57 protein-coding genes and 2 tRNA genes (2 of these 59 only partly in view) are annotated in these 56355 nt (G+C 64.1%); 24 read left to right on the forward strand and 35 right to left on the reverse strand.

From position 1 onward, the window contains the following. The 4 genes from P9239_RS12485 to tsaB form a co-directional block, all read right to left on the reverse strand. Positions 1-690 carry the 5' portion of a DUF1853 family protein gene (locus P9239_RS12485; RefSeq protein WP_309751203.1) on the reverse strand. Its footprint begins 285 nt before the window's first position, so the window shows 690 of its 975 coding nt (coding positions 1-690); it begins with the start codon at positions 688-690; its stop codon lies off the left edge, out of view. After that, a complete protein-coding gene (locus P9239_RS12490) occupies positions 687-1754 on the reverse strand; it encodes a uracil-DNA glycosylase (RefSeq protein ID WP_404980095.1) in 1068 nt (355 codons plus the stop codon). Before P9239_RS12490 ends, P9239_RS12485 begins: the two co-directional genes overlap by 4 nt. 214 nt (positions 1755-1968) lie before the next feature. After that, complete coding sequence (gene rimI, locus P9239_RS12495; RefSeq protein WP_309751207.1) at positions 1969-2460, reverse strand: ribosomal protein S18-alanine N-acetyltransferase; 492 nt, start codon at positions 2458-2460, stop codon at positions 1969-1971. After that, positions 2457-3272: a tRNA (adenosine(37)-N6)-threonylcarbamoyltransferase complex dimerization subunit type 1 TsaB gene (gene tsaB / locus P9239_RS12500; protein ID WP_309751209.1), complete on the reverse strand. Its 816-nt coding sequence runs from the start codon at positions 3270-3272 to the stop codon at positions 2457-2459. Before tsaB ends, rimI begins: the two co-directional genes overlap by 4 nt. Positions 3273-3463: 191 nt before the next feature. Between tsaB and P9239_RS12505 the strand changes: the two genes are divergently transcribed. The 3 genes from P9239_RS12505 (at position 3464) to aceA (ending at position 7511) form a co-directional block, all read left to right on the forward strand. Continuing rightward, positions 3464-3733: an acyl-CoA-binding protein gene (locus tag P9239_RS12505; protein WP_309751211.1), complete on the forward strand. Its 270-nt coding sequence runs from the start codon at positions 3464-3466 to the stop codon at positions 3731-3733. Positions 3734-4177: 444 nt separating this feature from the next. Further along, entirely contained in the window at positions 4178-5824 is a 1647-nt protein-coding gene (locus tag P9239_RS12510) for a DEAD/DEAH box helicase (RefSeq protein ID WP_309751212.1), read from the forward strand. A 379-nt stretch (positions 5825-6203) separates the two neighbouring features. After that, a complete protein-coding gene (aceA, locus tag P9239_RS12515; protein ID WP_175940102.1) occupies positions 6204-7511 on the forward strand; it encodes an isocitrate lyase in 1308 nt (435 codons plus the stop codon). A 94-nt stretch (positions 7512-7605) separates the two neighbouring features. Here the strand turns inward: aceA and P9239_RS12520 are convergent, their stop codons facing one another. Together P9239_RS12520 and P9239_RS12525 are read right to left on the reverse strand one after the other, a co-directional pair. Beyond that, positions 7606-8040, reverse strand: a complete 435-nt coding sequence (locus tag P9239_RS12520) for a universal stress protein (protein WP_309751216.1) — start codon at positions 8038-8040, stop codon at positions 7606-7608. A 108-nt stretch (positions 8041-8148) separates the two neighbouring features. After that, the gene (locus tag P9239_RS12525) at positions 8149-9063 is read right to left on the reverse strand and encodes a LysR family transcriptional regulator (protein ID WP_309751218.1); all 915 of its coding nucleotides are present in this window, start codon (positions 9061-9063) and stop codon (positions 8149-8151) included. Positions 9064-9202: 139 nt separating this feature from the next. Here P9239_RS12525 and P9239_RS12530 point away from each other — a divergent pair, with 139 nt between their 5' ends. The 3 genes from P9239_RS12530 to P9239_RS12540 all read left to right on the forward strand — a co-directional run bounded on the left by P9239_RS12530 (position 9203) and on the right by P9239_RS12540 (position 12089). After that, entirely contained in the window at positions 9203-10012 is an 810-nt protein-coding gene (locus P9239_RS12530) for a haloacid dehalogenase type II (RefSeq protein WP_309751220.1), read from the forward strand. 42 nt (positions 10013-10054) lie between these two features. Beyond that, complete coding sequence (gene aceB / locus P9239_RS12535) at positions 10055-11665, forward strand: malate synthase A (RefSeq protein WP_309751222.1); 1611 nt, start codon at positions 10055-10057, stop codon at positions 11663-11665. Between the two features lie 163 nt (positions 11666-11828). After that, complete coding sequence (locus P9239_RS12540; protein WP_159835951.1) at positions 11829-12089, forward strand: DNA-binding protein; 261 nt, start codon at positions 11829-11831, stop codon at positions 12087-12089. Between the two features lie 9 nt (positions 12090-12098). Here the strand turns inward: P9239_RS12540 and P9239_RS12545 are convergent, their stop codons facing one another. Continuing rightward, positions 12099-12389, reverse strand: coding sequence for a putative quinol monooxygenase (locus tag P9239_RS12545; protein ID WP_309751225.1), 291 nt, complete (start codon positions 12387-12389; stop codon positions 12099-12101). 479 nt (positions 12390-12868) lie between these two features. Next, positions 12869-14080, reverse strand: coding sequence for an outer membrane protein assembly factor BamC (gene bamC / locus P9239_RS12550; protein WP_309751226.1), 1212 nt, complete (start codon positions 14078-14080; stop codon positions 12869-12871). 408 nt (positions 14081-14488) lie between these two features. On the opposite strand from bamC, the gene P9239_RS12555 reads away from it, so the two are divergent. After that, on the forward strand, positions 14489-14947 hold the full coding sequence (locus tag P9239_RS12555) for a DUF2844 domain-containing protein (RefSeq protein WP_309751228.1): 459 nt from the start codon (positions 14489-14491) through the stop codon (positions 14945-14947). Between the two features lie 18 nt (positions 14948-14965). Beyond that, complete coding sequence (locus tag P9239_RS12560; protein WP_309751229.1) at positions 14966-16282, forward strand: DUF3443 domain-containing protein; 1317 nt, start codon at positions 14966-14968, stop codon at positions 16280-16282. Positions 16283-16318: 36 nt separating this feature from the next. On the opposite strand, the gene pcaC is transcribed toward P9239_RS12560, so the two are convergent. The 6 genes from pcaC to P9239_RS12590 are packed head-to-tail and all read right to left on the reverse strand — an operon-like array spanning position 16319 to position 21479. Further along, positions 16319-16711 (reverse strand): 4-carboxymuconolactone decarboxylase, encoded by a 393-nt coding sequence (gene pcaC / locus P9239_RS12565; protein WP_309751231.1) that lies wholly within the window; start codon positions 16709-16711, stop codon positions 16319-16321. Then, positions 16708-17502, reverse strand: coding sequence for a 3-oxoadipate enol-lactonase (pcaD, locus tag P9239_RS12570; RefSeq protein WP_309751233.1), 795 nt, complete (start codon positions 17500-17502; stop codon positions 16708-16710). Before pcaD ends, pcaC begins: the two co-directional genes overlap by 4 nt. A 4-nt stretch (positions 17503-17506) precedes the next feature. Continuing rightward, positions 17507-18877, reverse strand: a complete 1371-nt coding sequence (locus P9239_RS12575) for a 3-carboxy-cis,cis-muconate cycloisomerase (protein WP_309751235.1) — start codon at positions 18875-18877, stop codon at positions 17507-17509. 4 nt (positions 18878-18881) lie between these two features. Next, positions 18882-20084, reverse strand: coding sequence for a 3-oxoadipyl-CoA thiolase (pcaF, locus tag P9239_RS12580; protein WP_309751237.1), 1203 nt, complete (start codon positions 20082-20084; stop codon positions 18882-18884). 25 nt (positions 20085-20109) lie between these two features. After that, complete coding sequence (locus tag P9239_RS12585) at positions 20110-20766, reverse strand: 3-oxoacid CoA-transferase subunit B (RefSeq protein WP_309751240.1); 657 nt, start codon at positions 20764-20766, stop codon at positions 20110-20112. Positions 20767-20777: 11 nt separating this feature from the next. Continuing rightward, positions 20778-21479, reverse strand: coding sequence for a 3-oxoacid CoA-transferase subunit A (locus P9239_RS12590; RefSeq protein ID WP_309751242.1), 702 nt, complete (start codon positions 21477-21479; stop codon positions 20778-20780). Between the two features lie 219 nt (positions 21480-21698). Between P9239_RS12590 and P9239_RS12595 the strand changes: the two genes are divergently transcribed. The 6 genes from P9239_RS12595 to P9239_RS12620 all read left to right on the forward strand — a co-directional run bounded on the left by P9239_RS12595 (position 21699) and on the right by P9239_RS12620 (position 25565). Beyond that, positions 21699-22517 carry an IclR family transcriptional regulator gene (locus tag P9239_RS12595; protein ID WP_309751245.1) on the forward strand — a complete coding sequence of 273 codons (819 nt, stop codon included), beginning with the start codon at positions 21699-21701 and terminating at the stop codon, positions 22515-22517. A 22-nt stretch (positions 22518-22539) separates the two neighbouring features. After that, positions 22540-23463, forward strand: coding sequence for a LysR family transcriptional regulator (locus tag P9239_RS12600; RefSeq protein ID WP_309751248.1), 924 nt, complete (start codon positions 22540-22542; stop codon positions 23461-23463). A gap of 43 nt (positions 23464-23506) precedes the next feature. After that, entirely contained in the window at positions 23507-24397 is an 891-nt protein-coding gene (locus tag P9239_RS12605) for a LysR family transcriptional regulator (protein ID WP_309751250.1), read from the forward strand. A 103-nt stretch (positions 24398-24500) separates the two neighbouring features. Further along, positions 24501-24881 carry a hypothetical protein gene (locus P9239_RS12610; RefSeq protein ID WP_309751252.1) on the forward strand — a complete coding sequence of 127 codons (381 nt, stop codon included), beginning with the start codon at positions 24501-24503 and terminating at the stop codon, positions 24879-24881. Between the two features lie 94 nt (positions 24882-24975). Beyond that, positions 24976-25052 (forward strand) — tRNA-Pro (locus tag P9239_RS12615). A gap of 303 nt (positions 25053-25355) precedes the next feature. Beyond that, positions 25356-25565 carry a hypothetical protein gene (locus P9239_RS12620; RefSeq protein ID WP_309751255.1) on the forward strand — a complete coding sequence of 70 codons (210 nt, stop codon included), beginning with the start codon at positions 25356-25358 and terminating at the stop codon, positions 25563-25565. A gap of 6 nt (positions 25566-25571) precedes the next feature. Here the strand turns inward: P9239_RS12620 and P9239_RS12625 are convergent, their stop codons facing one another. The 15 genes from P9239_RS12625 to P9239_RS12695 all read right to left on the reverse strand — a co-directional run bounded on the left by P9239_RS12625 (position 25572) and on the right by P9239_RS12695 (position 39809). Further along, positions 25572-26171, reverse strand: a complete 600-nt coding sequence (locus P9239_RS12625; protein WP_309751257.1) for a short chain dehydrogenase — start codon at positions 26169-26171, stop codon at positions 25572-25574. Between the two features lie 124 nt (positions 26172-26295). After that, on the reverse strand, positions 26296-26679 hold the full coding sequence (locus P9239_RS12630; RefSeq protein WP_309751258.1) for a MerR family transcriptional regulator: 384 nt from the start codon (positions 26677-26679) through the stop codon (positions 26296-26298). A gap of 83 nt (positions 26680-26762) precedes the next feature. Continuing rightward, positions 26763-27170 carry an integration host factor subunit alpha gene (locus tag P9239_RS12635; protein WP_159835930.1) on the reverse strand — a complete coding sequence of 136 codons (408 nt, stop codon included), beginning with the start codon at positions 27168-27170 and terminating at the stop codon, positions 26763-26765. Positions 27171-27217: 47 nt separating this feature from the next. Next, positions 27218-29650 carry a phenylalanine--tRNA ligase subunit beta gene (pheT, locus tag P9239_RS12640; RefSeq protein ID WP_309751261.1) on the reverse strand — a complete coding sequence of 811 codons (2433 nt, stop codon included), beginning with the start codon at positions 29648-29650 and terminating at the stop codon, positions 27218-27220. A 76-nt stretch (positions 29651-29726) separates the two neighbouring features. Next, the gene (gene pheS / locus P9239_RS12645; protein ID WP_309751263.1) at positions 29727-30740 is read right to left on the reverse strand and encodes a phenylalanine--tRNA ligase subunit alpha; all 1014 of its coding nucleotides are present in this window, start codon (positions 30738-30740) and stop codon (positions 29727-29729) included. A gap of 193 nt (positions 30741-30933) precedes the next feature. Continuing rightward, a complete protein-coding gene (gene rplT, locus P9239_RS12650) occupies positions 30934-31293 on the reverse strand; it encodes a 50S ribosomal protein L20 (protein ID WP_008350196.1) in 360 nt (119 codons plus the stop codon). Positions 31294-31318: 25 nt separating this feature from the next. Continuing rightward, on the reverse strand, positions 31319-31516 hold the full coding sequence (rpmI, locus tag P9239_RS12655) for a 50S ribosomal protein L35 (protein ID WP_004191477.1): 198 nt from the start codon (positions 31514-31516) through the stop codon (positions 31319-31321). Between the two features lie 240 nt (positions 31517-31756). Next, positions 31757-32284: a translation initiation factor IF-3 gene (gene infC / locus P9239_RS12660; RefSeq protein ID WP_175940639.1), complete on the reverse strand. Its 528-nt coding sequence runs from the start codon at positions 32282-32284 to the stop codon at positions 31757-31759. Positions 32285-32331: 47 nt separating this feature from the next. Further along, on the reverse strand, positions 32332-34239 hold the full coding sequence (thrS, locus tag P9239_RS12665) for a threonine--tRNA ligase (RefSeq protein WP_309751275.1): 1908 nt from the start codon (positions 34237-34239) through the stop codon (positions 32332-32334). 302 nt (positions 34240-34541) lie between these two features. After that, positions 34542-34618: transfer RNA gene (locus P9239_RS12670), tRNA-Val, on the reverse strand. Positions 34619-34712: 94 nt separating this feature from the next. Further along, on the reverse strand, positions 34713-36935 hold the full coding sequence (locus P9239_RS12675) for a bifunctional (p)ppGpp synthetase/guanosine-3',5'-bis(diphosphate) 3'-pyrophosphohydrolase (protein WP_309751277.1): 2223 nt from the start codon (positions 36933-36935) through the stop codon (positions 34713-34715). Between the two features lie 33 nt (positions 36936-36968). Beyond that, the gene (locus tag P9239_RS12680) at positions 36969-37322 is read right to left on the reverse strand and encodes a RidA family protein (RefSeq protein ID WP_250499297.1); all 354 of its coding nucleotides are present in this window, start codon (positions 37320-37322) and stop codon (positions 36969-36971) included. 63 nt (positions 37323-37385) lie between these two features. After that, a complete protein-coding gene (locus tag P9239_RS12685; protein WP_309751280.1) occupies positions 37386-38306 on the reverse strand; it encodes an alpha/beta hydrolase in 921 nt (306 codons plus the stop codon). 154 nt (positions 38307-38460) lie between these two features. Further along, on the reverse strand, positions 38461-39102 hold the full coding sequence (locus tag P9239_RS12690) for a CoA transferase subunit B (RefSeq protein WP_309751283.1): 642 nt from the start codon (positions 39100-39102) through the stop codon (positions 38461-38463). Between the two features lie 2 nt (positions 39103-39104). Next, positions 39105-39809, reverse strand: coding sequence for a CoA transferase subunit A (locus P9239_RS12695; protein ID WP_206467987.1), 705 nt, complete (start codon positions 39807-39809; stop codon positions 39105-39107). Between the two features lie 188 nt (positions 39810-39997). Between P9239_RS12695 and P9239_RS12700 the strand changes: the two genes are divergently transcribed. Next, the gene (locus P9239_RS12700; protein WP_309751285.1) at positions 39998-40543 is read left to right on the forward strand and encodes a LuxR C-terminal-related transcriptional regulator; all 546 of its coding nucleotides are present in this window, start codon (positions 39998-40000) and stop codon (positions 40541-40543) included. A 9-nt stretch (positions 40544-40552) separates the two neighbouring features. On the opposite strand, the gene P9239_RS12705 is transcribed toward P9239_RS12700, so the two are convergent. Both P9239_RS12705 and P9239_RS12710 read right to left on the reverse strand, forming a co-directional pair. After that, positions 40553-41011, reverse strand: a complete 459-nt coding sequence (locus tag P9239_RS12705) for an acyl-CoA thioesterase (RefSeq protein ID WP_309751286.1) — start codon at positions 41009-41011, stop codon at positions 40553-40555. A 61-nt stretch (positions 41012-41072) separates the two neighbouring features. Further along, positions 41073-41846, reverse strand: a complete 774-nt coding sequence (locus tag P9239_RS12710; protein ID WP_175940069.1) for an SDR family oxidoreductase — start codon at positions 41844-41846, stop codon at positions 41073-41075. Positions 41847-42059: 213 nt separating this feature from the next. Here P9239_RS12710 and P9239_RS12715 point away from each other — a divergent pair, with 213 nt between their 5' ends. Then, entirely contained in the window at positions 42060-43733 is a 1674-nt protein-coding gene (locus tag P9239_RS12715; protein ID WP_309751288.1) for an electron transfer flavoprotein-ubiquinone oxidoreductase, read from the forward strand. 45 nt (positions 43734-43778) lie between these two features. Here P9239_RS12715 and aroC read toward each other — a convergent pair whose 3' ends face one another. The 3 genes from aroC to P9239_RS12730 all read right to left on the reverse strand — a co-directional run bounded on the left by aroC (position 43779) and on the right by P9239_RS12730 (position 47542). Beyond that, complete coding sequence (gene aroC, locus P9239_RS12720) at positions 43779-44885, reverse strand: chorismate synthase (RefSeq protein WP_309751290.1); 1107 nt, start codon at positions 44883-44885, stop codon at positions 43779-43781. A 66-nt stretch (positions 44886-44951) separates the two neighbouring features. Then, entirely contained in the window at positions 44952-46904 is a 1953-nt protein-coding gene (locus tag P9239_RS12725) for an MFS transporter (RefSeq protein ID WP_309751292.1), read from the reverse strand. A 170-nt stretch (positions 46905-47074) separates the two neighbouring features. Further along, a complete protein-coding gene (locus P9239_RS12730) occupies positions 47075-47542 on the reverse strand; it encodes a CBS domain-containing protein (RefSeq protein ID WP_309751294.1) in 468 nt (155 codons plus the stop codon). A gap of 230 nt (positions 47543-47772) precedes the next feature. Between P9239_RS12730 and P9239_RS12735 the strand changes: the two genes are divergently transcribed. From P9239_RS12735 to P9239_RS12745, 3 genes are all read left to right on the forward strand, one after another. Next, the gene (locus P9239_RS12735; RefSeq protein ID WP_309751296.1) at positions 47773-49107 is read left to right on the forward strand and encodes an O-acetylhomoserine aminocarboxypropyltransferase; all 1335 of its coding nucleotides are present in this window, start codon (positions 47773-47775) and stop codon (positions 49105-49107) included. Continuing rightward, entirely contained in the window at positions 49104-49934 is an 831-nt protein-coding gene (locus P9239_RS12740) for an alpha/beta fold hydrolase (protein ID WP_309751298.1), read from the forward strand. The genes P9239_RS12735 and P9239_RS12740 overlap by 4 nt, the downstream gene beginning before the upstream one ends. Positions 49935-50038: 104 nt before the next feature. Continuing rightward, a complete protein-coding gene (locus P9239_RS12745) occupies positions 50039-50359 on the forward strand; it encodes an Mpo1-like protein (protein ID WP_309751300.1) in 321 nt (106 codons plus the stop codon). Between the two features lie 7 nt (positions 50360-50366). Here P9239_RS12745 and P9239_RS12750 read toward each other — a convergent pair whose 3' ends face one another. Then, positions 50367-51674 carry a YihY family inner membrane protein gene (locus tag P9239_RS12750; protein ID WP_309751302.1) on the reverse strand — a complete coding sequence of 436 codons (1308 nt, stop codon included), beginning with the start codon at positions 51672-51674 and terminating at the stop codon, positions 50367-50369. Positions 51675-52407: 733 nt separating this feature from the next. Between P9239_RS12750 and wrbA the strand changes: the two genes are divergently transcribed. The 5 genes from wrbA to P9239_RS12775 form a co-directional block, all read left to right on the forward strand. Next, the gene (gene wrbA / locus P9239_RS12755) at positions 52408-53025 is read left to right on the forward strand and encodes an NAD(P)H:quinone oxidoreductase (protein ID WP_309751304.1); all 618 of its coding nucleotides are present in this window, start codon (positions 52408-52410) and stop codon (positions 53023-53025) included. Positions 53026-53032: 7 nt separating this feature from the next. Continuing rightward, on the forward strand, positions 53033-53431 hold the full coding sequence (locus tag P9239_RS12760) for a DUF2069 domain-containing protein (RefSeq protein ID WP_309751306.1): 399 nt from the start codon (positions 53033-53035) through the stop codon (positions 53429-53431). A gap of 166 nt (positions 53432-53597) precedes the next feature. Continuing rightward, positions 53598-55031 carry an FAD-binding oxidoreductase gene (locus P9239_RS12765; protein ID WP_309751307.1) on the forward strand — a complete coding sequence of 478 codons (1434 nt, stop codon included), beginning with the start codon at positions 53598-53600 and terminating at the stop codon, positions 55029-55031. Positions 55032-55051: 20 nt separating this feature from the next. After that, positions 55052-55855: a metallophosphoesterase gene (locus tag P9239_RS12770; RefSeq protein ID WP_309751309.1), complete on the forward strand. Its 804-nt coding sequence runs from the start codon at positions 55052-55054 to the stop codon at positions 55853-55855. A gap of 20 nt (positions 55856-55875) precedes the next feature. Beyond that, positions 55876-56355 carry the 5' portion of an SOS response-associated peptidase gene (locus P9239_RS12775; RefSeq protein WP_309751311.1) on the forward strand. Its footprint extends 228 nt past the window's final position, so the window shows 480 of its 708 coding nt (coding positions 1-480); the start codon lies at positions 55876-55878; the stop codon falls past the right edge of the window.

Raw genomic sequence — 56355 nt, forward strand, 5'->3', positions numbered from 1 at the left:
TCGATGGCGCCACTCCGTCGCCGTCAGCCACCAGCCGCGCACATGCGCTTCGCCCACTTCCGGCGCGGGCGCGATGCCTTCGTCGTGATAGAACAGCCGGCCCTTGATGAACATTTCTGGCCGCCACTGCCCGGCCAGCCCGAGCGCGGCGAACTCCGCACGCGACGTCAAGCCGAGCTGATGCGTCAAGAGCCGCGCGTGCTTAAGATCGAAGCGATCCTGCAGATTCGGCCCGACATAGTCCGACAGACGCGCCGCCCGCGCCCCGCCGTCGCCGATATGCAAATAGAACTTCACCGCCAGTTCCCAATGCAGCCGCGCGCCGGTCGCGCTCTCCAGCAGAAAATCGCACTCTCCGATGGTCCGGCGCTGACGCCGCAGCGGCACGTTCGCCGCGATGAGCCGCGCGGCGGGCCCGTGCGCGAGAAAAAATTCGAGCAGGCTTTCGGCGTAGATGCCGAGGCGCGTCGATTTGGGATTACGTGAGCGCACGTGCAGTGCGTCTGGCGCGGCATCGAGCGCGGCGAGCCAGGCAAGCGTGGCGTCGCGCGTTCCGGCCGATTCGAACGGCTCCGCGAGCGGCGCGCCCGCCGCGCTCTCGCGCAGAAGGTCAGGCGAGAAAAGCAGCCACGCCAGATCGCGCACCGTCGCGTCCTCGAAACGATCGACGAGGCGCGACAGGCCGGTCATCCGCGTGCGCCCTTCCCGCTTGCGGCTCCGGGTTGCACGCCGAGCGCGGCGAGCGCGTCGGCGTGTGTCTTGCGGGCAAGGCACAAGTCAGCCCAGGCTTTCGCCTTGTCCGGCAAGCTGCGCAACAGATACGCCGGGTGATACGTGACGACGACGGGCACGCCGCGATACTCGTGCACGCGCCCGCGCAACGACGCGATGCTCGCTTCGCTCTTCAAGAGACTCTGCGCGGCGAAGCGCCCGAGCGCGACGATGATCTTCGGCTTCACGAGTTCGACCTGACGCTGCAAATACGGCTCGCAACGCGCGACTTCGTCGAGTTCCGGATTGCGGTTGCCGGGCGGCCGGCACTTGATGACGTTCGCGATATAGACGTTCGATTCACGCGAGAGGCCGAGCGCGTGCAGCATGTTGTCGAGCAGCTTGCCCGCCTGCCCGACGAACGGCTCGCCCTCTTTGTCCTCGTTCTCGCCGGGCGCTTCGCCAATCAGCATCCAGTCGGCTTCGCGATCGCCGACGCCGAATACCGCGTTCGTTCGGCGCTCGCACAGCCGGCACAGCTCGCAGCCCGCGACGCGATCGGCAAGCGTCGTCCAGTCGAGCGTGCGGACGTCGTCGGGAACGGCTGGCGCCGTGGGCGGTGCCGGCGATGGCGCCTCGTCGGTCCACGGGAGATCGTCGTAGGCGTCGAACGGCGGGGTGTCGAAGCGCTGCGGGTCGGGGTCTGCTCGGTCCGAACGGGCTGCCACGGGCGAGGGAACACGAACGTCGACCGGCGGCGTCGATGTCCGCGGCCGGCTCGCAGAGAATGCCGGATCGGCGTTGGGCGCCGCCGCGTGAGAGGCGTCGAGGGGCGTCGGAGAATGTGGGCGCCTTGCGGCGTAGGCCGGGGCTGCGTCCGGTGCCGTATGCGTGGCATCCGGTGCCGCTGTGCGAGAAGCGTCAAAGGGCGGCATCGGTGCGTGGATGCTGCTCGCGCCGGCTGCCGGCTCCGCGTGTGGTGCGGCAGCTGCCGCATTCGCGGCATCAGGCGCCGCTGTGCGAGAGGCGTCGAACGGCGGCATCGGTCTTTGCCAGTTCCTCGCGCCGGCTGCCGGTTGCGCCTGTTGTGCCGCATTCGCTGCATCCGGCGCCCCCACGCGCGACGCGCTGAGCGGTGGAGCCGCTGCCGACGGAGTGCTTGCGGCAAGTGCCGTCGCCTCCACCGCATCCGGCTCCGGCGCGCCCGCCTTTCTCCTCACCCACAGGAGCCCAAGCCCCAGTTCCTCGATCAGCGATTCATCGAGCGCCATGCGCACTCTCCTTGAACGACAGACGCATGACGATTGCGTCCTCGCGCGACCGATGCCGCGCGGGGTAATAGTTCTTGCGACGCCCGATGGCCGTGAACCCGAACCGCTCGTAAAGCTGGATGGCGCGCGGATTGGACGGCCGCACTTCGAGCAGCATGCCTTCGAGCTTTTCCGCACGCGCCACGCGCACCGCTTCGCGCAGCAGCGTCAGCCCCGCGCCCGCGCGCTGGGCTGACGGCGCGACGCACAGATTCAGCAGATGCATCTCATCGACGACCGGCATCAGCACGCAGTAGCCGATCAGCGTGCCCGTCACGTGACGCAGGCACACGCCGTAATAACCGTTGCGCAGCGAATCCTGGAAATTGCCGCGGCTCCACGGAAACTCGTAGGCGAGCTTCTCGACGGCGGCGACTTCGTCGAGGTCGGCTTCGGTCATCGGCGTCAGATACCGATCCGCGAGCAATACGCCGCTCACCGAAGCGCCTCCGCGCTAGCCGAGTCTGCGCCGGACCTGGCCGCCGCTGCGCGTGCTTCGGTGCGCTCGGCCGTGGTCTGCGCGACCTTGTTGCGCACGTAATCCGGCGCGGCGAGTTCCGGCGCGAGCGCGCGCCCCGCCCGCAGCGCGCGCAAGCCGAGCAGCGCGACGGGCAACGCATGCGGCAGCGCGTCCCGGTCGACGCGCGTAGCAGCCGCAAGCGCAGGCAGGCGGTCGCCGAATGCCGCTGCCGCGTTGCCCGCGAGCGCGAACGGCGCCGACGGAAGCGGCAGCGCGGCGGGGGCATCGAGCGATGCGGCGTGCAGTTCCCGCCAGTCGCCGCCGAGCGCCGGGTCGTGTTCGTACTCCGCCCAGTAGACTTCGTCCATGCGCGCATCGAGCGCGACGAGCACGCGGGCCGGCAGCGACGCATCATTGAGCCGCGCCGCTTCCGCGCACGCGAGCAGCGTGCTCACCGGCACCACCGGCACGTTCAGGCCGAACGCGAGTCCTTGCGCGACGCCCGTTGCCGTGCGCAAACCGGTGAAGGAGCCCGGCCCCGCGCCGAACGCGATGGCGTTGCAGTCCGCGAGTGCGAGCCCGGCTTCGCCGAGCAGTTCGCGCACCGCCGGCAAAAGACGTGTGCTCGACACCGCGCCCGTCGCTTCGTGACGGAACCAGACGGACGTGTCGCCGCTCGCGTAAGCAGGCGCGGCAGCGGAGGACGGCCTTGGCGCGGAATCGTCGAGCAGAAGCGCGACGGAGCAGAATTCCGTCGAGGTGTCGAGAGCGAGCAGTACGGTGCGTGTCATAGCCGGTATTGTAATGCGGGACGGCACAGGCTTTCGCGGCTGGCGTGACATCGGGCGTTCGCTGACGGACTTTCCTGCGCGCACGAAGCGCCAGTCTGCGAGGCAGTCCAATTGGAAGAATGCCTCCACCGGCGGCCTCCGTGCGCTTGCTAAGATCGTCCGCATCTCATGATTCCAAAAGGACGCCCCGCATGACCGACCTCGACCAGCAATTCGCCCGCGCTCAAAGCGACGTTACGCAACTGCCCGAGCGCCCCGGCAATCTCACGCTCTTGCGGCTTTACGCGCTTTACAAGCAGGCAAGCGTCGGCGACGTGCAAGGCGACGCGCCCGGGTTCACGGATATCGCCGGCAAATACAAGCACGAAGCGTGGGCCGCGCTGAAAGGCACGCCGGCCGATACGGCCAAGGAGCGTTACGTCGAACTCGTCGAGTCGCTCAAGCGCGGCGAAGCGGGCTAACCGATTCGGGCTCCCCATACGGCTGCCCCGCGCCGTCGATGCCCTCCGATGGCGCGTCAATGCGTCAAACTGTGGCGCGGTGCAGCAAATTCCGATATAATGCACAGCATGCTTGATCGCGAGATGCACGCCGCAAGGCCGCGCGTCTAGTGTCAAAGCGCTTCGTAGCGTTTCGCTCCAATCCAGTTTAGAAACTGTCCCTTCCCTGCCAGGCCGTAGCGCATCGTTTGTGCGCTGTTCATTTCGCGGCCCGTCATGCACCAGGCTGACGTTAGTGCTCAAAGCGCTGACGTATCCGATACAGCTTCTAACAACGATGCTCGCCGTCTGTTGCGCGAGTTGCCCCCGTTTTTCGATTTGCTCGCTGTTTCTTCGCTCGCTGAATCCAACGACTTGGGTATGCCGATTGGCGCCGACGCCTTATTTCCCGTTTCAAGGATCGACATGACTTCGAGCTTCACCCCCAGCCCGTTGGACAACATCGCAACACAAACGCTTGGCATTTCCCCGGCCGCCGACACGGCCGCTGCCGCTGCCTCGGCCGCTGCCTCAGTGGAAACGGCTCCCGCAGCGCCCGCCGGCCCTACTTTCGAATCGCTCGGCCTTTCCGCCGATATCGTCTCCGCATTGACCGACGCCGGCTACCAGTCGCCGACGCCCGTGCAGCAGCGCGCCATTCCCGCTGCGCTCGCCGGCCGCGATCTGCTCGTTTCGAGCCCGACCGGCTCCGGCAAGACGGCGGCGTTCATGCTGCCGGCCATCGAAAAATTCGCGCAACTCGAAAAGTTGCAAGCGCAGCAGCCGCGCCAGCCGCGTGACCCGAACGCACGTCCCGGCCGCCGCCCGCAACCGATCGCGCGCCCGCAGTTGCTCGTGCTCACGCCGACGCGCGAACTCGCGATGCAAGTGTCCGCTGCCGCGACCACGTACGGTCGCCATTTGCGCCGCCTGCGCACGGTCAGCATTCTCGGTGGCGTGGCGTATGGCCAGCAATTGATGCTGCTCGCGAAGAACCCCGAAATCCTCGTCGCGACGCCGGGCCGCCTGATCGACCATCTGGAACGCGGCCGCATCGACCTGTCGAACCTCAACATGCTCGTGCTCGACGAAGCCGACCGCATGCTCGACATGGGCTTCATCGAAGATATCGAGACGATCGTCGCGGCGACGCCGGCCACGCGTCAGACGCTGCTCTTCTCGGCCACCATCGACGGCAAGATCGCGTCGCTGACCGGCCGCCTGCTGAAGGACCCGGAGCGCATCGAGATCGTGCAGAAGCTGGAAGCGCGCAGCAACATCGCGCAGACGGTGCATTACGTCGATGACCGCGATCACAAGGATCGCCTGCTCGATCACCTGCTGCGCGATACCGACCTGGATCAGGCCATCGTGTTCACGGCGACGAAGAGCGACGCCGATCTGATCGCGAATCGTCTGGCGGATGCGGGCTTCGAATCCGCGGCGCTGCATGGCGACCTGCCGCAAGGCGCACGCAACCGTACGATCCGCGCGCTGCGCGAGCGCCGTGTGCGCGTGCTGGTGGCCACGGATGTCGCGGCGCGCGGTATCGATATTCCGGGTATCACGCACGTGTTCAACTACGATCTGCCGAAGTTCGCCGAAGACTACGTGCACCGCATCGGCCGCACGGGCCGCGCGGGACGCAGCGGCACGGCGGTGAGCCTCGTGCATCACGCCGAAATGGGCGCGCTCAAGCGCATCGAGCGTTTCGTGCACGCGCCGCTGCCGGTGAATGTCGTCGCGGGCTTCGAGCCGCGCAAGGCGCCGCCCAAGGGCGGCTTCGGTGGCCGCGGCCGTCCGGGCGGCGGTAATGGCGGCCGGCGCTTCGGCAGCGGCAATGGCGGCGGACGCGGCTACGGCGCGGCCAACGCCAGCGGCTACGGCAACAAGTCGAACGCCGGTTCGCGCGAAGGCGGCTATCGCGAAGGCGGTTATCGCGGCGGCAACGCCGGTAGCGGCGATCGTGAAGGCGGTTATCGCGGCGGCAACCGCGACGGCGGTTTCGGCCAGCGCGACGGATACAGCGCACGCCGCAACGACGGCCCGCGCGCACCGCGCCGCGGCAATTGATGTAAGCGAGTGACGGCGCAATAGCGCCGCCGTCCGCCAGCAGGAAAAAAACCGATGCCTCGCGCATCGGTTTTTTTTCGCCGCTCGCGTCATTTCATAATGCGCAACGATTTTTTGCGTCGCAAAAGCGTTGCTGCGCGGCACAACGAACGCGATTGCGGCATGGGAAAGAACATTTCACCATATGAAACGCCGAACATAAGCTATTGATAACTCGGTATATTTTCATCGCCTAAAACTCCTTGCAGCGGCTTTTACTCGCCAACTGACGCGCCTACACTCTTATATAAGAGTTGGAGCAAACAAAGCAGCACTGCTCAGAAAGCGATCAAGCATCGACCACGGTTCGTCTTACAGCCCAATCTCAAGGAGAAACGCCATGACGTCACGTCAACAACAAGCCCAGCAACTCCATCAGCAATGGGAAACCGATCCGCGCTGGAAAGGCATCAAGCGCGGCTACTCGGCGGAGGACGTCGTGCGCCTGCGCGGCTCGGTGCCGGTCGAGCACACGCTCGCGCGACGCGGCGCGGAGAAATTGTGGTCGCTGATCCAGGAAGAGCCGTTCGTCAACGCGCTCGGCGCGCTGACCGGCAATCAGGCGATGCAGCAGGTCAAGGCGGGCCTCAAGGCCATTTACCTGTCCGGCTGGCAAGTGGCCGGCGACGCCAATATCGCAGGCGAAATGTATCCGGACCAGTCGCTGTACCCGGCGAACTCGGTGCCGCTCGTCGTCAAGCGCATCAACAACACGTTCACGCGCGCCGATCAAATCCAGTGGTCCGAAGGCAAGAATCCGGGCGATGAAGGCTATATCGACTACTTCGCGCCGATCGTCGCGGACGCGGAAGCCGGATTCGGCGGCGTGCTCAATGCATTCGAACTGATGAAGGCGATGATCGAAGCCGGCGCGGCGGGCGTTCACTTCGAAGACCAGCTGGCCTCCGTGAAGAAGTGCGGTCACATGGGCGGCAAGGTCCTGGTGCCGACGCGCGAGAACGTCGCGAAACTGGTCGCCGCGCGCCTCGCCGCCGACGTCTGCGGCACGCCGACGCTGCTCGTCGCACGCACCGACGCCGAAGCCGCCGATCTCGTGACCTCCGACATCGACGAAAACGACAAGCCGTTCTTGACCGGCGAGCGCACCGTCGAGGGCTTCTATCGCACGCGGCCAGGTCTGGAACAGGCCGTGTCGCGCGGTCTCGCCTATGCGCCCTACGCCGATCTCGTCTGGTGCGAAACGGGCAAGCCGGATCTCGAATACGCGAAGAAATTCGCCGAGGCCATTCACAAGCAGTTCCCCGGCAAGCTGCTGTCGTACAACTGCTCGCCGTCGTTCAACTGGAAGAAGAATCTCGACGACGCGACCATCGCCAAATTCCAGCGCGAATTGGGCGCGATGGGCTACAAGTTCCAGTTCATCACGCTCGCGGGCTTCCACGCGCTCAACTACTCGATGTTCAACCTCGCGCACGGCTATGCGCGCACGCAGATGAGCGCGTTCGTCGAGTTGCAGCAGGCCGAGTTCGCCGCCGCCGACAAGGGCTTCACGGCGGTCAAGCATCAGCGCGAAGTGGGCACCGGCTATTTCGATGCCGTCACGCAGACGGTCGAGCGCGAAGCATCGACGACCGCGCTGCACGGATCGACCGAAGACGAGCAGTTCTTCGACAAGAAAGTCGCGTAAAGAAATGCCCGATGGCAGGCTGAATCAGGGAGAGCGCTGAAAAGAGCGCGGCGGCCGTGGCGTGCATTGAAAGCGCGTCGCGGTCGCCGCGATCTCAGCGATAAACGATGACCGGAATACGCGTGTGCGTCAGCACGCGCTGCGTTTCGCTGCCGATAAGCAGGCTTCCGAGCCCGCGACGGCCGTGCGACGCCATCAGAATGACGTCGCATCCGTTCTGCTCCGCCGCGTCGATGATGCCGATATACGGCGCCGCTTCGATGCTCGTCACGCTGTCGCACGGTACGCCGGCCGCTTCGGCGGCGCGTTGCACGGCCCGCAGATGGTCGCGCGCCTCGCGCTCGGCGCGGGCGTGGAAGTCATCGGGTGGCTCGACGGCGACATCCGCGAACGGCGAGTACGGATACTGCGGCAGACACGCATACGCGGTGATCCGCGCGCCGACGGACTGCGCAAGGTCGATGGCGCCGTCTATGGCTTTCTGCGACAGCTCGGAGCCGTCGGTGGGTACCAGAATGTGCTTGAACATGGCGTCCTCCTTCGAACGGCGGGCACGCCTTCATTGTAGTCAGTGCGCGGGCGGCGAACCGGGCAATCCGCTTTCGAGCCGATCAGTAGGATTCCATATCGAGTGTCGTCAACGAACGAGAGCCTCCCAGTATCCCGGAGCGGTATAGGTATGCTTGAGCAGATCGAGAAACAGCCGCACGCGCAACGGCAAGTGACGGCGCTGCGGGAACACCGCGTGAATGCCGATGGGCGGCGCCGCGTAGTCGTCGAGCACACTCACGAGCCGTCCGGCGCCGATATCCGCGCCCACTTCCCACCACGATCGCCACGCGAGTCCGCGTCCTTCGAGACACCATTCGTGAAGCACGGCGCCATCCGAGCATTCCATCGTGCCGGAGACCTTGATCGTCACGACCTTGCCGTCCTGCTGAAACACCCAGCCGCGCTGCTGATTGGCGGACGCGCCGAGCGCGAGACAGTTGTGATCGGCGAGCGCGGAAAGCGTCGCCGGTTTGCCGCGCTTTTCCAGATACCCGGGCGACGCCACGCACACGCGCCGGTTCTCGCCGAGCTTGAGCGACACCAGCGACGAATCCGGCAACTCGCCGAGGCGCACGGCGCAATCGAAACCTTCGTTGACGAGATCGACCATGCGGTCCGTGAGATCGAGACTCACGGACACGTCCGGGTGCAGCGTCGTGAATCTAGGCACGAGCGGCGCGACATGACGCCGGCCGAAGCCCGCCGGCGCCGACACGCGCAAATGCCCGCTCGCCTTCACGCCGCCCGCCGACACGCTCGCCTCCGCGTTCTGCATGTCGTTGATGATGCGCTGACAGTCTTCGAGAAACGCCGAGCCTTCGAACGTGAGCGTGATCTTGCGCGTCGTGCGCACGAGCAGCTTCACGCCGAGGCGCTCCTCGAGCGCGTCCAACCTTCTGCCGATGACCGCCGGCGCGATGCCCTCGGCCTGTGCCGCCGCCGAAAGACTGCCTTTCGCCGCCACGGAGGCGAACGTCTCTATTTGTTTGAACCGATCCATGCGCGTTGCTCGTCAATACCGGGAACCGGCGCACAGATTAGGTATTAAAAAGTAAAAGATCAAGTGATCCAGCGGCGCTTTTTCCATCAATTCGATCACCAATAGAATCTATCCCGACCTCTACATGGAGCGCACGGCTATGTCGGCCATAACGACACACGCATCGTCCACCGCCTCGCTTGTTGTTCCCCGCGCAGTCATTTTCGACGCTTACGGCACGCTGTTCGACGTCCATTCGGTCGTCGCCGCAGCCGAGCAGCTTTTTCCCGGCGACGGCCAGGCGCTGTCGCAGCTCTGGCGTCAGAAGCAGATCGAATACACGCAGTTGCGCACGCTCGCCGATCCGTCCGGCTGCCACTACACGCCGTTCTGGGATATCACGATCGACGCACTCCGATACGCAGCCGCGCGGCTCGGTCTCACGGACGCGCTGACAGCGGCCGCCGAGAAGCGTCTGATGGACGAATACGCCTGCCTCTCCGCATTCCCCGACACGCTGCCCACGCTAAAAGCACTGCGCGAGCGCTTCGGCGTGCCGCTCGCGATTCTCTCGAACGGCAATCCGCCGATGCTCGATATCGCCGTCAAGAGCGCCGGCATGACCGGCCTCTTCGACCACGTGCTGTCCGTCGATGCCGTGCGCGCGTACAAGCCGGCTGCCGCCGCCTACGCACTCGGTCCGCAAGCGTTCGGCACAGCGGCGCGCGAGATGGTGTTCGTGTCGTCGAACGGCTGGGACATCGCGGGCGCGACGTGGTTCGGCTACACGACGTTCTGGCTGGATCGCGCGAGCCTGCCGCTCGAGGAACTCGGCGTCACGCCACGCGCCATGGGACGCGGCATGAGCGAACTCGTCGCGTTCATCGAAGGGGGATGCGCGCAGCAGCCTATTGCACTGTCCACTCATCGCGCAGGCCCGCGAAAGCGCCCGTCATCGCAAAAACAGTAGCGCCCAAAAGCAAAACCGTCTGACCGACCAAGGAGAAACCACATGACGCACCCTTCGACCACGCTCGCGCTGCCTGAAGGCATGGCCATTTCGGCCGAGATCAAGCCCGGCTTCGAAGCCATTCTGACGCCCGAGGCGCTGGCTTTCGTGGCCACGCTGCATCGCCGGTTCGAGTCGCGCCGTCAGGAACTGCTCGCCGCGCGCGTCGAGCGCACCAAGCGCCTGGACGCGGGCGAGCGGCCCGGCTTCCTCGAAGAAACGAAGGCCATCCGCGAAGGCGACTGGACCGTCGCGCCGCTGCCGAAGGATCTGCAGTGCCGGCGCGTGGAGATCACCGGCCCGGTCGAGCGCAAGATGATCATCAACGCGCTCAACTCCGGCGCGGATTCCTACATGACCGACTTCGAGGATTCGAACGCGCCCGCGTGGGACAACCAGATCGTCGGCCAGATCAATCTCAAGGAAGCCGTGCGCCGGACGATCTCGCTCGAGCAGAACGGCAAGTCGTACACGCTCAACGACGAGACGGCGACGCTGATCGTGCGTCCGCGCGGCTGGCATCTCGACGAGAAGCACGTGACCGTCGACGGGCAGCGCGTGTCCGGCGGCATCTTCGATTTCGCGCTTTATCTCTTTCATAACGCGAAGGAACTGATCGCGCGCGGCAGCGGCCCCTACTTCTATCTGCCGAAGATGGAAAGCCATCTCGAAGCGCGTCTCTGGAACGACATCTTCGTCGCGGCGCAGGAAGGCGTCGGCATTGCGCGCGGCACGATTCGCGCGACCGTGCTCGTCGAAACGATTCTCGCCGCGTTCGAGATGGACGAGATTCTGTACGAACTGCGCGAACATAGCTCCGGGCTGAATGCGGGCCGCTGGGACTACATCTTCTCCGCGATCAAGAAGTTCAAGAACAATCCCGATTTCTGCCTCGCCGACCGTGCGCAGATCACGATGACCGTGCCGTTCATGCGCGCCTATGCGCTGGAATTGCTCAAGACGTGCCACAGGCGCAACGCGCCCGCCATCGGCGGCATGTCCGCGCTGATTCCGATCAAGAACGATCCCGCCGCGAACGAGAAAGCAATGGGCGGCGTGCGCTCCGACAAGGCGCGCGACGCGACCGACGGCTACGACGGCGGCTGGGTCGCGCATCCCGGGCTCGTGCCGGTCGCGATGGAAGAGTTCGTCAAGGTGCTCGGCGACAAGCCGAATCAGATCGAGAAGCAGCGGCCCGATGTGCAAGTGACCGCGCACGACCTGCTCGACTTCCGTCCGGAAGCGCCGATCACGGAGGCGGGTCTGCGCAATAACGTGAACGTCGGCATCCATTACCTCGGATCGTGGCTCGCGGGCAATGGCTGCGTGCCGATTCACAACCTCATGGAAGACGCCGCCACCGCCGAGATTTCGCGCTCGCAAGTCTGGCAATGGATTCGTTCGCCGAAGGGCAAGCTCGAAGACGGCCGCAAGGTCACGGCGGCGATGGTGCGCGAGATCATCATCGACGAGCTGGAGAAGGTGAAGCAGAGCGTTGGCGGTGCGGGCAGCGATACGAAGCCGTATGAACGCGCCGCGAAGATATTCGAAACGATGTCGACGTCGGCGGAATTCACCGAATTCCTCACGCTTCCGCTTTACGAAGAGATCTGAAACGCCCGTCGTCGATTGCGGGTGAAGAACGGCTCGCGGGCTCATGGCCGCGGGCCGTTCGTGCTTGTGGAGCGCGTCGCGGGGAACGCATGGCGTGTGCTACATTGCGCATCGTCTTTTTCAACGATTCAACCGTGGAGCGCACTCGCGTGCGAACGACAGCATGAGCAATATTCAACTGGATATCGAATGGACCGACGCGGCATCGCGCAAGATCGAGAAACTAATGCCGCGCAACGCCAACAAGGACGCGTTCCTGGCGCTGCCGCCGGTCGAATGTCTGCCGATGGAAGGCGACGTGCTGTTTCTCGGACCGGCGGGCAAGCAACAGCCGTTTATCGTGGCGGAACGTCAGTATCACCATGACGGCGAAGCGGACTGGACCATCATCCTGATTCTGGATGTCCCGCACGAAACGCATTGACGGCCGGCTTCAGAGCAGTTTGCTTGCAACGCGCACTTCGCCGTGCTCGCACAATTCCGGCGACTTCGCGCGGAACGCCTGGATGTGCGCCGTCTTGCCGTGCTCCTCGAGCGCGGCTTCGCTTTCCCAACGTTCGACGAAGATAAAGCGGCGCGGCTCCTTGATGTCGCGATGCAGATCGTACTGAAGCGCGCCGCGTTCCTGGCGCGTCGGTTCCACGTTCGCTTCCAGCACTTGCCGCAATTCTTCTTCCTTGCCCGGCTTTGCGACGAAAATGGCGACAACGGCGACTTCTGACATACGCGTATTCTCCTCATTCAATAAACGATTAAAACCGAAGGATAAACGCGCGCCGTAAATCCCGCCGAAAACGATTTAATCGAACAAAGAAAAAGCCCGCGCTCCGGGTGGAACGCGGGCAAAAGCCGTCGCCCTACGAGGATAGGCGACGGGGCCATCGGGGCTCGCCTGCCGCGAGCCGTTATCGGTTGTCTTGTGCGGGTGCTTTGCTGCTCTGTGCAGAGCGGCGCGGCGCGTCAATCACGCCATGGACGCAATGTACTGTCCCCCGGCATTTTTTTATAAGCTATTGCGCACATTGCGCGATGAAAAGAATCCTCTGCGCAATATAAGCACGTACTTCGCACGCAATTCGTCTGGCGTCGCACTATTCGTGACGATGGCCAAAGCTCGCGCCCTGCGATAAACAGGCGAAAAAAAACCGCCCCGTGAAGAGGCGGTTTGCATGGCGTGCAACCTGTCGCGCTTCGAACGCCGATTCAGCCGATCTGACCCGCCAGCAGCGCCATGATTTGCCGCGCTTGCGGAGAGGAATCGACCTGGCCTTTGTCGTCGACGATCGCGACGCGCGTCTCGCCTTCGGTGATTGCGCGCACGTTGACCTGATACTGCTTGACCTCGATTTCCTTGCGGCCGTGGAAGACCTGGCTCCAGAAGCCCTGCTCGCGCGCCGATTTGTCGTTCGGGTCGACATAACGCACGAAGTAGACGCCGCGCGCCCGGTCCCGATCGTCCACCGTGAAATTCGCGCGGTCCAGCGCGATTCCCACGCGCAGCCACGCGCGGTCGTATGCCTCGGGCAACGTCAATTGCGCGGAATCCGCCTGAGGCACCGTCTCGTTGCGGATCGGGCTGTTGGCGGCGTTCGCCACGTTTTGCGCGGCGGCGGCCGCAGCCTTGCTGTCGCCGCCCTTCGCGGGCTGCGCGCTCGCGGACGCGGCGGTATCGGCGGTATTGGCCGAGCCGGCGACGCCCGCCGTCTGACGCGAATCCGACAGCGCGAGCGAGGACATCAGCCGCTTCAGATATTCGTTCTCGAGCGCCGGATCGTTCGGGCGCGCCTGCCACTGGCTCGTGTCGTTGTTCACGCCGGTCAGCGCCTCGCGCATGCCCTTCTGGCTGATGAACACATACGTGCCGCCGTTTGATGCCGTTTCGAGCCGTGTACGGTACTTGTTGCGCTCGGCCGTCACATAGGAGTTGCCGGTGGCCTTGGCGAGCGTGTCGCGGATCAGGCCGTCGGAAATTTGCGGATGCGTTTCGTTCCAGTCGGTTTCCATCACGCCCTTGTCGCGCGAATCCACGACAAGCAGAAAGCCCTGCTCCTGCCAGAAGCGGCGGATTTGCGGCCAGACCTGATCGGGCGATTTGTTGTCGATGACGAGCCAACGCTCCGCGCCGTCGCGCTGAATATGCATGCCGGCAACCGGCGGCACCACGGTGGGCGCACTCGGCGCGACTTTTTGAACCTGCTGGAGATCCGAGAGCGATGCTTGTCCGCCTTGCGGCGGCAGCGACCGCTGGTCGACCGCCTCGTCGAGAAGGTTCGGCGGAACGGCGAGCGACGATTGCTTCGAGCGTTGGTCGCTCTTGTAGTTGATCGCGGTGGGCGAAGAAGTGCCGCAACCCGCCACGATTCCGGCCACCGCGAAAAGCGCAGCCATCCGCTTGGTTACACGAAAATCTGTCATGTCTGGAAAGTCCTTCCGCTACGCCACGGGGTCGTCCGTGGATCAACCCGGCATTTTACCGGTCCCGCGCGACGCCGTGCAAAAAGAGGGGGTCGGCGGCGAGCCGGGCCACCGCGAACGGCGCAAACGCGCGCTCGAGCTCACAGACTTCCTTTCTCGACTCGCGGCGGCAAGCGCGCGACGGGCGCCATGAACATTAGACGGCTTAGGCCGACATTTGACAATTTATGACATCCACCGAAATCGTCAATGTGTGGTTCGGATTCTCGCAACGTCTTGTTTTTGCGGGTCTATTGGCTATCTTTCGACGCGGAGCCGCGCGGCACCGCCCCGTATCGCCCGGCTTCGTATTCATCTTAGAATCCGATCTCAAAAATAGGAGTACTCCTAGAACAGTCGGAGAGAACGATGCGAACCATAAGACATCCTCTGCAGCTCGCCACCGCGATACTTCTCGCGCTCGGCGTCAGCACGCTTTGCCACGCGCAGCTCGGCGCCACGAAACGCGCGTCGAATGGTGCGGACGGCGCGGTGATGCATCGGGCGCAAAGCGGGCTCGTGAGCTACCGCGAGAGCACCGATGCGCATGGGATCGTCGTGCGCGAATACGTCGATTCGGCGGGCACCGTGTACGCGGTGTCGTGGCGCGGCCCGGCGATGCCCAACGTCGAAGCGCTGCTCGGCGCGTACTTCTCGCGCTTTCGGGACGGCGCGAGCGCAACGGCTGGCGATGCCGGACTGCACGCGGCCCGCGTCTCGAACGGGAACCTCATGGTCGAGAACCGCACCCAGCTGCGCGAATTCAGCGGGCGCGCATGGCTCGCGAGTGCGTTGCCGGCGGGCGTATCGGCTGCGGATATCGAATAAGGCGCGAAGAGACCAGTCATGACCATCCGCACGCTTTCTCATCTGCCCGTCACCGCTGTCTGCGTGCTGCTTCATGCATGCGGCGGGGGCGGCTCGAGCAACACCGCCGCTTCGACGCCCGCACCGTCGGCGGGCAGCGCGCCCGCGCAGGCCAGCGCCCCCGCCGCCGCGAGCACGCCGGCAGCGGCGAGCGCTCCGCTCGCCGCCAGTTCCCCGAGCGCGGCGAGCAACGTCGTCGTTCAGTCCTCGACGCCCAATGTGCAGCCGATCCAGGTCACGCGAACCGCGACCGGCACGCGCAACATGCTGCAAACGAGCGTCACGCTGTGCATTCCCGGCACGAACACGTGCCAGACCATCGACAACATTCAGGTCGATACCGGATCGCAAGGGCTGCGGGTGCTGGCGTCCGCGCTTGCTCCGTCGATTGCACTGCCGCTCGTGGCGGGAAGCGCGGGCAGCGCGGGCAGTTCGGTCGTCGCGGAGTGCGCCGTGTTTGGCTCCGGCTACACGTGGGGCGCGGTTCGGCAGGCCGACGTGCGTCTCGCCGGCCAGCTGGCGAGCGCGACATCCGTCCAGTTGATCGCGGATTCCGCCGTGCCCGCCGCCGCCACGGATTGCAGCCAGTCCGGCCTGCCTATGCTCACCGCGTCGAACCTGCGCGGCAACGGGATCTTAGGCGTCGGCCCGTTCACCGCCGATTGCGGCGGCGGCTGCGCAGTGTCGGCGATGCCGCGCTGGTACTACAACTGCACGGCGGGTGCGTGTTCGGCGAGCACGCTCGCAGTCGCGCAGCAAGTGACGAATCCGATCGCGCGCTTTGCGACCGACAACAACGGCGTGCTGATCGAATTGCCGGCCGTGCCGCCCGAAGGCGCGTCTGCGGTCGCGGGAACGATGACCTTCGGGATCGGCTCGCAGGCGAATAACGGCCTCGGCTCGGCCACGGTCCTGAAGTCGAACTCGATCACCGGCTACGTCTCGACGAACTTCGGCGGCAGCGACTACGGCTCCAGCTTCATCGACAGCGGCTCCAACGGCCTCTTCTTCCCGTCCACCACGCTCACGTCCTGCGGCGTGTGGTACTGCCCGGCCACGACGCAGACGCTCAGCGCGACGCTGAGTTCGCCGACGGGCGCGACGGCGGGCGTGTCGTTTTCCGTCGGCAAATCGACGACGCTTTTGTCGAGCGGCAATTACGCGTTCAGCAATCTGGCCGGGCCCGCGAGCGGCTTCTTCGACTGGGGCTTGCCGTTCTTCTATGGCCGGCGCGTCTTCACCGCGCTGGAAGGACGCCCGACCCCGGCGGGCGACGGGCCGTACTACGCGTTCTGAATTTTCTCAGCGCCGCACGCGCCGCATCACGAGCGATTACTGCCCGCCCGAGCGCGCTTCCTCCTCGAAGATCTTCTGCGCGAGGTGGAATGCCGAGTTCGCCGCGGGCACGCCGCAATACACCGCGGTCTGCATCAGCACTTCCTTGATCTCGTCCTGCGTCACGCCGTTGTTTTTCGCGGCGCGCAGGTGCAGCGCGAGTTCTTCGCTGCGGTTGAGCGCCACCATCATCGCAATCGTGATGAGACTGCGCGTATGGCGCGGCAAGCCTTCGCGCGTCCAGATCTCGCCCCATGCGTAGCGCGTGATGAAGTTCTGGAATTCGCTCGTGAGGTCCGTGCGGTTCGCAAGCGAGCGGTCCACGTGCGCATCGGACAGCACTGCGCGGCGCACCTTCATGCCTGCTTCGTAGCGTTCGTCGTCGGTCATTGCTGTTCTCCGAGAAAGTCGAGGACGGCGTGCGTGTAGGCGTCGTGCTTCTCGATGTTCGCGAGATGCGCGGCATCCAGTTCGACGTAACGCGATCCGCCGATCGCGCCCGCGAGTTCGCGGCCCTGCTCGGCGGTCGTCGAAAGATCGTGGGTTCCCGCGATGACGAGCACCGGCAGCGCGATGGTCTTCGCTTCCTCGCGAAGGTCGGCGTCACGGATGGCTTCGCAATTCGACGCGTAGCCGTCGCCCGACGTGTGGCGGAACACGTCGCGGATATTCGCGAGCACGAGCCGCTCCCGCTCGATGAACGGCGCAGTGAACCAGCGGGCGATGACGCTGTCGGTGAGCGCGGCCATGCCGCCGCTCTCGCGCGCTTTCGCGGCGCGCGGCGTCCAGACGGCGTCCGAGCCGATCTTCGCGGCCGTGTTCGACAGCACGACGCGCGAGAACCGCTCGGGATGACGCGCGGCGAGGCCGATTCCGGTCAGCCCGCCCATCGACAGACCGCAGTAATTCGCGCGTTCGATACCGACGTGATCCATCAGCGCGATCACGTCGCCGATCAATTGATCGACGGTGTACGGGCCCGGCGGCACGTCGGAATGGCCGTGACCGCGCGTGTCGTAGCGCAGGACGCGGTAATGCGGCGCGAACGCCTCGATTTGCGGCGTCCACATCGACACGTCCGCGCCCAGCGAATTCGAGAGCACGAGCCACGGCGCGTCGTTGCCCGCGGTGGCGTCGATCCGGTAGTGAATCCGGGTCTGGTTGATATCGGCAAAAGGCATGCTGTTATTGCTCCGTATCTTGATACTGGCGATGCTGCGAGAGCGCCGCATCGACGAACGCCTGAGCCTGACCGACGTAGTTCGCCGGATCGAGCAATTCTTTGAGGCGCTCTTGCGAGAGATGCGCGCTGACGGTTTCATTCGCGGCGAGCACGTCGAAGAGCGGCTGACCGCTCGCGACCGCCGCCTTCGACGCGCCTTCGACCAACCTATGCGCATCCAGCCGCCCGATGGCGTCGCCGAGCGCCAGCATCACCGCCTCGCCGAGCACGAGGCCGTTCGTCGCGTTGAGATTCGCCGCGAGCCGCCCGACGTTCACTTCGAGCCCCGGCACCATGTTCTTCACGTTGGCGAGCGCGCCCGCCGTCAGCCGCGCCAGGTCCGGCAGCGCTTCCCATTCTGCCTGCCAGCCGCCGAGTGCGCGTTCGTGCTCCTGCACCATGCCCGCGAAGATCGTCGCGACGAGATTGGGCGCGCGCGTGGCCGCCGTGAGTACGGCCGCGCAGCCGACCGGATTGCGCTTGTGCGGCATCGTCGAGGAGCCGCCCTTGCCCGCCGCCGACGGCTCCGCCACTTCGCCGACTTCCGTCTGCATCATGAGCGAGATGTCCCGCGCGATCTTGCCGAGCGTGCCGGTCAGCATGCCGAAGAACGACGCCGCTTCCGCGATCCGATCACGCTGCGTATGCGACGGCAGGGCGGGCAGCGTGAGACGCAGATCGTCGGCGAGTGCGCGCGCGGTCGCAAGCGCCTTGTCACGCAGGCTCGCGAGCGTGCCCGCCGCGCCGCCGAACTGAAGCACGAGCGCGCGTGCGCGCAAGTCGGCAAGGCGCTCGCGGTGACGCGTCACCGCATCGAGCCATTGCGCGAACTTCAGCCCGAGCGTGATCGGCAGCGCTTGTTGCAGCCACGTGCGGCCGATCATCGGCGTCGCGCGATGCTTTTCGGCCTGATCCGCGAGCGCATCGGCGAGCGTGCGCAGATCCGCGTCGAGCAGATCGAGCGCCGCGCGCAGTTGCAGCACGACGCCCGTGTCGATGATGTCCTGACTCGTCGCGCCCCAATGCACGTACTTGGCGGCTTCCGCGTCGCGCGCCTTGACGACGGCGGTGAGCTGCTTGACGAGCGGAATCGCGAGATTGCCGCCCGCGGCCGCGCCGGACATGAGCGCGGCGGCGTCGATGTTGTCGGCGTCGCAGGCGGCGACGATCGCATCGACGGCGCTCGCCGGGATCACGCCCGCTTGCGCCGACGCACGCGCGAGCGCGGCTTCGACATCGAGCATGGCCTGCACGGTCGCGCGCGGCGACCAGACGGCGTTTGCCGCCTCGCTGCCGCAAATCAGGTCGGTCAGGCGTCCGGTGGAGTCGAACATGTCGTCAGACGCGCTCGATGATCATCGCGATGCCCTGCCCCACGCCGATGCACATGGTGCAGAGCGCGAAGCGGCCGCCGGTGCGTTCGAGCTGATACGTCGCCGCCGTGACGAGCCGCGCGCCGCTCGCGCCGAGCGGATGGCCGAGCGCAATGGCGCCGCCGTTCGGATTGACGCGCGGATCGTCGTCGCCGACGCCGAGCATGCGCAGCACCGCGAGCCCTTGCGAGGCGAAGGCTTCGTTCAGTTCGATGACGTCCATCTGGTCGATGGTCATGCCAAGGCGCGCCAACAGCTTTTGCGACGCCGGGCCGGGTCCGATGCCCATCACGCGCGGCGGCACGCCTGCGGTCGCCATGCCGAGAATGCGCGCGCGCGGCGTGAGGCCGTGGCGCTTCGCGCTGTCCTCGTCGGCGATCAGAAGCGCGCAGGCGCCGTCGTTCACGCCCGACGCGTTACCCGCCGTCACGCTGCCGTCCGGGCGCACGACGCCCTTGAGCTTCGCGAGCGCTTCGAGGCTCGTCTCGCGCGGATGCTCGTCGCGATCCACGACGATGGCATCGCCCTTTTTCTGCGGGATCGTGACCGGCGTGATTTCCTGCGCGAGCGAGCCGTCCTTTTGCGCGCGCGCCGCCTTCTGCTGACTGCGCAACGCGAACGCGTCCTGATCTTCGCGGCTCACCTTGTAGTCGTCCGCGACGTTTTCGGCGGTCTCGGGCATCGAATCGACGCCGTACTGCTTTTTCATCAGCGGATTCACGAAGCGCCAGCCGATGGTCGTATCGTAAATATCGGCCTGACGCGAGAACGCGCTCGTCGCCTTGCCCATGACGAACGGCGCGCGGCTCATGCTTTCGACCCCGCCCGCGACGAGCAGCCCGGCTTCGCCCGACTTGATGGCGCGCGCCGCGATGCCGATGGCGTCCATGCCGGAACCACACAGGCGATTCACCGTCGAGCCCGGCACACCGACCGGCAGTCCCGCGAGCAGCGCGGACATGCGCGCGACGTTGCGGTTGTCTTCGCCCGCCTGATTCGCGCAGCCGTAGATGACTTCCTCGACCGCTTCCCAGTCCACTTCCTTGTTGCGTTCCATCAGCGCGCGCAGCGGCACGGCGCCCAGATCGTCCGCGCGCACCGACGACAGCGAGCCGGCATAGCGGCCAAACGGCGTGCGGATCGCGTCACATACGAATGCATTTTTCATCGATTGCTCCAATCTGTGTTGTCTCTCAGGCTGCCTCGGAAATGGGCGCGTACTGGAGCGGCACGTTGGCCAGCTTCTGCAGTTCCGCGAACGACAGGCCGTCGACGATTTCGCGCACGACGAAGCCGTCCGGCGTCACGTCGAACACGGCGAGGTCCGTGTACACCCGGTCCACGCACTGCACACCCGTTACCGGATACGAACACTCGGCAACCAGCTTGCTTTCGCCCTGCTTCGTGAGCAGTTCCATCATCACGTAGACCTGCTTGGCGCCGATGGCGAGGTCCATCGCGCCGCCGACAGCCGGAATCGCGTCGGGCGCGCCGGTGTGCCAGTTCGCGAGATCGCCTTTCGCCGAGACCTGAAACGCGCCCAGCACGCAGAAGTCGAGATGGCCCCCGCGCATCATCGCGAACGAATCCGCGTGATGGAAGAACGCGCCGCCCGTGAGCAGCGTCACGTGCTGCTTGCCGGCGTTGATGAGTTCGTCGTCCTCTTCGCCTTTGGCGGGCGCCGGGCCCATGCCGAGCAGACCGTTTTCGCTGTGCAGGAAGATCTCGCGGTCAGCCGCGAGATGATTGGCGACGAGCGTCGGCACGCCGATGCCCAGATTCACATATGCGCCTTCGGGAATGTCCGCGGCCACGCGCTTGGCCATTTCGTCACGAGTCAGTTTCTTCATGGCATCTATCCTTATGCAGCTTCGGCGGCGAGTTCGGCTTGATGAACCGCTTGCGGCACTTCCACGACGCGCTGCACGAAGATGCCCGGCGTCACAATGTTTTCGGGGTCCAGTTCGCCGAGCGGCACGACCTTCGACACCTGCACGATGGCCGTCTTCGCGGCGCTCGCCATGATCGGCCCAAAGTTGCGCGCTGTTTTACGATAGACCAGATTGCCCCAGCGGTCGCCCTTGAACGCTTTGATCAACGCGAAGTCCGCGTGCAGCGGCGATTCGAGCACGTAGTGCTTGCCGTCGATTTCGCGCGTTTCCTTGCCTTCCGCGAGCTTCGTGCCGTAGCCCGTCGGCGTGAAGAAGCCGCCGATGCCCGCGCCCGCCGCGCGGATGCGCTCGGCGAGATTGCCCTGCGGCACCAGTTCCAGTTCGATCTCGCCAGCGCGGTAGAGCGCGTCGAAGACATGCGAATCCGTCTGCCGCGGAAACGAGCAGATGATCTTGCGCACGCGCTTGGCCTTCAGGAGCGCAGCCAGCCCGGTATCGCCGTTGCCCGCATTGTTGTTCACGATGGTGAGCTCGCGCGCGCCCTGCTCGATGAGCGCGTCGATCAGTTCGGACGGCATGCCCGCCGTGCCGAATCCGCCGATCATGATGGTCGCTCCGTCATGAACATCCGCGACTGCGGACGCGAGCGATTCGAAAATCTTGTTGATCATTGCCGTTCTTCTCCGGTCCCGTTCCGGGCGGGCGAACACTGCGCCTGCTTTGGAACATCGGGTTTACCTGCGCCTCAGCGACGCTTGCGTGAGCATGTTCGATATGCGAACATGGATTCGTTTAGCGAACAACTGAATGGTAGTCCCGCGTTCGTTGCAGTGTCAACGAAACCTGTGCGATTCGCGGGTTTGTACGGAGCCTGCGCCGTCGAGAATGTCATGAACAAGCATCCAACGCCCTCTTTTGATACCGACGTGCAGGACGCGCCGTCGCGTCCCGGCGATGCGTACGTGCAGTCGTTCGCGCGCGGCCTGGCCGTCATTCGTTCGTTCGATGTCAACCGCCCTGCGCAAACGCTCACCGATGTCGCCGCCGCCACGGGCCTCACGCGCGCTGGCGCGCGGCGCATTCTGCTTACGTTGCAGTCGCTCGGTTACGTGGAAGCCGATGGCCGGCTCTTCCAACTGACGCCGAAAATTCTCGATCTCGGGTTCGCCTATCTCACCTCCATGCCGTTCTGGAATCTGGCCGAGCCCGTCATGGAGGATCTCGTCGAGCAGGTTCACGAGAGCTGTTCGGCGGCCGTGCTGAACGGCGCGGAAATCGTCTATGTGCTGCGCGTGCCGACGCACAAGATCATCACGCAGAATCTGTCTATCGGCAGCCGTCTGCCCGCGTTCTGCACGTCGATGGGCCGCGTGCTGCTTTCGGCGCTCGACGACGCGCGGCTCGACGCGGTGCTCGACGCCAGCCACATCGTCGCGAGAACACCGCACACGATCACCGACCGCAATGCGTTGAAAGACGCGATCGCGCTGGTGCGCCGTCAGGGCTGGGCGATCGTCGATCAGGAACTGGAGGAAGGGCTGATTTCGATGTCCGCGCCGATCCGCGACCGGCAAGGCCGCGTGATCGCGGCGCTCAATATCAGCGGCAACGCGCAGCGCAAGAACGCGAAGCAAATGGTGAAGGCGTTTCTCGACCCGCTGCAAACCGCGGCGCAGCGCGTGTCCGAACTGGTCGCGCGACGCGGCTGACGGCGGCCTGCCGTCCACAACCATGAACGACCTCGACCTGAACCTGATCCCGTTTCTCGTCGCCATCGAGGAGACGCGCAACGTGAGCCGAGCGGCCGAGCGGCTCGGCGTGAGTCAGCCGCGCGTATCGACGGCGCTCGGGCGGTTACGCGAGTACTTCAACGATCCGCTTTTCGTGCGCACGTCGCGCGGCATGGAACCGACGCCGCGCGCGCTCGCGCTCGTGCCCGCGGCGCGCGAGGCGCTGAGCCGCATCGAGCGCGGCCTGCTCGACACGCAGCACTTCGATCCTTCTTCGAGCACCGACACGTTCGCCATCGCGCTCTCGGATGTCGGCGAGATCGTGTTTCTGCCGCGTCTGTTGCAGGCGTTCGCGAAGGAAGCGCCGCACGCGAATTTGCGCTCGGTGTCGGCATCGCACGGGGAAGTCGAGCGCGGGTTGGCGTCCGGTGACATCGATCTCGCCGTCGGTTATTTCCCCGATCTGCACGGCAACAATTTCTTCCAGCAGCGGCTGTTTTCGCACCGCTTCATTTGTCTCATGCGGCGCGATCATCCGTTTGCGAATGCGCCGCTCACGCTGGAACGCTTCGTCGAATGCGGACACGCGGTCGTGCGCGCCGAAGGACGCAGCCAGGAAATCCTTGAGAATTATCTCGACAAGGAGCGCGTGCGGCGGCGCGCCGTGCTGGAGACGCCGCACTTCATGAGCCTGCCGTTCATCCTCTCGCGCACCGATCTCATTGCGACGGTGCCGCATGCGATCGGCTTCGCTTACGTGGCCGAACATGCGTCGATCACGCTCGCCGAGCCGCCGCTCGCGCTGCCGCGCTTCGATCTCAAGCAGCACTGGCATCGCAAGTATCACAACGATCCGCGCACGACGTGGCTGCGCGGCGTCGTCGCCTCGCTTTTCAACGACGCGCTCGATGAATGGCCGAAGTGATCCGGCTAACATCACGGCTTTGCTTTCCCACGGAATCTGACCGATGGATGCGCTCACCAGCCTGCGCGTGTTTCGCGAAGTGGTCGAAGCCGGCAGCTTCGTGAAGGCGGCCGAGCGCCTCGATCTCTCGACGGCGATGACGAGCAAGCACGTCGCCAACCTCGAACGTCAACTCGGCGTGCGCCTGCTCAACCGTACGACACGGCACCTGAGTCTGACCGAAGCCGGCAGTGTGTATTACGAGCAGTGCCGCGAGGCGCTCGACATTTTGCAGGCGGCCGAAGCGGCGGTCGGTGCGCAGACCGCGAAGCCGCAGGGCGTGTTGAAGGTGACGGCGCCGGGCTGGTTCGCGAATCGCCGGTTCGCGGATCTGCTCGTCGCGTATCAGGCGCGTTATCCGGGCGTGCTCGTCGACTTGCGGCTGGAGAATCGCTTCGTCGATCTTGTCGAAGAAGGCTACGACATGGCGTTGCGCGTGACCTCGGAACCATCGCCTTCGTTGATCGTGCGGCCGCTATGCACAATGCCCTTCGTGCTGGCCGGCTCGCGCGCTTACCTGGCGCGTCACGGTGAGCCTCGCCATCCGGACGATATTGCGCGGCATCGCATGGTCTTGCCGACATACACCAACATCGAATCGGTGACGCTCACGGGACCGGACGGCGCAGTCACCGTCAAAAATCAAGCCGTGTTGAAAACAAACGACACTTCGATGGCGCTTCAACTCGTGAAGGCGGGTATCGGCCTCGCGTATTTTCCTTCCTGGATCGTGGAACCGGAACTCGCGTCGGGCGCGCTCGTGCGCGTGCTGCCGGGCTACGCGGCCTTTGCGCCAGCGGTCTACGCGGTCTACACGAGCCGGAAGTACATGACGACGAAGGTGCGCACGTTCATCGATTTCCTCTCCGAGTCGCTTGCGGACCGGCCAAACTGATTAGGAATACTCTTATTCAAGGGGAACGGGGCTGCGTGTGAAGATCGCGCCGGCGTCCGGTAGGCGGACTGCCGATTTCTTCAGCGCATGAGGCCATCCGCACATGGACTTTCCCTGGATTCCTTTGTTTTTCAACCTGTTATTGCTCGGCGTCGTGCTCTTCGCGTGCCGCACGGCCAATGCTGCCAACAAAACACTGAACTGGAACGGCGCATTGATCTACTTCGTCTTCTGCCTCTTGGCCATGGTGCTCGACTTCACACTGACGATGGTGTTTGCGTCGGCGAGCTTTCATGCGCATACGCAGTATGAAAGCGTGGGATCGCGCGGCGCATGGAGCACGCGCGTGGCGTGCTATCTCGTTCCTTGCGCGGTGTCGCTGGTGCTGGCGCTGCGGTTCCGGCAGCGGCAACGGGTTGCCAAACCGCGCGCCGCCGCGGTGGACGTGCCGATCAGTGACGGGTCGACCGCCGCAGCGTCGTGATGCATAGCCGCAGAAGTGGTTTCTTCGACGTTTGCCGCAAAAATCGCCGAAGCGGTTCTACTATTCGATTCGCTCTGATATACTTTCGCTCTTTCGGGGCGTAGCGCAGCCTGGTAGCGTACCTGCATGGGGTGCAGGTGGTCGGAGGTTCAAATCCTCTCGCCCCGACCAAATTTCAAAAGGCTCTCCGGCTTCTGGCCGGAGAGCCTTTTGTTCAATTCGGCTCCGGTCTCCGGCATTCGGCTAAGACTACGTTCTGCGTCGAGCACGTGTCTCCAAACTGTTGCGGCGCGCGAATTCGCTTGCTTAACAGCCACTTAAGCTCTAATGTTCAACTGACACATAAGGAGCGGCACCGCAATGCCTCTGTCCGCTTGCGCGCCTGTGGATCACAGGCGCGCCCAGCCCGATTACATCCCATCCTCGTTGCGAAGTGAGATCGCCGGACGGTTCGACGCGAGAAGTGCTGCGCGCGTGACGCGCTTCGGCCGCATCTATCCCGGCGGAAGCCGCTACGTTTGCGTCAGTGCGCCCGATAAGGAACGCGGCGGCTTCTACGCGCTCTACTTCTTCCACCATGGCGCGAACGACTGGCGCATTTATCCACCGCGCGGTATCGGGCCCAGCATCGTCTATTGGTCGGTCGCAGGCTCGGAAAAAAGCGTCAAGGCTGCCCCGGGCTAACGCCGCTTATCCTTTAGCGGCAAGCAGCACTTGTCCCGTGATCGGTTCGTCGATCGTGCGCTTATACGCTCTCGCCACGTCGACAGCGGGAATGCCGGCCGACGGATCCTTTCCCATGGACTGAAGCGTCTCGGCCACCCATCGCGGGCTTACCACGTTGACGCGCATCTTTCCCTGCAACTCCAGCGCCGCCGCGCGCGCGAATCCCTCAACACCCGCATTGACGATACTGACAGCTGCGCTGCCGACCATCGGCTGTTGCGCGAGCGTGCCGCTCGTCAACGTGATACAGCCGCCCTCGTCCACATGGCCGATTGCGCAGCGCACGAGGTTGACCTGGCCCATTAGCTTGTTGGCGAGACTAAACGCATAGTCGTCGTCGGAAAGCGCGTCGAGCGGCGCGAACTTCGCGGTCCCGCCGACGCACAGCACCGCGCCCACGTTGCCCACCTTCGAGTACATCGCCGCGATGCTCGCCTTGTCGGACAAATCGACAGGGACGTCCGAACCCTTGCGGCTCGCCGCGATGACTTCGTGCTCCGGTCCCAGAATCCGCGCGATCTCCGTACCCAGCAACCCGGTTGCGCCAACGATCAACACTCGCATAAGCCCTCCTGGAGAGGTCGAGAAAGAGACGCGACTATCGTACAGCCGACGTTGCATGCACGCTCGATACAAACGAAAAAGCCGCGATACGCGATCGCGGCTTTTTTTTTGTCCGGCGTGGCGCTCACCCGCCGAGCAAATCGATCACCTGCATGATCTCCTTGCGAAGCTGATCGACATCGACCGCCGGCTGCTGCGCTTGCGCGGCGCCGGGTGAATCCGCCGACATGGCATCGTCGCCGTTGGAGCGCCCTTGCGCATCCAGCCGATTGCGCGCGCCGTTGATCGTGAAGCCTTGCTCGTACAGCAGCTCCCGAATCCGCCGGATCAGCAAGACTTCGTGATGCTGATAATACCGGCGGTTACCGCGCCGCTTGACGGGCCTGAGCTGCGTAAACTCCTGTTCCCAATAGCGCAGCACGTGCGGCTTCACACCGCACAGTTCGCTGACTTCGCCAATCGTGAAATAACGCTTGGCCGGGATCGGAGGCAAGACGACTTTTTCCATCGTCGATCAACCATCGTGGTGAGTGATGTCGATGAAGCGCGGCGGTCGAACAGCGGGATGCGCCTGTCGGCGCGGGATGAACGTCAGCGAGTCAGACTCGTCTCCGCTCCCGTCTCGACCAGCGCCTTCAGCTTTTGACTCGCATGAAAAGTGACCACGCGCCGCGCCGCGATAGGAATGGCTTCGCCAGTCTTCGGGTTGCGCCCCGGACGCTGCGGCTTGTCGCGCAACTGGAAGTTGCCAAAGCCAGACAGCTTGACGCTGTCGCCGCTTTCCAGCGCGTCGCGGATGACCTCGAAGAACGCTTCGACCATGTCCTTCGCTTCGCGCTTGTTCAGACCGACGTGGTCGAACAGCATTTCGGCCAGTTCGGCTTTGGTGAGCGTTGGCGTGTCATTCGACAACGCGCCCGAAGTGGTGTTGTCGCGGGTCATGGCGCTACGCTGCGCCGAAAGAAGGGCTTCGAAATCACTCGAGTTCATTTGGTTCATATCGGTAAAACGGCCAATGCGATTGAGACGGAGGGGCCAACTGCAGGCTATCCGCGCAACCGCGCGCCGTGTACTCGAGCCAGGCGATCCACCAGCGTTTTGATGGCCGTGTCGACCGTTTCGTCCTGAAGCGTGCCGCCAGTATCTTGCAACGTTACACGGAAGGCAAGACTTTTCTCGTGCGCTCCCAAACCGCCGGAAGTGTTTGATTTTGGACGGAATTCGTCGAAAAGCGCAACCCTCGTGACGTGCTTGCACGCCGGCTCCGAACGGGCATTTTCAAGCTCGTCGAGAAGCGACTGCACGGGCACGTTCTGGTCCACGACGATGGCGATATCACGGCGCACGGGCGGGAATTTCGATACCTCGGACGGCGTCGGCAGCGCGCGTTCCATCAGCGCGTCGGCGTCGACTTCAAAGAGAATCGGCGCGTGCGGCAAGTCATACTTCTGCATCCAGCGCGGATGCAGTTCGCCGATCCAGCCGACCGCGCGCCCCGCGACCTCGATGCGCGCGCTGCGTCCCGGATGCAGCGCCGGATGCTCGGCCTTGACGAAGCGCGGCACGACCGGCGCGAAGAGCGCCTCGACATCGCCCTTCACGTCGAAGAAGTCGACTTGGCGCGACGCCACGCCCCACTGCTCTTCGAGCGCGGGACCATACGCGAGACCGCCGATGCGCTTCGGCTGCGCGAAGCCTTCCACGGTCAGTTCGCCCGCCTTCACCGACGGATCGCGCAGGAACACGCGCCCCGCTTCGAACACGCGGATACGCTCCGCACGCCGGTTCAGGTTGTAGCGCAGCACCTCGATCAGGCTGCCGAACAGCGTCGTGCGCATGACCGAAAGCTGGCTCGCGATCGGGTTGATGAGCCGCACCGGGTTGTCGTTGCCGGCCAAGTCCTTCTCCCACTCGGCGTCCACGAAACTGAAGTTGACCGTCTCCGAATAGTCACGCGCGGCAACTGCATCGCGCAGCACGTGAATCGAGCGGCGCGTTTCGTTCGTGCGCCGCATCTCGCTCGCGGCCACCGGCGGGCGAGCCGGGATTTTCTCGAAGCCGTAGATGCGCGCGACTTCCTCGATCAAGTCTTCCTCGATTTCGATATCGAAGCGATACGGCGGCGGCGTGACCTTGAAACTGTCGCCGTCACGCTCGAACGCGAGGTTCAGGCGCGTGAAGATTTGCGCAATCTCCTCCGCGCCGATCTCCACGCCGATGATGCGATGCGCGCGCTCGACGCGCATCCTCACCGGGCGACGCTCGGGCACGTTGAGGATCTGGTCGTCGACCGGACCGGCTTCGCCGCCGCAGATGTCGAGAATCAACTGCGAGATGCGTTCGATATGCTCGACGGTCGTCGAATAATCGACGCCGCGCTCGAAGCGGTGCGCCGCGTCCGTCGAGAAGTTGTACTTCCGCGCGCGGCCGCGAATGGCGTCCGGCCACCAGAAGGCGGCTTCAAGATAGATGTTCGTCGTATCCAGCGAGACGGCCGTGCTGTCGCCGCCCATGATGCCCGCGAGACTTTCCACTTGACGATCGTCCGCGATCACGCCGACGGTTTCATCCAGCTCGACGGTGTTGCCGTTCAGCAGCTTGAGCGATTCGCCCTTCTTGCCCCAACGCACTTCGATGCCGCCGTGAATCTTGTCGAGGTCGAACACGTGCGTCGGACGGCCGAGTTCGAGCATCACATAGTTCGAGATGTCGACGAGCGCGGAAATGCTGCGCTGGCCCGCGCGTTCGAGCCGCTCGACCATCCATTGCGGCGTCTTCGCGTGCGCGTTCACGCCACGGATCACGCGGCCGGAGAAGCGGCCGCACAAGTCGGGCGCCAGCACCTTGACTGGCAGCTTTTCGTCGAGCGTCGTCTTGACGGGCGGCATGTCGAGCGTCTTCAGCGGCGCGCCGGTGATGGCGGCGGTTTCGCGCGCGACGCCGAACACCGAGAGGCAATCCGCCTTGTTCGGCGTGAGCTTGATTTCGAAGACGGTGTCGTCAAGGTTAAGCGCTTCGCGGATGTCCTCGCCGACCTTCGCGTCCGCCGGAAGAATCAGCAAACCGCTATGGTCTTCAGACAGCTTCAGTTCGCGCGCCGAGCACAGCATGCCCTGGCTGTCGATGCCGCGCAGCTTCGTCGGCTTGATCGCGAACGGCTCGCCGCCTGCTTCGACGGGCGGCAACACCGCGCCGATCAGCGCGACCGGCACTTTGATGCCCGGCGACACATTCGGCGCGCCGCACACGATGTTCAACTGCTCGCCCGTGCCGGCATCGACCTGGCAGACGTTGAGCTTGTCCGCGTTCGGATGCTTCGCCACTTCCAGCACTTGCCCGACGACGATCTTCGCGGTCGGCGGCGCGACCGGGCGCAGGTCTTCGACTTCGAGACCGGCCATTGTCAGCGCGTGAGCGAGTTCGTCGGTCGAGAGCTTGGGATCGACGAAGCTACGGAGCCATGATTCGGGGAATTGCATGTGTGTCTACGTTCGAATGAGGTGGTGTCTCACGCCCGATCCACTGAAAAGACCGGGCGTCGCGGGCTGTGCGGCTTCAGGCGAACTGGCGCAGGAAACGCAGGTCGTTTTCGAAGAAGAGGCGCAGGTCCTGCACGCCGTAACGCAGCATGGTCAGACGCTCGAGGCCGCTACCGAACGCAAAACCGATATAGCGCTCCGGGTCCAGACCCATGTTGCGGATGACGGTCGGATGCACCTGACCCGAGCCGGAGATTTCAAGCCACTTGCCCGCGTTCTTGCCGTGCTCGAACATCATGTCGATTTCGGCGGACGGCTCCGTGAACGGGAAATACGACGGGCGGAAGCGCACGAGGATGTCGTCACGCTCGAAGAATTTCTTGAGGAAATCGGTGTAGACGCCTTTCAGGTCCGCGAAGCTGATGTTCTCCTCGATCCACAAGCCTTCAACCTGATTGAACATCGGCGAGTGCGTGGCGTCGCTGTCCACGCGATACGTGCGGCCCGGAACGATCACCTTGATCGGCGGCTTGTTCATGCGCGCGTAGCGCACCTGCATCGGGCTGGTGTGCGTGCGAAGCAAGAGCGGGCGCCCTTCGGCGTCCTTGCCATCGACGTAGAAGGTATCCTGCATCGAGCGCGCCGGATGATTCTCCGGGCTATTCAGCGCCGTGAAGTTGTACCAGTCGGTCTCGATCTCGGGACCATCGGCCACGTCGAAGCCGATCGAACCGAAAATTTGCTCGACGCGTTCCCACGTGCGCATGACCGGGTGCAGCGTGCCCGCGCCCGCGCCGCGCCCGGGGAGCGTGACGTCGATCGCTTCGGCGGCGAGCCGCTGGTTGAGCAGTGCATCGGCCAGCGCCTGACGGCGCGCGTTGAGCGCGGCCTCGACCTGCTGCTTGGCGAGATTGATGCGCGCGCCTTCGGTTTTCTTCGCTTCGGGATCGAGCTTGCCCAGGCCCTTCAGCAGTTCGGTGAGCGCGCCGGATTTGCCGAGAAAGCGGGCCTTCTCGTTTTCGAGCGTCGTGGCATCGGTGGCGTTGTTAAAGGCGCTTTTCGCGTCGGCGACAATCTGGTCCAGATCCATTGATCCCATCTTTTCAACGTCGAAAGTTCTAGTCTGATTACGGTTTTGCGCATGTCCTGCGGACAATCCAAGTCATGCGCAAAACCGTCCGGCCAACAAAAACGGGGCTCGGTGAGAGCCCCGTTTTCTGCCTTCGCGCAACCGTCTACGACACGGCGACGCTCAGGCAAACCACGCAGTACTAATTTCGCAATTAGGCTGCAACGGCGGCTTTCACCTGCTTGACGATCGCAGCAAAAGCAGCCTTGTCGAACACAGCCATGTCAGCCAGCACCTTGCGGTCGAGTTCGATCGAAGCCTTCTTCAGGCCGTTGATGAACACGCTGTAGGTCATGTCGTGCTGACGCACCGCCGCGTTGATACGCGTGATCCACAGTGCGCGGAACACACGCTTCTTGTTGCGGCGATCGCGATAGGCGTACTGCCCTGCGCGCATGACCGCCTGCTTGGCGATGCGATAGACGTTATTGCGACGGCCGCGGTAACCCTTGGCCAGACGAATGATCTTCTTGTGACGGGCCCGTGCGGTAACCCCACGTTTTACTCGAGGCATGTTGCTCTCCTTAAGTTAGATGAGGTTAGGCGAACGGCAGCATTGCGCGGACGGAGTTCAGATCGGAATCATGAACGGCCGTGGCGCCACGCAGATGGCGTTTGTTCTTGGTGGTTTTCTTGGTAAGAATGTGGCGCTTGAAGGCCTGACCGCGCTTGACGGTACCGCCCGGACGCACCACGAAGCGCTTTGCAGCACTCTTCTTGGTCTTCATCTTCGGCATGAAACTACTCCAGTTTATTAGATGGTCATGGGTGTGCGGCTGATCTTCACGTACCGGCTAAGATCCCTTCCCGCCCTTCGAAACCCACGCGCCACTTGTATGCGAACGATCTCGTTGGTAGACCGCCGCTCTTCATGAACCGCGCCACTGAACCGGCACGTTTCTGAAACCGCTCGCGATGCCGCGCTGGCCGCCCTTTTTACTGTCGGGCGCCGCGCGATCCATCGCTTACTACTTTGCTTACTTCGCCTTCTTCTTCGGCGCCAGCACCATGATCATCTGCCGGCCTTCCATCTTCGGCATCTGCTCGACCTGGCCGACTTCGTCCAGATCCGCCTTCAGGCGTTCGAGCATACGCATGCCGATTTCCTGGTGCGCCATTTCGCGACCGCGGAAACGCAACGTGATTTTCGTCTTGTCGCCGTCTTCGAGGAAGCGCGTGAGGTTGCGCAGCTTGACGTTGTAGTCACCGTCATCCGTGCCGGGGCGGAATTTGACTTCCTTCACCTGCACGATCTTCTGCTTCAGCTTTGCCTCGTGCTGCTTCTTCGCTTCCGAATACTTGAACTTGCCGTAATCCATCAAACGGCAGACAGGCGGCGAAGCCTGCGGCGCGATTTCGACGAGATCCACGTCGAGCTGTTCCGATTGACGGAACGCCTCGGCCAGTTTCACGATTCCGAGCGGCTCGTTGTCCACTCCGACCAAGCGCACTTCCGGTGCGGTAATTTCACCGTTGATGCGATGTGACGACTTATCAGTAGCGATGTTACGTTTCCTCTAAAAATGAAAAAACAAGCCGCGCTGCGAGTGACTTACTTGAACGCCCGCACTTCCTGCTGCAGACGTTCGAGGAATGCGTCGACCGGCATGACGCCGAGATCGACACCGCCACGAGCACGCACGGCCACGGTTTGCGCTTCACGCTCCTTGTCCCCGACAACCAGCAAATACGGGACCTTTTGCAGCGTGTGCTCGCGTATTTTATAGCTAATCTTCTCGTTGCGCAAATCGGCCTCCACTCTAAGCCCTTGTTTTTGCAACGATTGGACAAGAGATGCAGCGTATTCGGCCTGACTTTCGGCAATATTGAGCACCACTGCCTGCACGGGCGCGAGCCACGGCGGCATTGCACCGGCATGGTGCTCGATCAGGATGCCGAGGAATCGCTCCATCGACCCGACGATTGCGCGGTGAAGCATGACCGGGCGGCGGCGGCTGTTGTCTTCCGCGACGTACTCCGCGCCGAGACGCTCCGGCAGCACCATGTCGAGCTGCAGCGTGCCGCACTGCCAGGACCGGCCGAGCGCATCCTTGATGTGGTATTCGATCTTCGGTCCGTAGAACGCGCCCTCGCCCGCCAGCTCTTCCCACTTCAGACCGCACGCGGTCAGTGCTTCACGCAGACCTTGCTCCGCGCGGTCCCAGGTCTCGTCGGTGCCCGCGCGCTGCTCCGGCCGCAGCGACAGTTTGATGTCGATGTGCTCGAAGCCGAAGTCCTTATAGACGCTCATGGCGAGCGTGTTAAAGGCGATCGACTCGTTGATGAACTGGTCTTCGGTGCAGAAGATGTGCGCGTCGTCCTGCACGAAACCGCGCACGCGCATGAGACCGTGCAGCGCGCCCGACGGCTCGTTGCGGTGGCACGAGCCGAATTCCGCGTAGCGCAGCGGCAGATCGCGATACGAACGCAGACCGTGGTTGAACACCTGCACGTGGCCCGGGCAGTTCATCGGCTTGATCGCGTAGTCGCGCTTTTCCGACTCGGTCGTGAACATGTTTTCACGATAGTTCTGCCAGTGACCCGACGCTTCCCACAGCGAACGGTCCATGACCATCGGAGTCTTGATCTCCAGATAGCCGGCCTCGTTCACGCGACGGCGCATGTACTGTTCAACTTGCTGCCACAGCGACCAGCCCTTCGGATGCCAGAACACCATGCCGGGCGCCTCGTCCTGCAGGTGGAACAGGTCGAGCTGCTTGCCGAGCTTGCGATGGTCGCGCTTTTCCGCCTCCTCAAGCATGTGGAGATACTGGTCCTGGTCTTCCTTCTTGGTCCAGGCGGTACCGTAAATGCGCTGCAACTGCTCGTTTTTCGAATCGCCGCGCCAATACGCGCCAGCGACCTTCATCAGCTTGAAAACCTTCAGCTTGCCGGTGGACGGCACGTGCGGACCCCGGCACAGGTCGATGAAGTTGCCGTGCGAGTAGAGGCGAATCTCGTCGGATTCCGGAATCGACGAAATGATTTCGGCCTTGTACTGCTCGCCGATGGTCTTGAAGTACTCCACCGCTTCGTCGCGCGAGACGACGCGGCGCGACACCGGCTCGTCCTTCTTCGCGATTTCCTGCATGCGCTTCTCGATCTTCTCGAGATCTTCGGGCGTGAAGGGACGGCTGTACGAAAAGTCGTAGTAAAAGCCGTTGTCGATGACCGGCCCGATGGTCACCTGCGCTTCCGGGAACAGATCCTTCACCGCGTAGGCAAGCAAGTGCGCCGTGGAGTGACGAACGACATCGACGCCTTCCGGGTCTTTGTCGGTGACGATGGCGAGCGACGAATCGTGGTCGATCACGAACGACGTATCGACGAGCTCGCCGTTCAGCTTGCCGGCGAGCGCCGCCTTGGCGAGGCCCGCGCCGATCGATGCCGCGACTTCCGCGACGGTCACCGGGTGGTCGTATTGGCGGACCGACCCATCAGGCAAACGTACCGAAACCATTTCGTTCTCCAGGACGCCGGCGCAGGCCGAGCGAGTTCGAATAAGCACTGACCCGCGGCATCGGGAAACAGGAACCGAGGGACAAAAAAAATGCGGCCCCGCTATCGAGGGGCCGCATTCACTTTTCACACATACCGCGAAACAAAAAGGGCAGAAGGCGAAAGAGGTCCTCGACTAGCGTCGCTCCGAATATGTTTCGGTCAACGTTCGAAGTGCCATTTCTATGTTCGCCTTTTGCGCCTTCGCGCTTCTTGCGGAGTGAAACTCCGTGAACCGATGATTCGCCGAAGTCTCGTTTTCGTTGGTAGGCTCGATTGGACTCGAACCAACGACCCCCACCATGTCAAGGTGGTGCTCTAACCAGCTGAGCTACGAGCCTGAAAGAAGTGAGATTATATGGAGCGTTTCCGATCTTGGCAAGTGTTTCTGTACATGAATCGCGAAAATATTCGCCAATCCGTGCGCGCCAACGTTCAGGCGCGCCGCGAAGCGCGAATGACGCCCGCTACCTCGCCGAGCAGCGTGCACGCGCGCTGAATCTGCGCCGCGTTCGACACCTCCACGGTGAACTGCATGAACGCGACATTTCGCCGACTCTGGCTCTTGACGCCGATCACGTTGATCTTCTCGCGCGCGAACACTTCGGAGATATCGCGCAGCAGTCCCTGCCTGTCCGCCGACTCCACCGCCAGATCCACCGGATACACCGACGATCCGCGCCCGTTCATGACCTCCGCAGACCAAGTCGTATGCAGCACGCGCTCAGGGGAACGGTGCGCCATGCGCTGGAACGTCGCGCAGTCGGTGCGATGAATCGACATGCCCTTGCCGCGCGTGACGAAACCCGCGATCGGATCGGGCGGCGCGGGACGGCAGCAGCGCGCGAGCTGCGTGAGCAAGGCGTCGACGCCGACGACCAGCACGCCCGTCGACGCGCCGTGCGCCACGCTTTGCCCGCTGCTGCGCTTTTCGAACTGCGCAGGCGCTTCCGGCTCCGGCTCGGGCGGCGGCGCGTCGGACAGCGCCTGCTCGATGTTCCGAAGGCTGAACTCGTCTTTGGCGACGACGGCGTATAGCTCCTCGGGCGCCTTGAAGCCCAGCTTGGCCGCGAGCTGATCCAGGTTGACCGATGTCTTCCCCTCGCGCTGCAACGTCTTCTCGACGATCGCGCGGCCTTGCGCGACGTTCTCGGCCGCGTCGATCGCGTTGAACCACGCGCGCACCTTCTGCCGCGCGCGCGGACTATGCAGATAACCGAGCTGCGGATTGAGCCAGTCGCGGGACGGCCCGCCCTCCTTCACCGCTATGATTTCGACTGTCTGCCCATTCTGTAGCGGCGTGTTGAGCGGCACCATCGCGCCATCGACACGCGCGCCCCGGCAGCGATGCCCGAGCTCGCTGTGCAGGTGATACGCGAAGTCGACGGCCGTCGAACCGTGCGGCAGCGCGATCACGCGCGCCTGCGGCGTCAGCACGTAAATGTGATCGTCGTCGAGCGTGGCGTCGCGCAGATGCTGCCAGCCGGGACGGTCGCCTTCCACGTCGTCTTTCCAGGCGAGAAGCTGGCGCAGCCACGCGATCTTCTCGTCGTACTTCTCGCTCGCCGTCACCTGGCCCGCGTAGCCGCGCGCGCCGGCCTCCTTGTAACGCCAGTGCGCCGCCACGCCGTACTCGGCGAACTGATGCATTTCGTGCGTGCGGATCTGCACTTCGAATGCGCGACCGTCGTCGCCGACGACCACCGTGTGCAGCGATTTATAGCCGTTCGGCTTGGGCCGCGAGATGTAGTCGTCGAATTCGCGCGGCACCGGCTGCCAGAGGTTATGCACGATGCCGAGCACCGTGTAGCAATCCTTGATATCGCCGACGATCACGCGAAACGCCCGCACGTCGTTCAGTTCTGAGAAGTCGAGATGCTTGCCGCGCATCTTCTTCCAGATGCTGTAGATGTGCTTCGGCCGGCCGCTCACTTCGGCCTTGATGTGCGCGGTGTCGAGTTCCTTTTGCAGCCGCGCGATGGCCTCGGTCACATACGATTCGCGCTCGATGCGCTTTTCGTCGAGCAGCTTGGCGATGCGCTTGTACGTCACGGGGTCTTCGAAGCGGAACGACAGATCTTCGAGTTCCCACTTCAGTTGCCAGATGCCGAGGCGGTTGGCGAGCGGCGCGTAGATGTCGAGTGTCTCGCGCGGCACCTCGGACGTCGGTTCGAGCTTGTTCGCGGCGTAGTAGCGCAGCGTCTGCAGGCGCGAAGCGAGCCGGATGAGCACCACGCGAATGTCCTGCGCGAACGCGAGCAGCATTTTGCGCAGAGATTCGACCTGAGCGCGCCGCGCGGCCTGCGCATCGCGCGTGTTGTCGGGCAACGCGGCGAGCGTCGCGCGCGAACTGACCGAGCCGAGACGCAGCAGCTTGCGCACGTCGCTCACGAGCCGCTGCACCTCGGCCCCGAAGCGTTCCGCGATCAACGTCTCGGGATCGTCCAGATGTGGCGCCAGCGCGAACAACGCCGCGGCGGCGACCGCGTGCGGATCGACGTTGAGCGTCTGCATGATGCGCGCCGTACCCGCCGCGTGGTCCGCGAGCAATTCGCCCGTCGAGAGCCGCGCGTCCTTCGCGTGCTCGCGCACGAACGCGAGCGCGTCGTCGAACGACGGCTCCGGCAGCGTGTCAGCGAGGACGGTGGTCTCGGTCATGCGGTAAAGCCACTACGGTCGCGCAGTCGCCGATCAACTGCGCTGGGCGGCCACCACGACCACTTCGACGAGGCAAGCCGGATTCGCGAGTTTCGCTTCGACCGTGGCGCGCGGCGGCGTGTGGCCCGGCGCGACCCAAGCGTCCCACACGGCGTTCATGCCGGCGAAGTGCACCATGTCCGAGATGAAGATCTGCACGGACAGCAGGTGCGACTTGTCGCTGTTCGCCTCTTCGAGCAGACGGTCGATATGGCCCAGCACTTCGCGCGTCTGGCCGGTAATGTCTTGCTCGGTGTCTTCCGCAATCTGGCCGGCGAGATACACGGTGCCATTGTGGATGGCGATCTCGGAAAGGCGCGCGCCGACGTGATGACGAGTAACTGCCATGTGCTTATTCAGTCCTGTAAAGGGTTCAAAAACGAGACAGAGCGTCACGTGCTCAGCCCATTATTATGCCCCGCTGGCCTGGTTTTCGAGAAAGAAGCGCCGCGCGACGGCGATCTGGTCGCTGTCGAGAAAAGCGGGCGCATGGCCGGCGTTCGGCACTTCTACGCTCGATACCGCCTGTCCCTTTTCCACCATCTGCGTCACCGTCTCACGCGACAGCAGGTCGGAGCTTTCGCCGCGCACGACCAGCACCGGCGTGGCAATCGACGCGAACGAATGCCACAGGAACGCTTCGCCCGCGGCGTTCTGCTCGTCCGTGGCCTCGGAAAACGGCGCGGCGATGCCCGGGTCATAGCGGAACGTCCACGCGCCGTCGCGCTCACGCAAAAGCGGTGCGTTGATGCTTGCCCATTCTTCGTCCGTGAGCGGCCCGAACGACGCCGCGAGCGCCGCCGCGTGCCGGATGCCTTCATCGAGCGATGCAAAGCGCGCGGGCTTGCCCAGGTAGCTGCGAATGCGCTCCAGCGCCACCGGCTCGATATGCGGCCCGACATCGTTCAACAGCAGCTTGCGGATCGGCGTGTTCTTCAATCCGCCGAGCACCATGCCGATCAGCCCGCCCATCGACGTGCCGAACCAGTCGACCGTTTCCACATTGAGCCGCGCGATCAGCGTCACCATGTCCGCGACGTACTGCGCAAGACCGTAGTAGCGCGAATCGGCGAGCCAGTCCGATAAGCCGCGACCGACAACATCCGGACACACCACGCGATAGTCACTCGCGAACGCCTGCGCGACTTTGTCGAAATCGCGGCCGGAGCGGGTCAGGCCATGCACGCACAGCAGCACGCGCGGATTCGCGGGATCGCCCCATTCGGTGTAAGCCATGCGATGCAGCCCCGCCGGACTCGCACACTGCACGAAACGCTGGCGCGGCGCGGTAAGCGTGGGATGCGAAGCCTCTACGACGATGGATGCGCTCATGAAAATTCCTCGTGGAAGACGTCCGAACGATTCTAAAGCGTCCGGCGCGCGGCCGAAGGCCGTTAGCCGAACGGACGATGCCTTGAGCGCCCCAAATGCAAAGCGGGCGAAGCCTTCCGCCCCGCCCGCTTCCGAACCGCGTTCTCCTGCGAACTTACTTCACGCTGCCGACGTCGAGCGGCGCGCCGGTCTTGCGCTGAATCTCTTCGACGCTCACGCCGTCAGCCAGTTCAACGAGCTTGAGGCCGCTATCGGTCACGTCGATCACGCCGAGATCCGTGATGATGCGGTCCACGACGCCCACGCCCGTCAGCGGCAGCGTGCATTCTTCGAGAATCTTGTGCTGATCGCCCTTCGCCACATGTTCCATCAGCACGACGACGCGCTTCACGCCCGCGACGAGGTCCATGGCGCCGCCCATGCCCTTGATCATCTTGCCTGGGATCATCCAGTTGGCGAGGTCGCCCGTCTTGCTGATCTGCATCGCGCCGAGAATCGCGAGGTTGATGTGGCCGCCGCGAATCATCGCGAACGAATCCGCCGACGAAAAGATCGACGAACCCGGCAGCGTCGTCACCGTCTGCTTGCCCGCGTTGATGAGATCGGCGTCGACTTCTTCCTCGGTCGGCGACGGCCCGATGCCGAGCAGCCCGTTTTCCGATTGCAGCCACACTTCGACGCCCGCCGGCACGTGGTTCGCGACGAGCGTCGGCAAGCCGATGCCCAGATTCACGTAGAAGCCGTCCTGCAATTCCTTCGCCGCACGCGCGGCCATCTGGTCACGAGTCCAAGCCATGGTCATTCTCCTTTCGCGCGGACGATGCGTTGTTCAATGCGCTTTTCCGGATGCGCATTCAGGACGAGCCGTTGCACGAAAATGCCCGGCGTGTGGATCGCGTCCGGATCGAGTTCGCCGACTTCTACGATCTCTTCCACTTCGGCGACCGTGATCTTGCCGGCCATCGCGCACATCGGATTGAAGTTGCGCGCGGTGCGGCGATAGATCAGATTGCCCGATTTGTCCGCCTTCCACGCCTTGACGAGCCCGACGTCCGCGGTCAACGAATGCTCCAGCACGTAGTGATTCTCGCCGAACTGACGCGTTTCCTTGCCTTCCGCGATGATCGTGCCGTAGCCGGTGTTCGTGAAAAACGCCGGAATGCCCGCGCCGCCCGCGCGCAGCTTTTCGGCGAGCGTGCCTTGCGGCGTAAATTCCAGTTCGAGTTCGCCGGCCAGATATTGCCGCTCGAATTCCTTGTTTTCGCCCACGTACGACGAAATCATCTTCTTGATCTGGCGTGTCTCCAGCAGCAGGCCGAGGCCGAAGCCATCGACGCCCGCGTTGTTGCTGATGCACGTGATGCCCTTCACGCCCGAATCGCGCAGCGCGGCGATCAGCGCCTCCGGAATGCCGCACAAGCCGAATCCGCCGACGGCGAACGTCTGGCCGTCCTTGACGATGTCATCGAGCGCCGCTTTCGCGCTGGGATAGACCTTGTTCATCTGTTTGTCCCTTCCATGTTGAACCCGACTGAGAACCGGTTTTTGCGCCGCCAGACAGCGCGCGGCGGCGTTTTCATCTGGCCGAAAGGGTACGCCGCGCGATCCATCCTGCACAATACGCAAAAATACATAAGTCATTGCCCGCGCTCGTCGTTGCTCGCGACGCCCGGCCGGGCGCCTGAATCGCCATGCGTGAACTGGACTATCAAACCGCGTTTCATCTCGCGCCCGTCGGGCTGGTGCTGTCGCGAGAGCGCACCATCGAAGACTGCAACGACGAGGTCTGCGCAATTTTCGGCGCGACGCGCGAGACGCTTATCGGCTGCTCGTTCGAGGTGCTCTATCCGACGCCGGACGAATTCGCGCGCATCGGCGAGCGCATCGCGGCGCATATCAGCGGGCGCGGCACCTATAGCGACGACCGCATCATGAAACGCTCGAACGGCGAGCTATTTTGGTGCCACGTGACCGGCCGCGCGCTCGACCGCGCCGCGCCGCACGCGGCGGGCGTCTGGACATTCGAGGACTTGAGCGCGACGCGGCGGGTCGCGATCGAACTGACACCGCGCGAGCGAGAAATCGCCGCGCAGCTCGTCACGGGAAAAACCAGCAAGCAGATCGGCCGCGTGCTCGACATCAGCCCGCGCACCGTGGATATCTACCGTGCGCGGCTCATGCGCAAATACGACACCGGCAACGCGACCGAGCTTCTGCAGCGGCTGCTCGGCAATTGACCCGCGCGCTCAGGATGCGACGGGCGCCGCCGTTTCGATCATCTGACGCAGCAGATCGGGAATCGGCACCGACTTGCCCGCCGCGTAGTCCACCCACACGATCTTCGCCGCGCCCCGCGCGTACAGCGTGCCCGGCGCGTCGGCGCGATACAGCTCGAAGCGCGTATCGAAGCTGCTGCGCCCCGGCTTGCCGACGGCCATCCGCGCGATCACGTCGCCGGGATAGTGAAGCTGCTTGAGGAACTCCATCGACGCATTGACGATGACCGGCCCCTGGCCCTCGCCATTGCCGCCCGCCGCGCCGATCTGCTCGAACCACGAGATGCGGACCTGCTCCATGTAACGGAAGTAGACCGTGTTGTTGACGTGCCCGAAGGCGTCCATGTCGCCCCAGCGGATCGGCATGGACATTTCGAAGACCGTGTGGAACTCGGGGTCCGCGTTCGTGGGCGTATTGCTGTTGCTCATTAAACCTTCCAGTAGCTGAAAACGTCGCACCGCGCGCGGCACAGCGCCGTGCACGCGATGCTCACAGTGAAAAACCGTCGTCCGCCGAAATGACCGAGCCGTTCATGAACTGCGATTCGTCGGCCGCGAGCAGCAGCAGGAGGCCGTCGAGATCTTCCGGCGCGCCGACGCGCCGCCTCGGCAGCATCGACACGAGTTTCTGGCCCTGCTCGGTCTTCCAGTGGTGATGATTGATTTCGGTATCGATATAACCCGGGCAGATCGCGTTCACGTTGATGCCGTGACGGCCCCATTCCATTGCCATGGCCTTGGTCATCTGCACGACGGCGGCCTTGCTCATGGAGTAGAGGCCGATTTGCGGAAACACGCGCAGGCCGGCCACGGACGCGATGTTGATGATGCGGTAAGCCGGCTTCGCCGCGCCGTTGCCGCGCATGATCATGCGCTTGGCCACTTCCTGCGCCACGAAAAAGGCGCCGCGCACATTGGTGCCGAAGACGAACTCGAAGTCGGCAGGCGTCACGTCGGTCAGCTTTTGCGTGGTGGAGACGCCCGAGTTATTGACGAGAATGTCGATGGTACCGGCTTCCGTCTCCGCGTGCGCCACCGCCGCCTTGACGCTCAGGTAGTCGGTCACGTCGAGCGAGACGACATGCGCGGCGCCGCCCGACGCCTCGATTTCGGCGCGCAATTCCTTCAGGCGCTCGACGCGGCGGCTCGCGAGCACCACTTTCGCGCCCGCCTGCGACAGCACCTGCGCGAAACGCTTTCCAAGTCCACTGGACGCGCCGGTAATCAGCGCGACCTTGCCTTCCAGGTTGATCGAACGGCCCATTGTGCTTCCTTCTTGTACGGTTGATTCGGCCTTGCGAGGGACGCGGGCCGCGCGAGGCGCTCGGGACGCGCACTCGGCGTAGACACCGATACCGAGGCGTCACGAAAAATAGTACGATCGTGCGGATCGAGACACCTTCGGTTGCAGCCCGCCTGACGTTCGCTGACAATACGCGATCTTAGAAGGCCATTCTAACGGTAGAGAGGAGCATTGATGACCCCGGCGAGCCTTATCGAGCAATACGGTCCCCGCGAATCGATGGAATACGACGTCGTGATCGTCGGCGGCGGGCCAGCCGGTTTGTCGGCCGCGATCCGCCTGAAGCAACTGGCGGCGGAAAAAGGCGCGGAAATCGGCGTCTGCGTGCTAGAAAAAGGCTCCGAGATCGGCGCGCACATCCTCTCGGGCGCGGTGATGGACCCGCGCGGCCTCACCGAACTCATTCCCGACTGGAAGGAACAAGGCGCGCCGCTCGACGTGGAAGTGACGGAAGACCGCTTTCTGTTTCTTTCGCCGACGGGCGCGAAGCAGGTGCCGAACTGGCTGCTTCCCGACAACTTCAAGAATCACGGCAACTACGTCGTCAGCCTCGGCAACGTCACGCGCTGGCTCGGGCAGCAGGCCGAGGCGCTCGGCGTCGAGATCTTCCCCGGCTTTCCGGCAGCGGAAGTGCTATACGCCGAGGACGGCTCCGTGCGCGGTGTCGTGACGGGGAACATGGGCGTCGGCAAAGACGGGCAACCGACCGAAAACTTCCAGCTCGGCATGGAACTGCACGCCAAGTACACGCTTTTCTGCGAGGGCGCACGCGGGCATCTCGGGCGCCAGTTGATCGACAAATTCAAGCTGAACCGGAATGCCGATCCGCAGGTGTACGGCATCGGCATCAAGGAATTGTGGGAAATCGATCCGGTCAAGCACAAGCCCGGCCTCGTCATCCACACGGCCGGCTGGCCGCTGGAACCCGATACTTACGGCGGGTCGTTCCTCTACCACATGGACAACAACCAGGTCGTGGTCGGCTTCGTGGTCGGGCTCGGGTATTCGAATCCGTACCTGTCGCCGTTCGAGGAATTCCAGCGCTACAAGACGCATCCGTCGATCCGCGGGTTTCTCGAAGGCGGCAAGCGCCTGTCCTACGGCGCTCGCGCGATCACGGCGGGCGGCCTGATGTCGCTGCCGAAGCTCACGTTTCCGGGCGGCGCGCTCGTGGGCGATGACGCCGGCTTTCTGAACGCCTCGCGCATCAAGGGTAGCCACGCGGCGATCAAGACCGGCAAGATGGCCGCCGAAGCGGCGTTCGACGCCGTGCAGGCCGGACGTCAGAGCGACGAACTGACGGCCTACCCGGAAGCGTTCGAAAACTCCTGGCTCAAGACCGAGCTTTACCGCGCGCGCAATTTCAAGCAATGGATGAGCAAAGGCCTGTACCTCGGCTCGTTCATGGTCGGGCTGGAGCAGAAAGTGATGGGCGGCAACGTGCCGTGGACGCTGCATCATCAGCATTGGGATCATGAGATGCTGAAGCCGGCGTCGCAGTGCAAGCCGATCGTGTATCCGAAGCCCGACGGCAAGCTCACGTTCGACCGCCTTTCGTCCGTCTTCATCTCGAACACGAATCACGAAGAGAATCAGCCAGCGCATCTGACGCTGAAAGACGCGAGCGTGCCGGTCAACGTGAATCTGCGAACGTATGCCGGCCCGGAAGGTCGCTACTGCCCCGCCGCCGTCTACGAATTCGTGAAATCGGAAGACGGCAGCGACCGCCTGCAGATCAACGCGCAGAACTGCGTTCACTGCAAGACGTGCGATATCAAGGATCCGACGCAGAACATTGTCTGGGTGACGCCGGAGGGCGGCGGCGGACCGAACTATCCGAACATGTAACGAGAGCGCCGGTTCCCAGGACCGGCGCTTCTTTTTCAAGCGGCGTTATTTGCCCGGTACGTGCGCGGGAATCTTCGGCGTGGCGACGGCCACATCGCCGCATTGCGCGCGGTGCCGCAGCGCGTGGTCCATGAGCACGAGCGCGAGCAGCGCCTCCGCGATGGGCGTCGCACGAATGCCGACGCACGGATCATGGCGCCCGAAGGTCTCGACGGTAGCCGGCGCGCCCGACTTGTCGACGGACTGACGCGGCGTGCGGATGCTAGAGGTCGGCTTGATCGCGATGGACACGGTGATGTCCTGACCGCTCGAAATGCCGCCCAGGATGCCGCCCGCGTGATTGGTGGCGAAGCCTTCCGGCGTCATCTCGTCGCCGTGCTGCGAGCCGCGTTGCGCGACGCTCGCGAAGCCCGCGCCGATCTCCACGCCCTTCACGGCGTTGATGCCCATCATCGCGTGCGCGATGTCGGCATCGAGCCGGTCGTACAGCGGTTCGCCGAGTCCGACCGGCACGCCGCTCGCCACCACGTCGATGCGCGCGCCGACCGAATCGCCGTCGCGGCGCAGTGCGTCCATGTAGGCCTCGAGTTGCGGCACGACCTCCGAGTTCGGCGCGAAGAACGGATTCTCGCGCACGTGCTTCCAGTCGACGAACGGGATCGGAATCTCGCCCAGCGCGCTCATGTATCCGCGCGTCTCGATGCCGAACTTCTCGCGCAGCCACTTCTTCGCGACCGCGCCCGCCGCGACCGTCGGCGCAGTCAGGCGGGCGGACGACCGGCCGCCGCCGCGATAATCGCGCACGCCGTACTTTTGCCAGTAGGTGTAGTCCGCGTGACCCGGACGGAACGTCTCGGCGATGTTGCCGTAGTCCTTGCTGCGCTGATCCGTGTTGCGGATGAGCAGCGCGATGGGCGTGCCCGTGGTGACGCCTTCGAACACGCCCGACAAAATCTCTACCTGATCCGCTTCCTGCCGCTGCGTCACGTGACGCGACGTGCCCGGACGGCGCCGATCCAGTTCCGACTGAATGTCGGCTTCCGTCAGCGCCATGCCCGGCGGGCAGCCGTCGATCACGCAGCCGATCGCCGGTCCGTGCGATTCGCCAAAATTCGTGACGGTGAAGAGCGTGCCAAGGGTGTTGCCGGACATGAGCGTCGACCTGAGAAGAGTGTCGGGGAAGACCGCTATTATGCCAGCGCCGCCTGGCGTCGACCGCTATAGTCGCGCGCCGCGCAGCGCCGTCACGCGGTCCTGCAAGTGCTGCGGCGTCGCATCTTCCGGCGCGATCGCTTCGCCTACTGCGAGCGTCAGGCGCGTCATCACGCCCCGCCGAATAGGACGCGGCCACTGCGCGCCCTCATCGCGCGAGAAAACGCTGCCCCACAACCCGCGCAGCGCCATCGGCACGACGGGCGCCGGATGCCGCCGCAGTATCTCCGAGATTCCGTGCCTGAACGGGTTCATTTCCCCGGTACGCGTAAGTTTTCCCTCGGGAAAGATGCAGATCAGATCGCCGTCTTCGAGCGCGCGTTGGCATGACTCATACGCGCGTTCGAGCAGTTCCGCGTCCTCGTGCGCGGGCGCAATCGGGATCGCCTTCACATGACGGAACAGCCAGCCGATGAACGGCGTGCGGAAGATGCGATGATCCATGACGAAGCGAATCGGGCGCGGACTCTCGGCCATGATGACGACCGCATCGACGTAACTGACGTGATTGCACACGAGCACCGCCGCGCCGTGCGAAGGAATGTGCGCCGCATCCACGAGACGAATGCGATAGAACGTGTGCACCAGCATCCACGCGATGAACCGCAGCAGAAACTCCGGCACGAGCGAGTAGATATAAATGGCGACGAGCACGTTCAGCAGCGCCGTCACGAGGAAGAGGCCGGGAATGCCGACGCCCATCGACGTGAGCGCGAGCGCCATCAGCGCCGAAACGATCATGAAGAACGAATTGAGGATGTTGTTCGCGGCGATGATGCGTGCGCGGTGCGTCGGCTGACTGCGCGCCTGAATCAGCGCGTAGAGCGGCACGCTGTAGAAGCCGCCGAACATGGCGAGCAGAAACAGATCGGCGAGAATGCGCCAGTGCGGCAGCACGAGCAGAAATTCACTCACATTCAGCAGATGTGAAGCGGGCGCGATGCGGTGGCTCGCGAAGAAAAGATCGATCGCGAATACGCTGATGCCGATGGACCCGAGCGGCACCAGTCCAATTTCAACGCGGCGCTTCGAGAGCCGCTCGCACAGCAGCGAGCCAGTGCCGATGCCCAGCGAAAATGTCGCGAGCAGGATAGTGACGACATCCGGATTCGCGGAAAGCACGTCCTTCGCGAAGTTGAAAAAGGAAGTGAGAAACGTCGCGCCCACGAACCACAGCCACGAAATGCCGAGCAAACTCAAGAACACGGTGCGATCCGACCGCGCGAGCTTGAGATTGCGCCACGTCTCGGACACCGGATTCCAGTTGATGCGCAAGTCGCGCTGAGACGCCTCCGACTTCGGCACGAACGCCGACACAACACGTCCCACGACCGCGAACGCGAGACACGCCGCCGCGAGCAACAGCGCGCCGTGCTCGGACGCGCCAGCCGCCGCCCCGCCGATGATGGTGCCGATGAGAATGGCGACGAACGTGCCCATTTCCACGAGGCCGTTGCCGCCGACGAGTTCCGTGCCGTTCAGGTGCTGCGGCAGATAAGCGTATTTGACGGGACCGAAGACGGTGGAATGCACGCCCATCAGGAAGGTGCAGAGGTACAGCAAGGGCGCGCTGTGCAGCAGGAACCCCGCGCCGCCGATCAGCATCACGACGATCTCGAAGCTCTTCACGAGACGCGCGAGCACGGCCTTGTCGTACTTGTCGGCGATCTGCCCGGAAGTCGCCGAGAACAGCACGAACGGCAGGATGAAGATGGCGGAAATCAGAAACGCCGCCGTCTTCGGATCGACGCCGGAGAAGCGCGCGGCCTGGAACGTCACGAGCGACGTGAAACCGACCTTGAAGACGTTGTCGTTCATTGCGCCGAGAAACTGCGTCCAGAAGAACGGTGCAAAGCGGCGCTCGCGCAGCAGGCGAAACTGGCTTTCCTCCGCGGCATGCGAGCCGCGGGAAGCGCGCGCGCCGGCGTCATGCTTTGCGCGCAGTGGATTGTCACTCATGAGTTATCGACCGGTTTGTGTCTTTGTGTGCTCGAACGCCGGGCGAAAAAAAAACGCGCCCTTCGGCGCGCTGCGATGTTTCGGTTTCGGCTTCGGCAATGCCGTTGCGGTGGCTGCAGCGTGCCGCGCGACGACGACAACGACGCGCCCGGCGTGACGCTGGCTAAACTTCAACGGACGTTCTGCTGCTCCTGCTGGCCCTGCTCTTCCGGCCAGTCGCGGATATACGCTTTCAGCATGCGATTTTCAAAACCTTGCTCCTCGACCACAGCCTTCGCCACGTCGTAAAACGAGATGACGCCCATCAGCGCGCGGTTTTCCATGACCGGCAGATAGCGCACGTGATGCTCCAGCATCATGCGGCGAATCTCGTTCACGTCCGTTTCCGGCGTGCAGGTGAGCGGGTGGTCGTCCATGACCTTGCGGATGGTCGTGGTGCCGACGCCGCCGCCGTTGTCGCGCAACGTCAGAATGATTTCGCGGAAAGTCAGCATGCCGACCAGATCGCCGTATTCCATGACGACGAGCGAGCCGATATCGTGCGCCGCCATGACGTTGATCGCGTCGGAGAGCGGCGTATCGGGCGTAACGGTGAATAGCGCGTTGCCCTTCACCTTCAGAATGTCGCTGACTCGCATGACTTTCTCCTTGCGAAATGCCTGTTCAGATGCCGAAGCGTTTGTGAAACCATGGGTCGATGCTATCGGAAAGGCCCGCAAAAGGAAAGCGAACGACGCCCGCGTTAGCCTTTCGGATAAGGCTCTGCGGCAGAACCGCAGGCGTTCGCCCTAGGTTTGCGCGCGCCGCCGCGATGATAGGATGACCGACCGACATTTCCGCCGGACGCATGCCGCGCCGGCCGCCGACGATGCCAGCCAACCGCTTCGACACGCTCGCGCTGCACGCGGGCGCCGCGCCCGATCCCGCCACCGGCGCCCGCGCGACGCCCATCTATCAGACCACGTCATTCTCTTTTCGCGATACCGACCACGCCGCCGCGCTCTTCAACATGGAACGCTCCGGGCACGTGTACTCGCGCATCTCGAATCCGACGGTCGCGGTGTTCGAGGAACGCGTCGCCGCGCTGGAAAACGGCGTCGGGGCGATCGGCACGGCGAGCGGTCAGGCCGCGCTGCATCTGGCCATCGCCACGCTGATGGGCGCGGGTTCGCATATCGTCGCGTCGGCCGCGCTGTATGGAGGCTCCCACAATCTGCTGCATTACACGCTGCGGCGTTTCGGCATCGAGACGACCTTCGTGCCGCCGCACGATCTCGACGCGTGGCGCGCCGCCGCCCGGCCGAACACGCGCCTTTTCTTCGGCGAAACGCTCGGCAATCCGGGGCTCGACGTGCTCGATATCGCGAGCGTCGCGCAAATTGCCCATACGCACGGCGCGCCGCTGCTCGTCGACTCCACCTTCACGACGCCCTACCTGCTGCGGCCGTTCGAGCACGGCGCGGATCTGGTCTATCACTCCGCCACGAAGTTTCTCGGCGGCCACGGCACGACCATCGGCGGCGTGCTGGTGGACGGCGGCACGTTCGACTTCACCGCGAGCGGCCGTTTCCCCGAGTTCACCGAGCCTTACGAGGGCTTTCACGGCATGGTCTTCGCCGAAGAAAGCACGGTCGCGCCGTTCCTGCTGCGCGCCCGGCGCGAGGGCTTGCGCGATTTCGGCGCGTGTTTGCATCCGCAGGCCGCTTGGCAACTGCTGCAAGGCATCGAAACCTTGCCGTTGCGCATGGACCGGCACGTCGCGAATACGCGCAAGGTCATCCAGTTTCTGCTGAGTTCGCCGGCGGTCGAAGGCGTGGCCTATCCCGAACTGCCGACGCATCGCGATCATGCGCTTGCAGAGCGACTGCTTCCGCGCGGCGCGGGCGCGGTGTTCAGCTTCGATCTGCGCGGCGGCGTGCCGGCGGCGCGCCGGTTCATCGAATCGCTGACGCTGTTCTCGCATCTGGCGAACGTCGGCGACGCGCGCTCGCTCGTGATCCATCCCGCCTCCACGACGCATTTCCGCATGGATGCGGCCGCGCTCATCGCAGCGGGCATCGGACCGGGACGGATACGCCTGTCGATCGGCCTGGAAGATCCCGACGATCTGATCGACGACCTGAAACGCGGCCTGAAAGCCGCGCAGAAGGCCGCCGAGAGCGGCGACGGCGCCACCGCGACGACGCCCGGGAGCCGCGCATGATCCTCGACCTGGACGGCCACAGCGCCTACGCGTACACGGGCGGCAAGCCTTTCGACCCGGCGCGCCCGGCCGTCGTCTTCATTCACGGCGCGCAGCACGACCACAGCGTCTGGGCGCTGCAAACGCGCTACTTCGCGCATCACGGCTTCGGCGTGCTGGCGCTCGATCTGCCCGGCCATGGCCGCAGCGACGGTCCCGCGCGGCACGACATCGCCGGACTCGCCGACTGGGTGATGCGCGTGCTCGACGGCGCCCGGGTGCGCCGGGCGACGCTCGTCGGTCACAGCATGGGCTCGCTGATCGCGCTCGATGCAGCCGCGCGCTATCCGGACCGCGCCGCCGGCCTCGCGCTGATCTCGACCGCCGCGCCGATGACCGTCTCCGACGCGCTGCTCGACGCCGCCCGCGATCACGAGCCGCAGGCCATCGGCATGGTGAATCAATGGTCGCACTCGACCATCGCGGCGAAACCATCGAGCCCCGCGCCCGGCTTCTGGCTGCAAGGCATGAATCAGCGGCTGATGGAACGCGTCAGCGCATTGGGCGAAGCGCAGCTCTTCCACACCGATTTCAGCGCCTGCAACGGTTACACGGAGGCGCTCGACCGTGCCGCGTCGGTGCGCTGTCCCGTCTGCGTGCTATACGGCAAGCGCGACGTGATGACACCTCCGCGCGCGGCCCGCGCACTCGTCGATGCGTTCCGCCATGCCGGCGCGCGCGTGCGCACGGCCGAGCTGGGCGGCGGGCACGCGCTGATGGCGGAAGAGCCGGATGCCGTGCTCGATACGCTTTTTTCGTTCGCGCTGGAGTGCGCGGCGAGCCGCTGAAGCGCCGCTTGCACGCACGAGCCGCCGGTCGCAGAATGAACCTTGCTGGCGGATCATCAGACAAGATATCCGCCACGCAGCGACCGTTCGACACGGAGGCCATGATGGCGCAGACGGCACACGGAGAACACTTCGCGAGTTTCGCCGAGTTCTATCCGTACTATCTCGAAGAGCACCGCAACCTGGTCTCGCGCAGGCTGCATTTCATCGGCTCGCTAGGCGTGATCGGCTGTCTCGCGATGGCGCTCGCCACCGGCGACTGGCTGTGGCTTCCGGCGGCGGTCGTCTGCGGATACGGCTTCGCGTGGATCGGGCACTTCTTCTTCGAGAAGAACCGCCCCGCCACCTTCCGCCATCCGCTCTACAGCCTGATGGGCGACTGGGTGATGTTCAAGGACATCTGCATCGGCAGAATCTCGCTTTGAGTCGCGCTCATGCGGTTTGTCGCGGCATCGGCGAATGCGCGGGCTCGCGCACCGGCGCATTCGCCAGTGCTTGCGTGCGCGCCGCGATCAGCGCGCCGAGCGTCACTTCCAGTTTGTCGTTATCCAGCGCGCGCATCAGCGCATCGCGCTCGATGCGCGTTGCATCGAGCCCCAGCTGATATTCCAGTTCTTCGCGGTCCACCACGAATTCCTGAAACAGCATGGTGAGCGTGATCTGGTTCGGATTGGCAATCAGCACGTAGCGCGGCATACGCGCGTCCTCGAGCCTGCCGATCCAGCCGAGCGTATCGAGCCGCGTGATGATGCGCGTGGACGTATCGAGATCGCAGCGCACCATCTTCGACAACTCGAGTGCGGTGTAGCCGGGCTTGCCTTCGTCGCGTGCCTCGACGAGCCGCGCGAGCAGTTCGAGCGCATCGAGCAGATCGCTGCCCGGAAACGCGCGCCGATGAAATTGCCCGATACGAATGGCCGGCAGCGCGGAGGTCAGCATCGCGCCGACGAGCGCGATCATCCAGCATAGATACACCCACAGCAGAAACACGGGCAGCGACGCGAACGCGCCGTAGACGGCGGTATATGTCGGAATGCTGCGCACGTAGAGCCCGAAGCCGCGCTTGCCGATTTCGAAAGCGACCGCCGCGATCAGCCCGCCGACCACCGCATCGCGCCACTCCACTTTGCAGTTGGGCATATAGACGTACGTGATCGTGAAGCCGAACACCGTGAGCGGCAACGAAACGCCGGTGAGCAGCCATTCGACGACGGGCGGCATCAGATTATGCGAGCCCGCGTATGCGACGGAATGCGCGAAGACGTAGGAAGAAATGGACAGGCTGCAGCCGAAGAGAATCGGCCCGAGCGTGATGATGGACCAGTAGACGAGCACCCGCTGCGCGATCGGACGCGCCTTCTTCACGCGCCAGATGACGTTGAACGCGGACTCGACGGTCATCATCGTCATGACGGACGTAACGAGCAGGATGATCATCCCGACGGTCGTGAGCCCTTTGGCCTTCGACGCGAATTCGTTCAGGTACCCGAGAATCTGACTATTGATCTGCGCGGGCATCAGATGGTCCGCGAGAAAGTCCTGGAGCGAAGCCTGAAACGAGCCGAAGATTGGGAACGCCGTAAACAGCGCGAAAGCGACTGTTGCAAGCGGCACGAGCGAGAGCACGCTCGTGAACGTGAGACTGCCCGCGACTTGCGCGACGCGATCCTCACCGATGCGCCGCGCGACGAAGCCGGCAAGGCGCTTGACTGCTGCGAGATCGATTGAAAGGCGCTGCAAACGTTTTCTCCTGTCGACGGGACTTGGGGCTTTAGCCCCTAGTCCCGTCCCATGCTTCGCGGTCGACCAGAGTTAGGGCTTCAGCCCTTACTCTGGTCCCATGCTGTGCGGTCGACGGGACTTACGGCTTCAGCCCTTAGTCCCGTCCCATGCTTCGCGGTCGACCAGAGTTAGGGTTTTAGCCCTTACTCTGGTCCCATGCTGTGCGGTCGACGCGACTTAGGGCTTTAGCCCTTGGCCCAGAGTCCCATGCGCTGCGGTCGACGAGACTCAGCGCTTTCGCCCTTACTCTCATCCCATGCTCGCGGTCGACTCGAGTAATGCTTGAGCCATACTCTGGTTCCATATTTCGCCGTCGACCCAGACCACGTGCTTTGGCCATTACTCTGGTCCGAGTCTCGCGGTCGGCGGGACTAAGGGTTTCGCCCGTCCCATGCTTCGAATTCGACCAGAGCCAGGACTTCAGCCCTTACCCCGGTCCTATGCTGTCGCCAATACTTTGGCTTCAGCCCTTAATTCCGCCGAAAGCTGTGCGGTCGACAGGACTCAGACTCGCCCCGCAAGTCCCGGCCTAGCTACCATCCAGCCCACCGCCGCGCGTTCGAAATTAGCCAACCTGCCAGCCCACTACCTTTCCGCAAGAATCTCCCACCGCGAACACCCAGCAACGACCAGACCGCCCGCCACGGACGCCGACCCAATCCCTATAATAGCCGTTCAACAAAAAGCTCATATGAACGACATCCTCGTGCTTTACTACAGCCGCCACGGTGCCACGCGCGAGCTTGCGCTCGCCATCGCGCAGGGCGTCGACAGCGTGTCCGGCATGCAGGCTCGCGTGCGTACCGTACCGCCCGTCTCCACCGTCTGCGAAGCCACGCAGCCCGAGATTCCCGCTGACGGCCCGCCTTACGCAGAGTTGCGCGACCTCGAAGAATGCGCGGGCCTCGCGCTCGGCTCGCCGACGCGCTTCGGCAACATGGCGGCGCCGCTCAAATATTTCCTCGACGGCACCACGCCGCAATGGCTCTCCGGCGCGCTCGCCGGCAAGCCCGCGAGCGTGTTCACATCGACCGGCAGTCTCCACGGCGGCCAGGAAACCACCCTGCTTTCGATGATGCTGCCGCTCCTGCACCACGGCATGATGATCCTCGGCATTCCGTACACGGAGTCGCGCCTCACCACGACGCAAACCGGCGGCACGCCCTACGGCGCGTCGCATCATGCGCGCACCGGCGACGAGGCCGCGCGGCAAGGCATCTCGGCCGACGAAAAGGCGCTCGCCATTGCGCTCGGCGCACGGCTTGCGCGCGCCGCCCGCGATCTCGCACGCGGCGCACAGGCGAACTGAATCGGCCATGCAATCGCCTTCAGCCGACGAAACCCGAAACCGCGGCGCATTCGCAGTCGGCGCCACCGCGAGTCTCGGCGCGCTCATCGTCCTCGCCCTGCTCTGGGAGCTATGGCTCGCGCCGTTGCGCCCCGGCGCTTGGACGCTCGCATTAAAGGCGCTGCCGCTCGCGTGCGCGCTGCCTGGCGTCGCGAAGCGCAATGTTTACACGCTGCAATGGTCGTCCATGCTCGTACTGCTCTATCTCGCCGAAGGCGTCGTGCGCGGCATGACCGACGCGGGCATGTCCGCGCGGCTTGCACGGCTCGAAGCGCTGCTTTCCCTCGCATTCTTCGGCTGCGCGATCGCCTATGTCGCGCGGTTCAAGCGCGCCGCCCGCTCCGGGGCGCGTGCAAGGAAACGCTAGGCATGACCGCTGTCGCGCCGCTTTGTGCCATCGCCGTGATGCTTTGTAGCACGAAATTCGGCGCAAAGTGCATTCGACGCGCGTGCCTATGCCATTCGGCCGATGGTTCGCACATCGCCGGCCTGCGCGATACTGTCGCTTCGTCCCAGCCCATCTTTCTTCGCCCATGACCGCTTCTGCCGCAACCTTCATCGACGCCTGCGTTCAACTGATCGGCGCGTCGCACGTCCTCACCGATGAGCACGACACCGAGCCGTATGTCGTCGACTGGCGCAAGCGGTATCGCGGCAACGCGTGTGCCGTGCTGCTGCCCGCCAACACCGAACAGGTCGCCGGCATCGTGCGGCTCGCGCGCGAACATCGCGTGGCCATCGTGCCGCAGGGCGGCAACACGGGGCTCGCCGGCGGTGCGACGCCGGATGCGAGCGGCGTGCAGGCTGTCGTCAGCCTGAAGCGGCTGAACCGCATTCGCGATGTCGATGCGCATAACAACACGATCACCGTCGAAGCGGGCGTCGTGCTCGCCGAGATGCAGGCGCGCGCCGCAAGCGCGCAGCGTCTCTTCCCGCTGAGTCTCGCGGCGGAAGGCAGTTGCACGATCGGCGGCAATCTTTCGACGAACGCGGGCGGCACAGGCGTGCTGCGCTACGGCAACACGCGCGAGCTGTGTCTCGGCCTGGAAGTCGTGACGGCGCACGGCGAAATCTGGGACGGGCTGCGCGGGTTGCGCAAGGACAATACCGGCTACGACGTGCGCGATCTTTTCATCGGGGCGGAAGGCACGCTCGGCATCATCACGGCGGCCGTGATGAAGCTGCATCCCGCGCCCGTCGCCAAGGTCACCGCGCTCGCCGGCCTGGCGTCGCCGCATGCCGCGCTCGACTTCCTCGCCATGGCGCAGCAGCACACGGGTCCGCTTCTGACCGGCTTCGAACTGATGTCCGACTTTTCGATGCGTCTCGTCGGACGGCACTTTCCGCAACTGCGCTACCCGTTCGGCGAGCCGCACGCGCAGACCGTTCTGCTCGAACTGTCCGACAGCGAAAGCGACGAGCACGCCCGCGCCCTTTTCGAACGCCTGATGGAACAGGCGATCGAAGACGGCATCGTCGAAGACGCTGTGGTGGCGGAGAATCTCGCGCAGTCGCAGGCGTTCTGGGACTTGCGCGAACACATTCCGCTCGCGCAGGCGCAGGAAGGGCTGAACATCAAGCACGACATCGCGGTGCCCATTTCCAGCATCGGCCGCTTCATCGACGAAACCGATGCGATCATTGCGAAAGCCGTGCCCGGCGCGCGCATGGTCACGTTCGGGCATCTCGGCGACGGCAACCTGCATTACAACGTGCAGGCGCCCGAAGGCGTCGATCAGAAGGCGTTCCTGATCGAGTTCCAGACGCCGATCAACGCGCTCGTCTACGAGCAGGTGCACAAGCATCGCGGCAGCATCAGCGCGGAACACGGGCTCGGACAACTGAAGGTGGACGAAGCCATGCGCCTGAAGTCATCAGTGGAAGTACGGCTCATGCAGACCATCAAGGCGGCGCTCGATCCCGACAATCTGATGAACCCCGGCAAGGTCGTGCGCTGGAACGCCTGAGCTGGTAAGGAGAACACCGCATGAAGATTCGTGTGCTGTCGGACCTGCATCTGGAATGCGACGAGCCGCTCGCCATTCCTTACGCTGACGCCGATCTCGTCGTGCTCGCGGGCGATATTCACAATCACGCCGAAGGCTTGCGCTGGGCGGCGGAAAACTTCGACAACGGCGTGCCGGTCGTCTACGTGCCGGGCAACCACGAGTATTACGACGGCGAATTCGGCGCGATGGAAGCCGCCATGCACGACGCCGCGCGCAGCGTCGACAACGTGCACTATCTGAACAACGCGGCGCTGGTCGACCGCAAAGGCGCGTGGCGGGTGCTCGGCACCACACTCTGGACCGACTTCGCGCTCTTCGGCGCGGGCGAGAACGAAATCGAAAAGGCAAAGGAAGCGTGCACGAACGTCATGCTGGATTATCGCGGCTTGATCCAGCTCGCCTGGCCCGAGCCCGACGGCGAGCCGCACGCTTTCACGCCCGACGATTCGCTTGCGCTGCACGTGCAGGCGCGCGCGTGGCTGGAAAGCGAACTGGCGAAGCCGTTCGCGGGACAGACTGTCGTGGTCACGCATCATGCGCCGCTGCGCGAGAGTCTCGCGCCGCGCTACGCGGAAGACATCGTGTCGGCGGGCTTCATCAACCACTTGCCGGCGCTCGCCCGCGCGCCCGTCGCGCTGTGGATTCATGGCCATACGCATACCGCGTTCGACTACACCGTCAACGACACGCGCGTCGTCTGCAATCCGCGCGGCTACTTCGACAAACGCACGCAGCGATGGGAGAACCCCGAGTTCGCGTGGGACAAGGTTGTGGAAATCTGACGTCGACGCGGAGGGACGCCATGTGCGGCCGAATCAGCCAGTACCGACTGCCGATGCACTATGCACAGCGTCTGCATCTGAAAAACGCGTTCGTGCTCGTGGATGCCGCCGACCGCCGCCCCGGCTACAACCTGTCGCCCGGCACGCATCCGCTCGCGGTGTATCCCGATGAAACCATCCGCGCGGTGCATTGGGGCTACTGCCCGCCGTGGGCGAGAGAACAGAAACTGCCGCACACCATCAACGCGCGCGTCGAGACCGCATCGACCAGTGCGTATTTCCGTGACTTGTGGCGCAATGCGCGCATTCTCGTGCCCGCGGACGGCTGGTTCGAATGGCGCGTCGAACCGCGCCCGGGCGATCGCGCGGGCGAGCCGTTCCAGCAGCCGTATTTCATCCGCCGCGCGGACGGCGAACCGATGTTCCTCGCGGCGCTCACGAGCATCATCCGCGACGAGGACGCCGCCACGCCGGGCGCGGGCTTCGTGCTCGTGACTTCG

This window comes from Caballeronia sp. LZ062, from assembly GCF_031450785.1.
Classification (GTDB): Bacteria; Pseudomonadota; Gammaproteobacteria; order Burkholderiales; family Burkholderiaceae; genus Caballeronia.

Coding starts and splice junctions, on each gene's coding strand:
- P9239_RS12770 (WP_309751309.1), top strand. CDS start 55,052: ATGAAGATTCGTGTGCTGTCGGACCTGCATCTGGAATGCGACGAGCCG.
- P9239_RS12510 (WP_309751212.1), top strand. CDS start 4,178: ATGACTTCGAGCTTCACCCCCAGCCCGTTGGACAACATCGCAACACAA.
- P9239_RS12505 (WP_309751211.1), top strand. CDS start 3,464: ATGACCGACCTCGACCAGCAATTCGCCCGCGCTCAAAGCGACGTTACG.
- aroC (WP_309751290.1), bottom strand. CDS start 44,885: ATGTCCGGCAACACCCTTGGCACGCTCTTCACCGTCACGAATTTTGGC.
- P9239_RS12530 (WP_309751220.1), top strand. CDS start 9,203: ATGTCGGCCATAACGACACACGCATCGTCCACCGCCTCGCTTGTTGTT.
- P9239_RS12730 (WP_309751294.1), bottom strand. CDS start 47,542: ATGCGAGTCAGCGACATTCTGAAGGTGAAGGGCAACGCGCTATTCACC.
- P9239_RS12765 (WP_309751307.1), top strand. CDS start 53,598: ATGACCGCTTCTGCCGCAACCTTCATCGACGCCTGCGTTCAACTGATC.
- wrbA (WP_309751304.1), top strand. CDS start 52,408: ATGAACGACATCCTCGTGCTTTACTACAGCCGCCACGGTGCCACGCGC.
- pcaC (WP_309751231.1), bottom strand. CDS start 16,711: ATGACCGACGACGAACGCTACGAAGCAGGCATGAAGGTGCGCCGCGCA.
- P9239_RS12595 (WP_309751245.1), top strand. CDS start 21,699: ATGAACAAGCATCCAACGCCCTCTTTTGATACCGACGTGCAGGACGCG.
- rplT (WP_008350196.1), bottom strand. CDS start 31,293: ATGCCTCGAGTAAAACGTGGGGTTACCGCACGGGCCCGTCACAAGAAG.
- P9239_RS12735 (WP_309751296.1), top strand. CDS start 47,773: ATGCCAGCCAACCGCTTCGACACGCTCGCGCTGCACGCGGGCGCCGCG.
- P9239_RS12525 (WP_309751218.1), bottom strand. CDS start 9,063: ATGGATCGGTTCAAACAAATAGAGACGTTCGCCTCCGTGGCGGCGAAA.
- P9239_RS12610 (WP_309751252.1), top strand. CDS start 24,501: ATGGACTTTCCCTGGATTCCTTTGTTTTTCAACCTGTTATTGCTCGGC.
- P9239_RS12635 (WP_159835930.1), bottom strand. CDS start 27,170: ATGAACCAAATGAACTCGAGTGATTTCGAAGCCCTTCTTTCGGCGCAG.
- P9239_RS12600 (WP_309751248.1), top strand. CDS start 22,540: ATGAACGACCTCGACCTGAACCTGATCCCGTTTCTCGTCGCCATCGAG.
- thrS (WP_309751275.1), bottom strand. CDS start 34,239: ATGGTTTCGGTACGTTTGCCTGATGGGTCGGTCCGCCAATACGACCAC.
- P9239_RS12710 (WP_175940069.1), bottom strand. CDS start 41,846: ATGGGCCGTTCGATCAACCTGGAAGGCAAGGTCGCGCTGATTACCGGC.
- P9239_RS12585 (WP_309751240.1), bottom strand. CDS start 20,766: ATGAAGAAACTGACTCGTGACGAAATGGCCAAGCGCGTGGCCGCGGAC.
- P9239_RS12490 (WP_404980095.1), bottom strand. CDS start 1,754: ATGCCGCCGTTCGACGCCTCTCGCACAGCGGCGCCTGATGCCGCGAAT.
- pcaD (WP_309751233.1), bottom strand. CDS start 17,502: ATGCCTTTTGCCGATATCAACCAGACCCGGATTCACTACCGGATCGAC.
- tsaB (WP_309751209.1), bottom strand. CDS start 3,272: ATGACACGCACCGTACTGCTCGCTCTCGACACCTCGACGGAATTCTGC.
- P9239_RS12555 (WP_309751228.1), top strand. CDS start 14,489: ATGCGAACCATAAGACATCCTCTGCAGCTCGCCACCGCGATACTTCTC.
- P9239_RS12520 (WP_309751216.1), bottom strand. CDS start 8,040: ATGTTCAAGCACATTCTGGTACCCACCGACGGCTCCGAGCTGTCGCAG.
- P9239_RS12705 (WP_309751286.1), bottom strand. CDS start 41,011: ATGAGCAACAGCAATACGCCCACGAACGCGGACCCCGAGTTCCACACG.
- P9239_RS12605 (WP_309751250.1), top strand. CDS start 23,507: ATGGATGCGCTCACCAGCCTGCGCGTGTTTCGCGAAGTGGTCGAAGCC.
- P9239_RS12630 (WP_309751258.1), bottom strand. CDS start 26,679: ATGGAAAAAGTCGTCTTGCCTCCGATCCCGGCCAAGCGTTATTTCACG.
- pheS (WP_309751263.1), bottom strand. CDS start 30,740: ATGGATCTGGACCAGATTGTCGCCGACGCGAAAAGCGCCTTTAACAAC.
- P9239_RS12740 (WP_309751298.1), top strand. CDS start 49,104: ATGATCCTCGACCTGGACGGCCACAGCGCCTACGCGTACACGGGCGGC.
- P9239_RS12715 (WP_309751288.1), top strand. CDS start 42,060: ATGACCCCGGCGAGCCTTATCGAGCAATACGGTCCCCGCGAATCGATG.
- aceB (WP_309751222.1), top strand. CDS start 10,055: ATGACGCACCCTTCGACCACGCTCGCGCTGCCTGAAGGCATGGCCATT.
- P9239_RS12700 (WP_309751285.1), top strand. CDS start 39,998: ATGCGTGAACTGGACTATCAAACCGCGTTTCATCTCGCGCCCGTCGGG.
- aceA (WP_175940102.1), top strand. CDS start 6,204: ATGACGTCACGTCAACAACAAGCCCAGCAACTCCATCAGCAATGGGAA.
- rpmI (WP_004191477.1), bottom strand. CDS start 31,516: ATGCCGAAGATGAAGACCAAGAAGAGTGCTGCAAAGCGCTTCGTGGTG.
- P9239_RS12745 (WP_309751300.1), top strand. CDS start 50,039: ATGGCGCAGACGGCACACGGAGAACACTTCGCGAGTTTCGCCGAGTTC.
- pheT (WP_309751261.1), bottom strand. CDS start 29,650: ATGCAATTCCCCGAATCATGGCTCCGTAGCTTCGTCGATCCCAAGCTC.
- P9239_RS12545 (WP_309751225.1), bottom strand. CDS start 12,389: ATGTCAGAAGTCGCCGTTGTCGCCATTTTCGTCGCAAAGCCGGGCAAG.
- P9239_RS12625 (WP_309751257.1), bottom strand. CDS start 26,171: ATGCGAGTGTTGATCGTTGGCGCAACCGGGTTGCTGGGTACGGAGATC.
- P9239_RS12695 (WP_206467987.1), bottom strand. CDS start 39,809: ATGAACAAGGTCTATCCCAGCGCGAAAGCGGCGCTCGATGACATCGTC.
- P9239_RS12590 (WP_309751242.1), bottom strand. CDS start 21,479: ATGATCAACAAGATTTTCGAATCGCTCGCGTCCGCAGTCGCGGATGTT.
- P9239_RS12675 (WP_309751277.1), bottom strand. CDS start 36,935: ATGACCGAGACCACCGTCCTCGCTGACACGCTGCCGGAGCCGTCGTTC.
- P9239_RS12690 (WP_309751283.1), bottom strand. CDS start 39,102: ATGGCTTGGACTCGTGACCAGATGGCCGCGCGTGCGGCGAAGGAATTG.
- P9239_RS12760 (WP_309751306.1), top strand. CDS start 53,033: ATGCAATCGCCTTCAGCCGACGAAACCCGAAACCGCGGCGCATTCGCA.
- pcaF (WP_309751237.1), bottom strand. CDS start 20,084: ATGAAAAATGCATTCGTATGTGACGCGATCCGCACGCCGTTTGGCCGC.
- P9239_RS12680 (WP_250499297.1), bottom strand. CDS start 37,322: ATGGCAGTTACTCGTCATCACGTCGGCGCGCGCCTTTCCGAGATCGCC.
- P9239_RS12725 (WP_309751292.1), bottom strand. CDS start 46,904: ATGAGTGACAATCCACTGCGCGCAAAGCATGACGCCGGCGCGCGCGCT.
- bamC (WP_309751226.1), bottom strand. CDS start 14,080: ATGACAGATTTTCGTGTAACCAAGCGGATGGCTGCGCTTTTCGCGGTG.
- P9239_RS12540 (WP_159835951.1), top strand. CDS start 11,829: ATGAGCAATATTCAACTGGATATCGAATGGACCGACGCGGCATCGCGC.
- P9239_RS12560 (WP_309751229.1), top strand. CDS start 14,966: ATGACCATCCGCACGCTTTCTCATCTGCCCGTCACCGCTGTCTGCGTG.
- P9239_RS12685 (WP_309751280.1), bottom strand. CDS start 38,306: ATGAGCGCATCCATCGTCGTAGAGGCTTCGCATCCCACGCTTACCGCG.
- P9239_RS12575 (WP_309751235.1), bottom strand. CDS start 18,877: ATGTTCGACTCCACCGGACGCCTGACCGACCTGATTTGCGGCAGCGAG.